This window comes from Polaromonas sp. YR568 (assembly GCF_943371715.1).
Classification (GTDB): domain Bacteria; phylum Pseudomonadota; class Gammaproteobacteria; order Burkholderiales; family Burkholderiaceae_C; genus Polaromonas.
This window is the reverse complement of the sequence record NZ_CALRVW010000026.1, coordinates 1-53,622: the sequence shown is the minus strand read 5'-3', so window position 1 is coordinate 53,622 and position 53,622 is coordinate 1. Positions and strand designations below refer to the sequence as shown.

The 53,622-nt window shown below is 65.2% G+C and carries 60 protein-coding genes and 1 pseudogene; 17 read left to right on the top strand and 44 right to left on the bottom strand.

Annotated features, from left to right (window positions below; all coding sequences use genetic code 11):
* On the top strand, positions 1–256 hold a 256-nt coding region (locus AAG813_RS16475), incomplete at its 5' end, for a hypothetical protein (protein WP_341916778.1).
* Here the strand turns inward: AAG813_RS16475 and AAG813_RS16470 are convergent.
* Entirely contained in the window at positions 233–1,006 is a 774-nt protein-coding gene (locus tag AAG813_RS16470) for a FadR/GntR family transcriptional regulator (protein WP_341916775.1), read from the bottom strand. The two genes, AAG813_RS16475 and AAG813_RS16470, sit on opposite strands and share 24 nt — an antisense overlap.
* 68 nt (positions 1,007–1,074) lie before the next feature.
* Positions 1,075–1,746: a ribose-5-phosphate isomerase RpiA gene (gene rpiA / locus AAG813_RS16465; RefSeq protein ID WP_341916773.1), complete on the bottom strand. Its 672-nt coding sequence runs from the start codon at positions 1,744–1,746 to the stop codon at positions 1,075–1,077.
* Positions 1,747–2,103: 357 nt separating this feature from the next.
* On the opposite strand from rpiA, the gene AAG813_RS16460 reads away from it, so the two are divergent.
* A complete protein-coding gene (locus tag AAG813_RS16460) occupies positions 2,104–3,156 on the top strand; it encodes a quinone-dependent dihydroorotate dehydrogenase (RefSeq protein ID WP_341916771.1) in 1,053 nt (350 codons plus the stop codon).
* 88 nt (positions 3,157–3,244) lie between these two features.
* Here AAG813_RS16460 and AAG813_RS16455 read toward each other — a convergent pair whose 3' ends face one another.
* The 3 genes from AAG813_RS16455 to AAG813_RS16445 form a co-directional block, all read right to left on the bottom strand.
* The gene (locus AAG813_RS16455) at positions 3,245–3,757 is read right to left on the bottom strand and encodes a helix-turn-helix transcriptional regulator (protein WP_341916770.1); all 513 of its coding nucleotides are present in this window, start codon (positions 3,755–3,757) and stop codon (positions 3,245–3,247) included.
* Between the two features lie 171 nt (positions 3,758–3,928).
* Entirely contained in the window at positions 3,929–4,186 is a 258-nt protein-coding gene (locus AAG813_RS16450) for a hypothetical protein (protein WP_341916768.1), read from the bottom strand.
* Positions 4,187–4,196: 10 nt separating this feature from the next.
* Positions 4,197–4,415 (bottom strand): SlyX family protein, encoded by a 219-nt coding sequence (locus AAG813_RS16445; protein WP_341916767.1) that lies wholly within the window; start codon positions 4,413–4,415, stop codon positions 4,197–4,199.
* 125 nt (positions 4,416–4,540) lie between these two features.
* On the opposite strand from AAG813_RS16445, the gene AAG813_RS16440 reads away from it, so the two are divergent.
* Complete coding sequence (locus tag AAG813_RS16440; protein WP_341916765.1) at positions 4,541–4,954, top strand: DUF3597 domain-containing protein; 414 nt, start codon at positions 4,541–4,543, stop codon at positions 4,952–4,954.
* Between the two features lie 59 nt (positions 4,955–5,013).
* Positions 5,014–5,265 carry a GlsB/YeaQ/YmgE family stress response membrane protein gene (locus tag AAG813_RS16435; protein WP_341916762.1) on the top strand — a complete coding sequence of 84 codons (252 nt, stop codon included), beginning with the start codon at positions 5,014–5,016 and terminating at the stop codon, positions 5,263–5,265.
* A 50-nt stretch (positions 5,266–5,315) separates the two neighbouring features.
* Here AAG813_RS16435 and AAG813_RS16430 read toward each other — a convergent pair whose 3' ends face one another.
* The 4 genes from AAG813_RS16430 to AAG813_RS16415 form a co-directional block, all read right to left on the bottom strand.
* Positions 5,316–6,419 carry an NAD(P)/FAD-dependent oxidoreductase gene (locus tag AAG813_RS16430; RefSeq protein ID WP_341916761.1) on the bottom strand — a complete coding sequence of 368 codons (1,104 nt, stop codon included), beginning with the start codon at positions 6,417–6,419 and terminating at the stop codon, positions 5,316–5,318.
* Between the two features lie 239 nt (positions 6,420–6,658).
* Positions 6,659–7,699, bottom strand: coding sequence for a histone deacetylase family protein (locus tag AAG813_RS16425; protein WP_341916760.1), 1,041 nt, complete (start codon positions 7,697–7,699; stop codon positions 6,659–6,661).
* A gap of 40 nt (positions 7,700–7,739) precedes the next feature.
* The gene (locus tag AAG813_RS16420; RefSeq protein WP_341916758.1) at positions 7,740–8,588 is read right to left on the bottom strand and encodes an N-formylglutamate amidohydrolase; all 849 of its coding nucleotides are present in this window, start codon (positions 8,586–8,588) and stop codon (positions 7,740–7,742) included.
* Positions 8,589–8,710: 122 nt separating this feature from the next.
* Complete coding sequence (locus tag AAG813_RS16415) at positions 8,711–9,670, bottom strand: tripartite tricarboxylate transporter substrate binding protein BugE (protein WP_341916756.1); 960 nt, start codon at positions 9,668–9,670, stop codon at positions 8,711–8,713.
* Between the two features lie 130 nt (positions 9,671–9,800).
* Between AAG813_RS16415 and AAG813_RS16410 the strand changes: the two genes are divergently transcribed.
* On the top strand, positions 9,801–10,736 hold the full coding sequence (locus AAG813_RS16410) for a LysR substrate-binding domain-containing protein (RefSeq protein WP_341916755.1): 936 nt from the start codon (positions 9,801–9,803) through the stop codon (positions 10,734–10,736).
* A gap of 20 nt (positions 10,737–10,756) precedes the next feature.
* Here AAG813_RS16410 and AAG813_RS16405 read toward each other — a convergent pair whose 3' ends face one another.
* The gene (locus AAG813_RS16405; protein ID WP_341916753.1) at positions 10,757–11,641 is read right to left on the bottom strand and encodes a LysR family transcriptional regulator; all 885 of its coding nucleotides are present in this window, start codon (positions 11,639–11,641) and stop codon (positions 10,757–10,759) included.
* A 101-nt stretch (positions 11,642–11,742) separates the two neighbouring features.
* Between AAG813_RS16405 and AAG813_RS16400 the strand changes: the two genes are divergently transcribed.
* Positions 11,743–12,198 (top strand): multidrug/biocide efflux PACE transporter, encoded by a 456-nt coding sequence (locus AAG813_RS16400; protein WP_341916751.1) that lies wholly within the window; start codon positions 11,743–11,745, stop codon positions 12,196–12,198.
* 13 nt (positions 12,199–12,211) lie between these two features.
* On the opposite strand, the gene AAG813_RS16395 is transcribed toward AAG813_RS16400, so the two are convergent.
* The 3 genes from AAG813_RS16395 to AAG813_RS16385 form a co-directional block, all read right to left on the bottom strand.
* On the bottom strand, positions 12,212–13,039 hold the full coding sequence (locus tag AAG813_RS16395; RefSeq protein WP_341916749.1) for a metallophosphoesterase: 828 nt from the start codon (positions 13,037–13,039) through the stop codon (positions 12,212–12,214).
* Complete coding sequence (locus AAG813_RS16390) at positions 13,039–14,007, bottom strand: diacylglycerol kinase family protein (RefSeq protein ID WP_341916747.1); 969 nt, start codon at positions 14,005–14,007, stop codon at positions 13,039–13,041. Before AAG813_RS16390 ends, AAG813_RS16395 begins: the two co-directional genes overlap by 1 nt.
* 91 nt (positions 14,008–14,098) lie before the next feature.
* Entirely contained in the window at positions 14,099–14,812 is a 714-nt protein-coding gene (locus tag AAG813_RS16385) for an SIMPL domain-containing protein (RefSeq protein ID WP_341916745.1), read from the bottom strand.
* A 272-nt stretch (positions 14,813–15,084) separates the two neighbouring features.
* Here AAG813_RS16385 and ompR point away from each other — a divergent pair, with 272 nt between their 5' ends.
* The gene (ompR, locus tag AAG813_RS16380) at positions 15,085–15,822 is read left to right on the top strand and encodes a two-component system response regulator OmpR (RefSeq protein ID WP_341916743.1); all 738 of its coding nucleotides are present in this window, start codon (positions 15,085–15,087) and stop codon (positions 15,820–15,822) included.
* Positions 15,823–15,901: 79 nt separating this feature from the next.
* Positions 15,902–17,299 carry an ATP-binding protein gene (locus AAG813_RS16375; protein ID WP_341916741.1) on the top strand — a complete coding sequence of 466 codons (1,398 nt, stop codon included), beginning with the start codon at positions 15,902–15,904 and terminating at the stop codon, positions 17,297–17,299.
* A gap of 142 nt (positions 17,300–17,441) precedes the next feature.
* Here the strand turns inward: AAG813_RS16375 and ispF are convergent, their stop codons facing one another.
* Entirely contained in the window at positions 17,442–17,921 is a 480-nt protein-coding gene (gene ispF, locus AAG813_RS16370) for a 2-C-methyl-D-erythritol 2,4-cyclodiphosphate synthase (RefSeq protein ID WP_341916739.1), read from the bottom strand.
* Between the two features lie 91 nt (positions 17,922–18,012).
* Positions 18,013–18,837 carry a 2-C-methyl-D-erythritol 4-phosphate cytidylyltransferase gene (ispD, locus tag AAG813_RS16365; RefSeq protein WP_341916737.1) on the bottom strand — a complete coding sequence of 275 codons (825 nt, stop codon included), beginning with the start codon at positions 18,835–18,837 and terminating at the stop codon, positions 18,013–18,015.
* A gap of 127 nt (positions 18,838–18,964) precedes the next feature.
* Here ispD and mfd point away from each other — a divergent pair, with 127 nt between their 5' ends.
* Both mfd and serB read left to right on the top strand, forming a co-directional pair.
* Positions 18,965–22,435, top strand: a complete 3,471-nt coding sequence (gene mfd / locus AAG813_RS16360; protein WP_341916735.1) for a transcription-repair coupling factor — start codon at positions 18,965–18,967, stop codon at positions 22,433–22,435.
* The gene (serB, locus tag AAG813_RS16355) at positions 22,432–23,175 is read left to right on the top strand and encodes a phosphoserine phosphatase SerB (RefSeq protein WP_341916733.1); all 744 of its coding nucleotides are present in this window, start codon (positions 22,432–22,434) and stop codon (positions 23,173–23,175) included. The genes mfd and serB overlap by 4 nt, the downstream gene beginning before the upstream one ends.
* A gap of 49 nt (positions 23,176–23,224) precedes the next feature.
* Here serB and AAG813_RS16350 read toward each other — a convergent pair whose 3' ends face one another.
* Entirely contained in the window at positions 23,225–25,993 is a 2,769-nt protein-coding gene (locus tag AAG813_RS16350) for a 7TM diverse intracellular signaling domain-containing protein (RefSeq protein WP_341916732.1), read from the bottom strand.
* A 176-nt stretch (positions 25,994–26,169) separates the two neighbouring features.
* On the opposite strand from AAG813_RS16350, the gene AAG813_RS16345 reads away from it, so the two are divergent.
* Entirely contained in the window at positions 26,170–26,499 is a 330-nt protein-coding gene (locus tag AAG813_RS16345) for a cupin domain-containing protein (protein WP_341916730.1), read from the top strand.
* Positions 26,500–26,642: 143 nt separating this feature from the next.
* On the opposite strand, the gene AAG813_RS16340 is transcribed toward AAG813_RS16345, so the two are convergent.
* From AAG813_RS16340 to AAG813_RS16275, 14 genes are all read right to left on the bottom strand, one after another.
* On the bottom strand, positions 26,643–27,038 hold the full coding sequence (locus tag AAG813_RS16340; RefSeq protein WP_341916728.1) for a response regulator: 396 nt from the start codon (positions 27,036–27,038) through the stop codon (positions 26,643–26,645).
* Between the two features lie 112 nt (positions 27,039–27,150).
* Positions 27,151–27,327, bottom strand: a complete 177-nt coding sequence (locus AAG813_RS16335) for a hypothetical protein (RefSeq protein WP_341916727.1) — start codon at positions 27,325–27,327, stop codon at positions 27,151–27,153.
* 186 nt (positions 27,328–27,513) lie between these two features.
* The gene (locus AAG813_RS16330; RefSeq protein ID WP_341916726.1) at positions 27,514–27,966 is read right to left on the bottom strand and encodes a hypothetical protein; all 453 of its coding nucleotides are present in this window, start codon (positions 27,964–27,966) and stop codon (positions 27,514–27,516) included.
* 121 nt (positions 27,967–28,087) lie between these two features.
* On the bottom strand, positions 28,088–28,288 hold the full coding sequence (locus AAG813_RS16325) for a hypothetical protein (RefSeq protein WP_096671459.1): 201 nt from the start codon (positions 28,286–28,288) through the stop codon (positions 28,088–28,090).
* 179 nt (positions 28,289–28,467) lie between these two features.
* Positions 28,468–28,644, bottom strand: coding sequence for a hypothetical protein (locus AAG813_RS16320; protein WP_341916723.1), 177 nt, complete (start codon positions 28,642–28,644; stop codon positions 28,468–28,470).
* Positions 28,645–28,841: 197 nt separating this feature from the next.
* Entirely contained in the window at positions 28,842–29,438 is a 597-nt protein-coding gene (locus AAG813_RS16315) for a CDP-alcohol phosphatidyltransferase family protein (RefSeq protein ID WP_341916781.1), read from the bottom strand.
* A gap of 95 nt (positions 29,439–29,533) precedes the next feature.
* Entirely contained in the window at positions 29,534–30,022 is a 489-nt protein-coding gene (locus tag AAG813_RS16310) for a hypothetical protein (RefSeq protein WP_341916720.1), read from the bottom strand.
* Positions 30,023–30,215: 193 nt separating this feature from the next.
* Entirely contained in the window at positions 30,216–31,004 is a 789-nt protein-coding gene (locus AAG813_RS16305) for a DUF2726 domain-containing protein (RefSeq protein WP_341916719.1), read from the bottom strand.
* Positions 31,005–31,136: 132 nt separating this feature from the next.
* A complete protein-coding gene (locus tag AAG813_RS16300; RefSeq protein WP_341916718.1) occupies positions 31,137–31,772 on the bottom strand; it encodes a hypothetical protein in 636 nt (211 codons plus the stop codon).
* A gap of 159 nt (positions 31,773–31,931) precedes the next feature.
* A complete protein-coding gene (locus tag AAG813_RS16295; RefSeq protein ID WP_341916717.1) occupies positions 31,932–32,549 on the bottom strand; it encodes a S24 family peptidase in 618 nt (205 codons plus the stop codon).
* A 310-nt stretch (positions 32,550–32,859) separates the two neighbouring features.
* Positions 32,860–33,492, bottom strand: coding sequence for an FHA domain-containing protein (locus AAG813_RS16290; protein WP_341916716.1), 633 nt, complete (start codon positions 33,490–33,492; stop codon positions 32,860–32,862).
* A 94-nt stretch (positions 33,493–33,586) separates the two neighbouring features.
* Complete coding sequence (locus AAG813_RS16285) at positions 33,587–33,799, bottom strand: DUF3820 family protein (protein WP_341916715.1); 213 nt, start codon at positions 33,797–33,799, stop codon at positions 33,587–33,589.
* Positions 33,796–34,158 carry a translation initiation factor Sui1 gene (locus AAG813_RS16280; RefSeq protein ID WP_341916714.1) on the bottom strand — a complete coding sequence of 121 codons (363 nt, stop codon included), beginning with the start codon at positions 34,156–34,158 and terminating at the stop codon, positions 33,796–33,798. Before AAG813_RS16280 ends, AAG813_RS16285 begins: the two co-directional genes overlap by 4 nt.
* 110 nt (positions 34,159–34,268) lie before the next feature.
* On the bottom strand, positions 34,269–34,820 hold the full coding sequence (locus tag AAG813_RS16275; protein WP_341916713.1) for a hemerythrin domain-containing protein: 552 nt from the start codon (positions 34,818–34,820) through the stop codon (positions 34,269–34,271).
* 109 nt (positions 34,821–34,929) lie between these two features.
* On the opposite strand from AAG813_RS16275, the gene AAG813_RS16270 reads away from it, so the two are divergent.
* Positions 34,930–35,370 carry a universal stress protein gene (locus AAG813_RS16270; protein ID WP_341916712.1) on the top strand — a complete coding sequence of 147 codons (441 nt, stop codon included), beginning with the start codon at positions 34,930–34,932 and terminating at the stop codon, positions 35,368–35,370.
* Between the two features lie 12 nt (positions 35,371–35,382).
* On the opposite strand, the gene AAG813_RS16265 is transcribed toward AAG813_RS16270, so the two are convergent.
* From AAG813_RS16265 to AAG813_RS16240, 6 genes and pseudogenes are all read right to left on the bottom strand, one after another.
* A complete protein-coding gene (locus AAG813_RS16265) occupies positions 35,383–36,708 on the bottom strand; it encodes a TRAP transporter large permease subunit (RefSeq protein WP_341916711.1) in 1,326 nt (441 codons plus the stop codon).
* On the bottom strand, positions 36,701–37,228 hold the full coding sequence (locus tag AAG813_RS16260; protein WP_341916710.1) for a TRAP transporter small permease subunit: 528 nt from the start codon (positions 37,226–37,228) through the stop codon (positions 36,701–36,703). The genes AAG813_RS16265 and AAG813_RS16260 overlap by 8 nt, the downstream gene beginning before the upstream one ends.
* Before the next feature lie 15 nt (positions 37,229–37,243).
* A complete protein-coding gene (locus AAG813_RS16255) occupies positions 37,244–38,338 on the bottom strand; it encodes a TRAP transporter substrate-binding protein (protein WP_341916709.1) in 1,095 nt (364 codons plus the stop codon).
* 208 nt (positions 38,339–38,546) lie between these two features.
* A pseudogene (locus AAG813_RS16250) lies at positions 38,547–39,742 on the bottom strand (MFS transporter).
* Positions 39,742–40,563 carry a hydratase gene (locus AAG813_RS16245; RefSeq protein ID WP_341916708.1) on the bottom strand — a complete coding sequence of 274 codons (822 nt, stop codon included), beginning with the start codon at positions 40,561–40,563 and terminating at the stop codon, positions 39,742–39,744. Before AAG813_RS16245 ends, AAG813_RS16250 begins: the two are co-directional and overlap by 1 nt.
* A gap of 205 nt (positions 40,564–40,768) precedes the next feature.
* Entirely contained in the window at positions 40,769–41,413 is a 645-nt protein-coding gene (locus AAG813_RS16240) for a glutathione S-transferase family protein (protein WP_341916707.1), read from the bottom strand.
* A gap of 209 nt (positions 41,414–41,622) precedes the next feature.
* Here AAG813_RS16240 and AAG813_RS16235 point away from each other — a divergent pair, with 209 nt between their 5' ends.
* Complete coding sequence (locus AAG813_RS16235; RefSeq protein ID WP_341916706.1) at positions 41,623–42,408, top strand: SGNH/GDSL hydrolase family protein; 786 nt, start codon at positions 41,623–41,625, stop codon at positions 42,406–42,408.
* A 22-nt stretch (positions 42,409–42,430) separates the two neighbouring features.
* Here the strand turns inward: AAG813_RS16235 and AAG813_RS16230 are convergent, their stop codons facing one another.
* The gene (locus AAG813_RS16230; RefSeq protein WP_341916705.1) at positions 42,431–42,748 is read right to left on the bottom strand and encodes a PilZ domain-containing protein; all 318 of its coding nucleotides are present in this window, start codon (positions 42,746–42,748) and stop codon (positions 42,431–42,433) included.
* A 222-nt stretch (positions 42,749–42,970) separates the two neighbouring features.
* On the opposite strand from AAG813_RS16230, the gene argE reads away from it, so the two are divergent.
* Complete coding sequence (gene argE, locus AAG813_RS16225) at positions 42,971–44,191, top strand: acetylornithine deacetylase (RefSeq protein ID WP_341916704.1); 1,221 nt, start codon at positions 42,971–42,973, stop codon at positions 44,189–44,191.
* A 45-nt stretch (positions 44,192–44,236) separates the two neighbouring features.
* Positions 44,237–45,220, top strand: a complete 984-nt coding sequence (locus AAG813_RS16220) for a tripartite tricarboxylate transporter substrate binding protein (protein WP_341916703.1) — start codon at positions 44,237–44,239, stop codon at positions 45,218–45,220.
* A 220-nt stretch (positions 45,221–45,440) separates the two neighbouring features.
* On the opposite strand, the gene AAG813_RS16215 is transcribed toward AAG813_RS16220, so the two are convergent.
* From AAG813_RS16215 to AAG813_RS16195, 5 genes are all read right to left on the bottom strand, one after another.
* A complete protein-coding gene (locus tag AAG813_RS16215; RefSeq protein WP_341916702.1) occupies positions 45,441–45,842 on the bottom strand; it encodes a nuclear transport factor 2 family protein in 402 nt (133 codons plus the stop codon).
* A gap of 347 nt (positions 45,843–46,189) precedes the next feature.
* A complete protein-coding gene (locus AAG813_RS16210) occupies positions 46,190–46,609 on the bottom strand; it encodes a GNAT family N-acetyltransferase (protein ID WP_341916701.1) in 420 nt (139 codons plus the stop codon).
* Between the two features lie 81 nt (positions 46,610–46,690).
* A complete protein-coding gene (locus AAG813_RS16205) occupies positions 46,691–47,119 on the bottom strand; it encodes a hypothetical protein (protein WP_341916700.1) in 429 nt (142 codons plus the stop codon).
* 353 nt (positions 47,120–47,472) lie between these two features.
* A complete protein-coding gene (locus AAG813_RS16200) occupies positions 47,473–47,907 on the bottom strand; it encodes a hypothetical protein (RefSeq protein WP_341916699.1) in 435 nt (144 codons plus the stop codon).
* Between the two features lie 259 nt (positions 47,908–48,166).
* Positions 48,167–48,469, bottom strand: a complete 303-nt coding sequence (locus AAG813_RS16195; protein ID WP_341916779.1) for a hypothetical protein — start codon at positions 48,467–48,469, stop codon at positions 48,167–48,169.
* 334 nt (positions 48,470–48,803) lie between these two features.
* On the opposite strand from AAG813_RS16195, the gene AAG813_RS16190 reads away from it, so the two are divergent.
* Together AAG813_RS16190 and AAG813_RS16185 are read left to right on the top strand one after the other, a co-directional pair.
* Complete coding sequence (locus tag AAG813_RS16190) at positions 48,804–49,229, top strand: CopG family transcriptional regulator (RefSeq protein ID WP_096671178.1); 426 nt, start codon at positions 48,804–48,806, stop codon at positions 49,227–49,229.
* A 32-nt stretch (positions 49,230–49,261) separates the two neighbouring features.
* Complete coding sequence (locus AAG813_RS16185; protein ID WP_341916698.1) at positions 49,262–50,329, top strand: PHB depolymerase family esterase; 1,068 nt, start codon at positions 49,262–49,264, stop codon at positions 50,327–50,329.
* A 367-nt stretch (positions 50,330–50,696) separates the two neighbouring features.
* Here AAG813_RS16185 and AAG813_RS16180 read toward each other — a convergent pair whose 3' ends face one another.
* Together AAG813_RS16180 and AAG813_RS16175 are read right to left on the bottom strand one after the other, a co-directional pair.
* Positions 50,697–51,941, bottom strand: a complete 1,245-nt coding sequence (locus AAG813_RS16180; protein WP_341916697.1) for an MFS transporter — start codon at positions 51,939–51,941, stop codon at positions 50,697–50,699.
* A gap of 146 nt (positions 51,942–52,087) precedes the next feature.
* On the bottom strand, positions 52,088–53,622 hold a 1,535-nt coding region (locus AAG813_RS16175), incomplete at its 5' end, for a penicillin-binding transpeptidase domain-containing protein (RefSeq protein WP_341916696.1).

The following is a 53,622-nucleotide window of genomic DNA, read 5'->3' as shown; positions in this document are numbered from 1 at the left end:
CAGCGATTGCGCCATGCCGCTGCCCATGGCACCGAGACCGATCACACCTGCTACAAGACTCATCACATTGCTCCTTCAACCCGGGTCATTTTTGAATGTTGATTTTCTGGAATCCGCTCGACGCCAGGCAGCCGAAAAGCGCTTGAATGGACGGCTTATTCATATGGTCATCATACAACTTGCATCCCATGATCCTCTTGCAGGTTTTCCCGAATCGGGCGCGGCCAACGGCTCAGTGCTGCAACGCATCGGGTAGCAGAGCGCTGGCCAGCTGCACGCCCTCCTGCTGCCAGAAAGCCGGATCGGCCTGCTCGATGCGGCGGATCGCGTTGTCCATGTGACGGGCCGCGGCCTGGCGCGCCTGCAAGGGGTCGCCGGCCTCGATCGCCTGCGCAATGGCTTCGTGTTCCTCGCGCACCTGGTCGGCAAAGTCGGCCCGGCGCGCCTCGTTGGCCCGGGTGACCCGCGTGACGCCGCGCAGGAACTGGCGCAGGTAGTCCAGCGTGCTGATCAGAAACGGGTTTTGCGCCGCGTCGGCAATCGCGCGGTGGTAGTTCACGTCTTCCTCGGCCCCGTCACCGCCTGCCTTGACCGCCTTGTCAAGCGCCGCCATGGCCTGGCGGATGCACTTGATATCGGCCGCCGTGCGGCGCTGGGCCGCCAGCGCGGCGACCTCGGCCTCCAGCGCACGGCGCACCTCGACCATCTGGATGACCGCCTGCATGGACGCAGCCGAACGGGTGTCGAAGTTCAGCGGCGCAAAGGCCGCGCGCTTCACAAACACCCCGCTGCCCTGGCGCGACTCCACCAGGCCCAGCGATTTCAGGCGCGACACAGCCTCGCGCACCACCGTGCGGCTCACCGCGAACTGCTCGACCAACGCGGCCTCGGTTGGCAGCTTGTCGCCTGCCGCCGGCCGGCCGGCGCGGATTTCGGCCGACAGGGCTTCGGCGACCTGTTCGGACAAATGAACGCCCGGGGTGATGGACTGGAAACGCTGGGTCATGGGAATCCGGGAAATTTGTCGTACAACTTTACAACATCCGGCACGCCGCTTGTGGGGCGCTTGTGGGGTTAAAACACCAGGGTCTTGACGCCGACCTCTGTGCCCAGCAGGCAGACATGCGCCTTCTGGAAGGCGAAGACCCCGACCGTCACCACCCCGGGCCACTGGTTGACCTCGGACTCGAAGGCCAGCGGCTCGGTGATCTTCAGGCCGCTCACGTCCAGGATGTGCTGCCCGTTGTCGGTGACCAGCGGCGCGCCGTTTTTCAGCCGCAGCGTGGCGCTGCCGCCCAGCGCCGCAAACTGGCGCCGGATGCGCTGCGCCGCCATCGGAATGACTTCCACCGGCACCGGATAGCCGCCCAGCGTCTGCACCAGCTTGGACTCGTCGGCAATGCAGACAAACTTGCGCGACTGGGCAGCCACGATTTTTTCGCGCGTCAGCGCCGCGCCGCCACCCTTGATCATGTAACCGGCGCGATCGATCTCGTCGGCGCCGTCGATGTAGACCGCCAGTTCCTCGACATCGGCCGCCTCGAAGACTTGGATGCCGAGGGCCTGCAGGCGTTCGGTGGAAGCCACCGAGCTGGACACCGCGCCGGCAATCGTGTCCTTGATGCCGGCCAGCGCATCAATGAACTTGTTGACGGTGGAGCCGGTGCCGACACCCACAATGCTGCCGGGTTCGACATAGGCCAGGGCGGCCTGGCCAACCAGTGTTTTGAGTTCGTCTTGGGTCATGGCGGTCCGGGAATAAAAGGGATGGGAAAGGGATGGATGGATGGGGTTTGCGACAATGCAGCCTGCCGCACAGAACAACTAGGGCCTGTTTACACTATTTATACAAGATGCGTTGCGAGTCAAAAAGGTCATGCGTGAGGCGCAAAATGCAGCCGGGCTGGAGCCCGGCAAGGCTTTGCAACGCTACGCATCGCCTTTTTGGCCGCAACCCGGAGGGAAGGTGGTGAAAACAACGCCACTCGTTGTTGCACTCCTAGCCCAGCCCGCCAGGCTGAGCGTCGTCGCGCGCCTAGATTGGCGCTGTTTTCACCACCTTCGCACTTGCATAAATAGCGTAAACAGGCCCTGAATTATCCAATGCCCCTGCTCCCCTACGCCCTCGCCCGTCCCTTTTTATTTGGTCTGGACCCGGAAACCGCCCATGAACTGACCATGGCCTCGCTGGCCGGCACGCAGCGCACGCCGCTGGCGCTGGCCTACTGCTCGGGCCGGGTGGACGATCCCCTCATCCTGGCCGGCCTGACCTTTCCCAACCGCGTCGGGCTGGCCGCCGGGCTCGACAAGAATGCGCGCTGCATCGACGGGCTGGCCGCCATGGGTTTCGGGTTTGTCGAAGTCGGCACCGTCACGCCGAAAGCGCAGCCGGGCAACCCCAAGCCGCGCATGTTCCGCCTGCCGCAGGCCAACGCGCTGATCAACCGGCTCGGCTTCAACAACGACGGGCTGGACGCTTTCATTGCCAATGTGCAGAAGTCCGGTTTTCGCAAACAGAAGGTCAAACACCCTCTGCTGTTGGGCTTGAACATCGGCAAGAATGCCGCCACGCCGATCGAGAACGCGGTGGACGACTACCTGATCTGCCTCGATGGTGTCTACCCGCATGCCGACTACGTGACCGTCAACATCTCCAGCCCCAACACGAAAAACCTGCGCGCGCTGCAAAGCGACGAGGCGCTGGACACGCTGCTGGGCCGCATTGCCGAGCGCCGCGAAACCCTCGCCGCGCAACATGGCAAACACGTGCCGATTTTTGTGAAGATCGCGCCCGATCTCGACGAGGCGCAGGTCGAGGTGATTGCCGCCACCCTGAAACGCCACGGCATGGACGGCGTGGTCGCCACCAACACCACGCTGAGCCGCGAGGCCGTCCAGGGCATGCCGCACGCCGAAGAGGCCGGTGGCCTCAGCGGTGCGCCGGTGCTGGCCGCCAGCAACCGCGTCATCAGTCAGCTGCGTGCGGCGCTCGGCAAAAGTTTTCCCATCATCGGCGTGGGCGGCATCATGAGCGGCCGGGACGCGGTCTCCAAGATCGAAGCCGGCGCCGACGTGGTGCAGATCTACACCGGGCTGATCTACAAGGGGCCCGACCTGGTGACCGAAGCGGCCCTGGCCATCAAAAAGAGCCGATAGCCCAATAGGGATGGGCGCAAGCAGATCCATTTTTTATAGCAGATCGGCACCATCACCGGCGCTTTCTGGCAGAAGGCCGTGCGGCTCTTCAGCCCGGTAACTCAGCCAGCCGCTTGGCCGCTTCGAGCTTGCCCATTTTCCGCAGGCTCGCAATCGCCGGCAGCTGGCTGGCGCGGGGACGGGTCTTGCCCTCTTCCCACTTGTAGACAGACTGCACCGACACATTAAGGAGCTTGGCGGTCGCGGCCGCGGTCAGCCCGAGCCGGCGTCGCTGCGCGGCGAGTCCCTTGGCGCTGAAGCGCAAGCCGTTGCCGGCGCCCTCTTCCGCTTCCTCGGGCGCAGACGCCTTTCTGCCGGACCTGAGGACACGGCTGAGCTGCTTTTCCAGGGCCAGCACACGCCGCTTCAGGGCGGCAATATCGCTGCGGTGTTGCGACGACGCTTTTTTCAGCGGCTGGGTTTCCGCGCGAGCGTCCTTGCGGGCAACCCGGGAAATTTCAGCTTTGAGGACAGTAGCGATATTGGGCACGTCGGGAATCTCCTTGCTGCATGGACGATGGTTTCTCCTCCGATTGTAGGAGGCCCGGATGACAAACCGCATTGTGGACCATCCCTCGGGCGTGGCAGGGACCGGCGACCGGGGATCACCGGCGGGCACACCCGTGCTACTTATTTAATAGCTGACTGTTCCCGCCCACTATGGACTGGCAACCGATATCGACCTCAATGTCGGCACCGCAGCGCCGCCTCCTGGCGGGCCTGCGCGCCCGCCTCAATCGGGCACAAACTGTTGCTTGAAGCGCAACTCGTCCTCGGGCAACTCCAGCGTGACCAGTTGTCCCATCTTGCTGTCGGTGTTGCGACAGGCCGCAAACAGGCTGGCCTTGCCCTTGAAGTTGTAGCTGTCCAGGTCGATCAGCATGTAGGGGTAAGGCACAAACACCTGGTGCAGAAAGATGCTCCGATGCCGGTTGCGCGGCGACGGGAACAGCTTGTAGTCGTCGGTGGTGATGCTTTTTGCGGTGGCCATGTGCTGTGTTTCAGTAGTGTGGCGGCAGGTCGTCGCCAGCGCGGGTCAGGGTGGCGGCGCCGGCCTCGGGCAGTTGCTGGCGCAGCTGGCTCACCTCGCGCATCAGCAGGTCGATCTGCTGCTGCTGGCGGACGATGACCTGGTTGAGCTCGTCGAGCAGGTCTTCGGCGTAACTGGCCTTGATCTCCAGGTCGGTCAGGCGTTTTTCAATCTCGGTGGCGGTTTCCATACCCTCTATTGGACACGAGTTCGCTGCACCCGCCACTTTCCTACACGCAGAGTCGCCGGCGTCCTCTGTGGCGTGCCGGCCGTCCGCGCCATCATGAATGCTTTACTTCATCGACTGGAACCACCATGAGCATTCTCAGCAAGATCTTCAGCAAAATTTTCCCGTCGGCCCACGCCGCGCCAGCCCCCACGGCTCCCTCCAGCGATGACGTCGCTGCCGCCGCAGCTGCCGCCGGAGCGGCCAGAGCAGGCGCTGCCACCGCCGCACCAGCCCCGATGGCGCAGGTCGACGTGGAAGCGCTGCTCAACGACATGGCGCAGAAAAACCCGGAAAAGCTCAACTGGAAAACCTCCATTGTTGACCTGATGAAGCTGCTGAACCTCGACAGCAGCCTGGGCGAGCGCAAGGAACTGGCGAAAGAACTGGGTTACACCGGCGACACCAGCGACAGCGCGACCATGAACATCTGGCTGCACCGCCAGGTCATGAACAAGCTGGCCGCCAACGGCGGCACCGTGCCGGCCGACCTGCGGGACTGAGCGGACCTTCCGCGCCAGCCCTTCCCTTCTTCCACCTCTAATTTCTGAAATACACACTCATGGGCATTCTCTGGACCATTCTTATCGGCTTTATCGTTGGCCTGGTCGCCAAATTCCTGATGCCCGGGCGTGACCCGTCCGGTTTCATCATCACGGTGCTGATCGGTATCGTCGGTTCGGTCCTGGCCAGCTACCTGGGCGGTGCCTTGGGCCTGTACCAGGTCGGCGAGTCCGCCGGTTTCATCGCGGCCGTGCTGGGCGCCATGCTGCTGCTGTTCATCTACCGCATGGTGACCGGCAAACGCGGCTAACCCCTCGCAATCAAAATAAGCTGCAGCGCCCGTGTACCGGGCGTGTGCAGCTATTTTTTTGGGAGCAATCCGCTGACATGGCGGCCGATCGCCAGCGAACTGGTCAGGCCCGGCGACTCGATGCCGAACAGGTTGACCAGGCCAGCCACCCCGTGTTCGGCCGGCCCCTGGATCAGGAAGTCCCTGGCGGGTTGGTCGGGCGCCTGGATCTTGGGCCTTATGCCGGCATAACCGGCCAGCAGCGCACCATCGGGCAGGCCCGGCCAGTACTTGCGCACCTCGGCGTAAAACGCGTCGCCGCGGCGCGGGTCCACCACCAGATCGTCGGGCGAGTCAACCCACTGCACGTCGGGGCCGAACTTGGCCTGGCCGCCGAGGTCCAGCGTCAGGTGCACGCCCAGCCCTGCGGCCTCGGGCACCGGGTAAATCAGGCGGCTGAACGGCGAACGGCCCGACAGCGTGAAGTAGTTGCCCTTGGCGTAGTGGCTGGGCGGCACATGCCGCGCGTCCAGCCCGTCAAAGCGACGGGCCAGCGTCTGTGCGTGCAGGCCGGCGGCATTGACCACGCTTTGCGCCGCCAGTTCGGTGCCGTCTTCTGCGACCAGAACCATCGCTGATGGCGCACAGTGCGCGCGGGCCAGCGGCGCATTGAGCACCACCATGCCGCCGGCGTTCTCGAGGTCGCCCTGCAGCGCCAGCATCAGCGCGTGGCTGTCCACAATGCCGGTGCTCGGCGACAACACGGCCGCCACGCAATCCAGCTCGGGCTCCAGCGCCTGCGCCTGCTCGCGTGTCAGCAGCACCAGGTCGTGTACCCCGTTGGCGGCGGCCTTGGCGATGATGGCCTGCAGCTGGGGAATCTGCGAGGCATGGGTGGCGACGATCAGCTTGCCGCAGCGGCTGTGGGCTATGCCGCGCTGCGCGCAATAGTCATACAGCAGCGCCTTGCCCTCCACACACAGCCGCGCCTTGAGCGAGCCCTGCGGATAATAAATGCCGGCGTGGATCACCTCGCTGTTGCGCGAGCTGGTGCCGGTGCCGATGGCGTCCGCCGCTTCCAGCACCATCACCTCGCGCCCCTGCAGCGCCAGCGCACGGGCCACGGCCAGGCCGACCACACCCGCGCCTATCACCACCACATCCACGCTGTCCATGAACCTAGAAACCGCAGTTGAACGCGCCCGAGTGGGCCGTCATGGGGTGGGCTGGCAAGGCGCGACAACGCTGCGGGCAGATGCCCGCGAGGAGGAGCAACGCCGCCAGCGCGCCCCAGGGCGGCTCAATCGGGTGCGTAGCGCTGTCACCCCAATGGCGACGGTTTTTGTGTCTGAAAAAGTAAGTGTTCATGCGGTTTAGCCAGCGAGAAGCAAGCGATCAACTGTGGATTCTAGGTTCAATGCTCCTGTTCAAAACCGTCGATGACCTGGACCGCGTTGGTGCCCAGCGCTTCGGCCGCGTAACCGCCTTCGAGCACAAACACCGTCGGCACACCGAGCGCGGCAATGCGCCGGCCGAGACGGCCGAAGTCGGCCGCCTGCAGCGCAAAGGTCGAGATCGGGTCATCGGCGAAGGTATCCAGCCCCAGCGACACCACCAGCGCCTGCGCGCCGTGCTGCGTGATGCGAAGGCACGCCTGCTCCAGCGCCGCGAACCAGGCGTCGACCGACGCGCCCGCGGGCAGCGGCAGATTCAGGTTGAAGCCCAGGCCGGCGCCCTCGCCCGTCTCATCGGCATGGCCGAGGTAAAACGGGTACTCGGTCAGCGGGTCGCCGTGCAGACTGACAAACAACACGTCGGCGCGATCGTAAAAAATGCTTTGCGTGCCGTTGCCATGGTGGTAGTCCACATCAAGCACGGCCACGCGCTCGGCACCGCCCTGGCGCAAAGACTGCGCCGCCACCGCGGCGTTGTTCAGGAAGCAGTAGCCGCCCATGAAATCGGCGCCGGCATGGTGGCCGGGCGGGCGGCTGCAGCAAAACACCGCGCGCGCGCCTTCAGCAATCAGCGCTGCCGCGCTGGCCGCGGCGTCCGCCCCGGCCTTGGCGGCCGCCCAGGTGCCGGCCGAGAGCGGCGAGCCGTTGTCCATCGAATACAGGCCCAGCCGTGCGGTGAAGTTGGCCGGTTCCACATCGCTGCGCAGGGTGCGCACCGGCCAGACCGACGGAAAAGGCTGGCGCGCCGGGTTGCCGAGCTCCAGGCTCAGCCAGTGGTCCCACGCGTGCTCGAGAAACGCGAGGTAACGCGCGCTGTGCACCTGCCCCAGCAGCGCGCGGCTGTCGAGATGCGGCTCGCGCAAGACGTGGCCGTGCTGCAGCAGGCGCTGCTGGACAAACGCTGCACGCGCCGGGGTTTCAAAACAGGGCACACGCTCGCCCCGGAAAAATTCGAAAGCGGGCGCATGCAGGGCGTGTTGGTCGCTGAACAGGGTGATCATGGCTCGCGATTATCCGCGAGCCCGGCCACGCTGCGCGGCACTACAGGGTGCGCGGGTCGGTGGCCAGCAGCAGGTGCACCAGCGACCGCAGGCTGGCCTTCAGGGGCACCGCCCCTTCGTGCATGTCCAGCGTCTGCTCGTCCATGTAGAGCTTGCGGTTGACTTCGAGCTGGATGCTGTGGCGCTGCTGCAGCGGCTCGCCATAACGGCGCACCAGTTCCACGCCTTTGTAGGGATGGTTGTAGGAAACGCTGTAACCCAGGCCTTCAAGGTGCGCGCACACCAGGCGGGCCAGCGGCTCGCTGGAGGTGGAACCATCGCGGTTGCCGACCACGAAGTCGGCATGCGCCTCGCCCGGGAACTCGGTCGCGTGGCTGGACGCAACGGCCGGCATCGAGTGGCAGTTCAGGTGGATGCTGTAGCCGTGGCGCTGGTGCGCGCTGTCGATGGCTTGGGCCACCGCCGCGTGGTAGGGCTCCCAGCAGCGCGCAATACGCGCCTGCACCTCGGCCACGCTGAGCTTGCGCTGGTAAATCGGCACGCCGTCGTCGGTGGTGCGCCAGACCAGGCCCTTGCCCAGACGCACCTTGCTCATCACCTTCACATCGGTGGACACGGCATCGGGCCAGGGCTCGTCAAACAGGCTGACATCGATCTCGGTCGTGTCGCGGTTGGCGTCGAGGTAGCTGCGCGGGAAAAAGGCCTCGACCCAGCCCGCGCCCAGAGCGTGGGCGAAGTCGTAGAGCTTTTCGACATGGGTGTCTTCGGCGCGGCGCAGGGTGGGCAGCGCGCAGGCGTAGGCAAAGTCGTCAGGGTAGTCGGTCCCGCTGTGGGGTGAATCGAGCACCAGGGCCGTGGTGCCGGGCAGAGAGCGGAGAAATGGGGTCATGGTTTTGATTGTGGTCCTGTCGGCACCCCTGCGGTGGCCACGCTGGCCAAGGCCACGTTGCGGCCGGGGGTGCATGGGGGCCGGCCACGGCGCGCAGGCGCTGCGGGCCGGCGCCTTCCGCTTTATTCGATGCTGATCTTTGCGAACTTCGCAATGCGCTGCATCTTGTCGATTTCCTTTTTGATCTGCGCCGCAAATTCGGCCGGCGTGGTGCCGGAGGCAAACAGCCCCTGCGCAGCCAGCTTGGTGCGCACGGCGGGCTCCTGCAGGGACTTGACCACGGCCTGCTGGACGCGATTGACCATGGCCGCCGGCGTTCCGGCGGGCGCCACCAGCCCGAACCACGACGGGTCGTTGCTGGAAAACAGCGAGAGTTCCGCGTAGGTCGGCGTGCTCGGCAGCACCTCCAGGCGTTTGTCCCAGGACACCGCGATCGCGCGCAGCTTGCCGGACTGGATGAAAGGCAGCGAGGCGGCCACCTGGTCGAAATACACCATGACCTGTCCGCCAACGACGTCGTTCAGGGCCGGGCCCGCACCGCGGTAGGGAATGTGCACCATGTAGGTGTTGGTCGTGCTCTTGAACAGTTCGCCCCACATGTGGCCGATGGTGCCGTTGCCGGGCGAGGCGTAGCTGAGCTTGCCCGGGTTGGCCTTGAGGTAGGCGACCAGTTCGGCAAAGTTCTTCACCGGCAGGGCCGCGTTGACCACCACCACACCCGGCGCCTTGACCAGTTCGGTCACGGCCACAAAGTCCTTGATCGGGTCGTAAGGCAGCTTTTTGTAGACAGCCGGGTTGACGCCGTGGGTGGACAGGGTCGCCACGCCGAGTGTCAGCCCGTCAGGCGCGGCCTTGGCCACTTCGCTCATGCCGATGGAGCCGCCGGCGCCGGCGCGGTTCTCAACAATCACGGCCATGCCCAGCGCGCGGGCCAGCGGTTCGGACAACACACGGGCGGTGATATCGGTCGCACCACCGGGAGGAAAGGGCACCACCAGGCGCAGGGGTTTGTTCGACTGCGCCCAACCCATTCCAGGGAGTACTGAAGTAGCGGCAAGTGCGATGAGGTGGCGTCTTTGCATGATGATCCTTTTCAAAATGAATTTGTGAATCCATTGTGTAGCAGGAGTGGTGCCAGACGCGCGGGGCCACCCGTGAAGTCTTCGACTGGGTTCAGTCCATTTTGGAATGAACTTGATTTAAAATCGGGCCATGAAACGCCTCCAGCCGCCGATTCACCTGCTGCGCGCCTTCACCACCACCGCGCGTTTCGGCAGCGTCTCGCGCGCCTGCGAGGCCTTGCACCTGTCGCAAAGCGCGGTCAGCAAACAGATCAGCGAGCTCGAGCAGCTCACCGGCGTGTTGCTGTTCGAGCGCATCCGCCAGCGCCTGACCCTGACGCCCGCCGGTGTGCGTTACGAGGCCGCCGTGCGTCCGGTGCTGGCGCAACTCGAAGCGGCCACACTGGAGCTGATCACCAGCGGCGACGGCGGCGGCGCCCTGCACCTGTCCACCCTGCCCACCTTCGGCGCCAAGTGGCTGATTCCGCGGCTGCCGGCCTTCCAGCGCCTGCATCCGCAGATCGAACTGCACTATGTGCCTTATGCCCAGGGCTACGACTTCCAGCGCGAAGACCTGGACTGCGCGATCCTGTTCGGCAACGGCAGCTGGCCGGGCGCCCGGGCCGACTACCTGACCGGCCGTGAAGTCGTGCTGATCGCCCCGCCGGGGCTGCCGGCGCAACCGCCGCTGCGCCAGGCGCAGGACATCACCGGCTTCACCCTGCTCCAGCATGTGAGCGTGCCGCATGCCTGGACCCACTGGTGTGCGGCGCACGGCGTCAGCGGCGTCAACACGCTGATGGGCCCGCAGCTGGACCAGTACCACAGCCTGATACGTGCGGTGCGGGCCGGCATGGGCCTGGCGCTGGTGCCGCATTGCCTGGTGCAGGACGACATCGCCGCCGGCCTGGTCGTCACGCCGCTGGACGACGGCTACAGGGACGAGATGGGTTACTACCTGTGTTACCCCGAGTCGCGCAGCCACCTAAAGCCGCTGGGCGCCTTCCGGCAGTGGCTGCTGGGTGAGGTCGGCAAGGCAGCGCCCAAGACGCTATCAAATAAAGAGCTTCCGGCGCCCGCCCGCTAAGGGCTGGGGCCTCATTTTCCTTATAGAACTGGCGATGCCGGCGCTGCCAGCATTTCCTGCAACAACCAGGTGCCGGCGCGGCCCAGCGGCCGCTGGCGCGACCAGACCGCGTCCACCGGCACCCGTTGCGGCCAGCCGCGCGCGTCCAGCTCGGTGAGCTTGCCGACGGCAAACCGCGTGACCATCCAGCGCGGAATCGCGGCCCAGCCAAAACCCAGCACCGCCATCTCCAGCAGCATCAGGTAGCTGGGCGCAGACCAGGACCGGCGCGCCGCCGGCATGACCTGGTCGGCCCGGCCCAGGTAGGTGTCCAGCCGCAGCTCGCGATGCTGCGCCAGCACCTGCGGCGTGATGTCCGCCAGGCCGGCCAGCGCATGGCCGGTGGCGACAAACAGCGCGATCTCCGACTGCTCGGCAATCGTGGCCGAACCGATGTCGGGCGGGTACGCCCCTTGGGCGCCGACCACGCCGATGTGGGCGCGCCCGGTCTGCACGAGCGACACCAGGTCGCCGTGTTCGGCGATCAGGCATTCGAACTCCAGGTCCGGAAAACGCTGCTCGAAAGCCGTCAGCATGTCCTCGAAGCGGTCCGACTGGTAGGTGTCGGACCAGACCACGCTGAGCCTGGCTTCAAGGCCGCCGCCGAGCTGGCTGGCCGACAGGTCGAGCCGGTCGCTGGCGGCCAGGATTTCCTGCACCTTGCCGAGCATCACCCGGCCATGGTCCGTCAGCGCCGGTTTGCGGCTGCTGCGGTCGAACAGGGAGAGGCCGAGGTCGATCTCGAGGTTGGCAATCGCCGTGCTCACGGTGGACTGGCTTTTGCCGAGCTTGCGCGCGGCCGCCGAAAACGAGCCCAGCGCGGCGGCTTCGGCAAAGGCGGTGAGGGCTTCAGGGGAGTGGCGCATGGTGCTTATCTATCTGTTTTGTAGATGATAGAAAACTTTAATGTATTGCAATTACCGATAAAACTACAGCCATCGACATTTCCAGCCCACCACAGTCAGCCATGAGTCTCCCGCAGAAGTCCATCAAGGAACGTTTTTTCCATGCCCTCGGTTTCGAGGTGCTGGCCATTGCCCTGTGCGCGCCGCTGGGCGCCTGGCTGCTCGGTTATTCACTGGTCCACATGGGGCTGCTGACCCTGATGATTTCGCTGATCGCTATGGCCTGGAACATGGTGTTCAATGCCGTGTTCGACCGTGCCCAGCGGCGCCTGGGGTTCAGGCGCACGCTCGGTGCGCGCGCCGTGCATTCGGTGCTGTTCGAGCTCGGCCTGATCCTGGCCGTGGTCCCGCTGGCGGCCTGGTGGCTGGACATCGGGCTGTGGCAAGCCTTTGTGCTGGACATCGGCATCGTGCTGTTTTTCCTGCCCTACACCTTTGCCTTCAACTGGACTTACGACCACCTGCGGGAAGTCGTCGTGGCCCGGCAGCTGCGCAAGAAAGCGTTGACGGCCGCCTGACGCGTCCGCAGATTCAGCGAAGCACCGCGCGGTCCGGCACCAGCTCGCTGGTGTGCGCCACTTCAAAACGCCCTGCGCCACCGGCGCTGCGGTAGTCCCAGCGTTCAAGCCGGCCTTGCAGGGCGGGGGCGGCCGGGTCGCAGAGCAGCAGGTTCACGGAGTTCGGGGCCTCGCGCCGGATGCGTGAGGACAGCGCGGTGCCGGCCTGTACGCACCAGAGGCGCCGCGGCAAGCCATCCACGCAGGAGGACAGGTCGCAGACATAAGGCAGGTGGATGTGGCCGCCCATCACGACGTCCGCGCCGGCAGCGGCCCAGGCCCGCACCGCCGGCTCCCAGCCGCGCAGGCGGTCGTGTTCATCCTCGGCGCGCAGCACATACACCGGCTGGTGCACCACCACCACGCGCAGTTGCCCGGGCGCGGCCTGGCGCAGGCGCGCGGTCACGCGCTCGATCTGCCGGGCCGATACCTCGCCGTTTTTGTGCCGCCAGCGCCGCGTGGTCTTCACCGCCGTCAGCTGCAGCCAGGCGGTGTCCAGCACCGGCTCCAGGCCGGGCCCGAAGGCCTGCAGGTAACGCGCATAGGGGGTGACCAGGCGCTGCCAGGGGTTGAACAGCGGGATGTCGTGGTTGCCGGGCAAGGACAGCATCTGCGGAATCTGCAGGCGCTCACAAAACGCCCGCGCCGCGCCAAACTGCGCCGCCGTCGCACGTTGCGTGATGTCGCCCGACAGCACCAGCACATCGGGGCGCTGCTGTCGCGCCAGCTCCACCAGCGCCTCCATCACCGGCGGCTGCGCCGTGCCGAAATGGGGGTCGGAGATCTGCAGCAGCTTGTGCATCAGGCCACTTCCACCCGGTCGGCCAGTGCGGGAACCATCAGCAGCAGGGGCTGGTCGGCCACCTCGAACACCAGCGGCGCCTGCATCCAGCAGACCTCCCCGTCGGTGGCCACCTTGACGCGCCGGCGCCCGCGCGGCGTGACGGTCAGGCGGCGAAACGAAAAGCTGTGGATGTTGTCGGCATCGCCGAGCCGCCCCAGCAGGCCGCGCAGCAGCAGGCCGAACAGCGCCAGCGTGCCGATGGGACGCACCACCACCCCGGCCAGTTGGCCGTGCACCACCGCATTGGCGTCTTTTTCGGCAATGCCCACTCGCGTGAGCTGCAGATGGTTGTTGCCGACAAACAGCGTCGGTGTGCGCAGGGCGGCCACCTGGCCGGCCGATTCGATCTGCAGGTGCAGCTGGCTGCGTGTCTGCAACATCGAGGCCATGCCCGAGACAAAAGCCACCAGGCGGCTGCGGCCGAACTGCTGCTTCCAGGCTTCCCTGTCCTCCAGCAATTGCGGGTACAGGCCCAGACTGGCATTGACCAGAAACAGCCGGCCATTGACCTGGCCGACCTGGACCGGCGACACGCTGGCGCCGACCAGGGCCCTGGCCGCCGCCTCGGTCTCCTGCGGGATCGCATGGACACGTCCGAAATAATTGAAGGTGCCCTGCGGCAACACGCCGAAGGGGCAGCCGCTGCCCAGCACGGCGCGGGCCACGGCATTGATGGTGCCGTCGCCGCCGGCAGCCACCACCACGCCACCCTGGGCCTTGGCCTGCCGGACAGCGCGGCGCGCCACCTCGTCGATCTGGTCGGGTTTGTCAACCGACAGGAACTCGAACTCACGGCCGGCCTGGGTGAACACGCGGGCCATCACGGCCTGTTCATCGTCGCTGTTGTGGTGGCCGGAGCCGGCGTTGATGACAATCAACAGGGGGCCCCGGCGCGCGGCGTCCTGCGCCAGAAAATGAACATTCATGGCCACCAGCTTAGGGGCTGGCCTGGCTTGGGTCTGTCAGGCAAACACCCTTCCCGCGGTGTCCGGTACGCCCGGATCAACTGTCAGGGCATCACTTCATCTGCACGGAGCCCGACACGTTGACCAGCACCGTGCTTTTGCCGGCTTCGACCGGAATCGCCGAATCCGACATCGCGGCCTTGGCTTCCATGGCCATCATGCGCGGACGGATCGGGCCCTGGTCATTGGCGTTGATGGCGACTTCCCGCAGCGTGTAGCTGGAAAAACCGAACCCGCGCGAGATTTCGCCGGCCTTGGCCTTGAAACGCTCGATCGCCTGCGCCTGAGCATCCCCCTCGACGCGGGCCCGGGCCTCACGGCTCAGCGCAAAACCGACGTTGCCCAGGCTCAGCGTCTGGACCTTGCCGGCCGCCGCCGTGATGCGCGCAAAGTCGCGGCCTTCCAGCACCATCTCGGTGCTGCCCTGCCAGCCGTTGATCTTGCCGTCCTTGCCATAACGCGGGTACAGGCTGAAGTTGCCGGTACGCACATCCATCAGGCCGGGCTGGGCGGTTTTCCTGGCCTCGGCCAGTGCCGATTCGAGGGCCAGCTTGAGCTGGTTTTGCACCGTGGCGGCATCGCTGCCGTCCCGGGTGGTCGTCATTGCGATGGACAGCAGGTCCTGCTGCACTTCAACGGCCGCGCTGGCTGACAGCTGTGCGACGTTTTGCAGCGGGGCATACGGTCCGGGCTGGTTCTGGGCAAACAGGCCGGTGCTTGCGGCCAGAAGCGCGCAGGCGGCAAAGAGATGGGTGGCTTTTTTCAAGGCGTCACTTTCAGTTGAATTAAAAAACGGCTGGCGCGCATACAAGCCGCGCCACGCCGAGACGATAAGCGGTTTTTTAATGGCCGGAACGTCAGCATCGGCCGCCAATGGCTGCCATCCAAAGGCGCAAGCCTGCCATCGGCACGTATCTATCCCCTATCGCGCTTGCCCCTAGCTGCAACTTCTGTAACAGTCTGTCAAAGTGCACGAAAAATCTCGAATCCGCGTTTTTAGCCCGCAGAATCGGCTCTGTTACAAATTACGATCGCCTTATGACACACGCTAGCAACTCAACCCGCGCTGACAAGATCCTGATTCTTGACGACGATGCCCGCATCCGCGACCTGCTGCGCCGCTACCTGACGCAGGAAGGCTTTGAAGTCATCCTGGCGGAGGACAGCAAGGCCCTGAACCGCATCATGATGCGCGACGCCGTGGACCTGATCGTGCTCGACCTGATGATGCCCGGCGAAGACGGCCTGTCCATCTGCCGGCGCCTGCGCGCCGCCAACGACCGCACCCCCATCATCATGCTGACCGCCAAGGGCGAGGACGTGGACCGCATCGTCGGCCTCGAGGTCGGCGCCGACGACTACCTAGCCAAGCCGTTCAACCCGCGCGAACTGCTCGCCCGCATCCATGCGGTGCTGCGCCGCCGCCCCGCGGTCGAAGTGCCGGGCGCGCCCTCCAGCGAGCAGGAAGTGGTCAATTTCGGGCCCTTCAGTTTCGACATGGGCTTGCGCACCCTGCAGAAAAACGGCGAGGAACTGCCCCTGACCACCGGCGAGTTCGCCATGCTCAAGACGCTGGTGCGGCACCCGCGCCAGCCGCTGTCCCGCGAAAAACTGGCGCAACTGGCGCGCGGCCGGGAGTTCGAGCCCTTTGACCGCAGCCTGGACGTGCAGGTCTCGCGCCTGCGCAAGCTGATCGAGGTGGACGCTGCTGCGCCCCGCTACATCCAGACCGTGTGGGGCATCGGCTACGTCTTCGTGCCGGACGGCACGAACTGAAGCGCCACTTGCCACCGGACGCCAGACTCCCCTCAGGCTGACCGGGCCGACCCACCTCTCCCGTTCCCCGAGTCCCCGAATGCAAGGCACACGCGCCGTCCACCTGGAAACCGCCCCCGCCGCACTGGAAACTGCTCCCGCGCCGCTGGAAATGCGTCCGCGCGTCGGCCTGAGCCTGTTCTGGCGCACCTTCCTGTTCCTGTCGCTGCTGCTGATTGGCTGCATCATTGCCTGGCTGCAGACCTTCCGGGCGCTGGAGTTCGAGCCGCGCGCCGTGCAAAGTGCCAGGCAGCTCGCCTCGCTGGTCAACCTGAGCCGCGCCGCGCTGAAATACTCCGACTCCATCACCCGGGTCTGGCTGATCAAGACCCTGGCCGAGGAAGAAGGCGTGCGCATCTCGCCGCGCGAACCGCGCGACAAGTTCGAGCACTTTGTCAACGATCCCTTCAGCGAGCGCATCGGCGACGAACTGACGGCACGCATGGGCGAAGGCACGGTGGTGGCCCGATCCGTCAACGGTGTCCCCGGCCTGTGGGTCGGCTTCAACATCGACGGCGATTCCTACTGGCTGCTGACCGACCCTTCCCGGTTGGGGCCGCTGCAGGGCGGCACCTGGCTGATCTGGTTGATCACGGCGGCCATCCTGTCGCTGGTCGGCGCCGCGCTGATTGCGCGCCTGATCAACCGGCCGCTCAAGCAGCTCTCGTTTGCGGCCAGCCGCATGCGCGACGGCGACTTCGACGCCAGCCTGCTCGACGAACAGGTGGCGACCAGCGAGATCCGCGAGGTCAACATCGGCTTCAACCGCATGGCCGAGCAGCTCTCCAAGATCGAGGAAGACCGCGTCATCATGCTGGCCGGCATCTCGCACGACCTGCGCACGCCGCTGGCGCGGCTGCGGCTGGAAACCGAAATGAGCGTGGCCGACCCGGAGGCCAGGGCCCACATGGCCGCCGACATCACCCAGCTCGACGCCATCATCGACAAGTTCCTGGACTATGCCCGGCCCGACCCGCCGCAGCTGGCGTCGGTCTCGCTCAATGCCATCATCGAGGCGGCCGTCTATTCCGTGGGCGAATACGCCGACATGCGCGTCAATGTGACGCTTCCGGGCCAGATTGTGGTGCTGGCCGACGAGGTCGAGCTGTCCCGCGTGATTGCCAACCTGCTGGAAAACGCGCGGCGTTATGGCAAGACGCCGGAAACCGGCATCGCCATGGTCGACATCGCAGCCAAGGAACGCGACCAGTGGGTGCTGATCAAGGTGCGCGACCACGGCACCGGCGTCGCGCCGCAGGCCCTGAACAACCTGACCAAGCCCTTTTTCCGGGGCGACGCAGCCCGCACCGCCGCCACAGGGGCCGGCCTGGGCTTGGCGATTGTCGAGCGAACATTGCACCGCATGGGCGGCGTGTTCGCGCTGGCCAACACCAGTTCGGGCGGACTGGCTGCGCATATCAAGCTGAGGCGTGGTTGACCGTCTTCTGTCATCCCGGACCTGATCCGGGATCCATCCAGCATCCTCCAGCGCCGTGAGTTCAAGCGGCTTGGATTGCGGATCGAGTCCGCAATGACAAGCATATGAGCCTGCAACCATACCCTACATGGGCAGTAATCTCTTAAAACAATAACACCGTGGCGCGTGCCTCGATGCTCAGCCCCTGCCCCACCGGACCCAGCTTCTCGGCAGTCTTGGCTTTCACGTTGACGCGGCCGGCCTCCAGCCCCAGGGTGTGCGCAATACGCTCGCGCATCGCCGGAATGTGGCTGGCCAGCTTCGGCGCCTGCGCGATCACGGTGCTGTCGATGTTGCCGATGCGAAGTCCGCGTTCGGCCAGCAGGCGGCCGGTTTCACGCAGCAGCGCCACCGAGTCCGCCCCCTTGAAGCGGACATCGGTGTCGGGAAAATGGCTGCCGATGTCGCCGAGACCGGCGGCGCCCAGCAGGGCGTCGATGATCGCGTGAATCAGCACGTCGGCGTCCGAGTGGCCGAGCAGGCCGGCGCTGTGCGGCACCGTCACACCGCCAATGATCAGGGGTCGACCCGGCACCAGCGCATGGGTGTCCCAGCCTTCACCAATCCGGAATGGTGCCCCCACGCTCCCCACTTCGTGTGGTTCGCTGCCCCCCGAGGGGGCGCTGCGCCTGCGGACCGGCAAAGCCGGATCCGCGGCCCCGGTTGGTAAAGAGTCAGATGGATTCGCGGCCGGGGTCATCAGATAAAACTTTCTGTGCAGCTTTCGGTGCGGCGGATTTGCGCACCCGCGGCTTGGCCGGCGTCCGGCTTTTGATCAGGGCCTCGGCCAGCAAGAAATCTTCCGGCCAGGTGACCTTGAAGTTGTGGGCACTGCCGCGCACCAGCTGCGGCGCCACACCGGCCGCTTCCATGGCACTGGCTTCGTCGGTCACCGGCTCACCCAGGGTTTGCGCCATCTTCAGGGCCTGCGTCAGGGCGCCCAGGCGGAACATCTGCGGCGTTTGCGCCAGCCATTTGTCCGAGCGATCCACGGTGGCGACCACGCGTTCGTCCCGCCCCTGCTTGAGCGTGTCGGGTACCGGCTGGGCCAGCAGGCCGCCCACCGGGTCGCAGTGGCAGGCATCGATCAGGCGGTCGATCAGCGCGGGCGTGACCAGGCAACGCGCGGCATCGTGGACCAGCACCCAGTCATCGGGTTCGGCGCCGCTGGCGGCCAGCTGCTCCAGCCCATTGAGCACGCTGGCGGCGCGTGTGGTGCCACCACAGGGCGCCACCTCATAGCCGGCCTGGGTGGGCCCGCTGAAAAAATCATCACCAGGGGCTACCACCACGAGGCAGGAATCAATCCGCGCCACCGCGGCAAAAGCCTGCAGCGTGTGCCGCACCATGGGCACACCGGCAATCGGCTGGTACTGCTTGGGCAAGGCCGCGTCAGCACTTTGCGCCGCGTTGTCACCAATGGCACGCATGCCCTGACCCGCACACGGAATCAGCGCAAAAAAGCGGGGAACCAGGGATTTCGGCGGGAGCGGCGTCATGGCTTGATCATAGATTCTAAAATCGGGGCGTCAAAGGCCAGCCAGGGCCGTTCACACCCCACTCTGCACCGTTTGGGGTGTTTTCCTTTTTTCCGACGCTTTCCTGTTACCTAATTCCGACTGTTTCATGGATTTACCCAAACTGCTCCCTGGCAAACGCTACACCCTGCCGCAACCCGCCGGCTCTGCCGATGCCCTGTTGCTGGCGCAGCTGGGCCTGAGGGAAAAAGCCGCCGGCCGGCTCACCGCCATCGTCACGGCGGACGCGGCCACGGCACAGCGCCTGCTCGACGAGCTGGCCTTTTTCGCGCCGGCCCTGCGCTGCGCGCTATTTCCCGACTGGGAAACCCTGCCCTACGACACCTTCTCCCCGCACCAGGACCTGATCAGCGAACGCCTGGCCACCCTGTGGCGCATCAGCCAGCACGACAAGGAAACCGGCGCCGACGTGGTCATCGTGCCGGCCACCACCGCGCTGTACCGCCTGGCGCCGCCGTCGTTCCTGGCCGGCTACACCTTTCACTTCAAGGTCAAGCAAAAGCTAGATGAGGCCAAACTCAAGAGCCAGCTGACCCTGGCCGGCTACACCCATGTCTCGCAGGTGGTCAGCCCCGGCGAATACGCGGTGCGCGGCGGCCTGATCGACCTGTTTCCCATGGGTTCGCCCGTGCCTTACCGGGTAGACCTGTTCGACGACGAGATCGACTCCATCCGCACCTTCGACCCCGACAGCCAGCGCAGCCTGTACCCGGTGCCTGAAGTGCGGCTGCTGCCGGGCCGCGAGTTCCCGATGGACGACGAGGCGCGTGCCAAGTTCCGGAACCGCTGGCGCGAACTGCTGGACGGCGACCCGACCAAGAGCCGCATCTACAAGGACATTGGCAACGGCGTGGCGACGGCCGGCATTGAGTACTACCTGCCGCTTTTTTTCGACAACACAGCGACCGTGTTCGACTACCTCGGCAGCGACGCCATGGTGGTGCTGCATGGCGACCTGGAGCCGGCTTTCCAGCGCTTCTGGCAGGACACCAAGGACCGCTACCGCCTGGTACGCGATGCACCGGACCGCCCGGCCCTGCCGCCGGAAGCGCTGTTCCTCGGCACCGAGCAGTTTTACGCGCGCGCCAACGACTACGCGCAGCTGGCCATCCGCCCGGCGATCGAGGACGTGGCCGACAACGCGAACTTCCAGAAGCTCGGCGAGATGTCGGTGGTGCGCGGCGCGGAAGACCCGCTCGCACGCCTGAAGGCCCACATCCGCAACACGCCGCACCGGGTGCTGTTGCTGGCGGAAAGTGACGGCCGGCGCGAAAGCCTGCTCGACTTCCTGCGCGCCAGCAGCGTCAGCCCGCCGGCTTTTGATTCACTGGAAGACTTCCAGACCAGCAGCGAAAAACTCGGCATTGCCACCGCGGCCCTGAACACCGGCTTCAGCTGGCTGGCAGGCGACATTGACTTCGTCACCGAAACCGAGCTGTTTGCGGCCGGTGCGGTGACCCGCCGCCGCAACAAAAAGCAGGAACAGGTCAGCGACGTCGAGGCGCTGATCAAGGACCTGTCCGAGCTCAATGTCGGCGACCCGGTGGTGCACAGCGCCCACGGCATCGGCCGCTACAAAGGCCTGGTCAACATGGACCTGGGCCAGGGCAACACCGAGTTCCTGCACCTGCAATACGCCGACGACGCAACACTGTATGTGCCGGTCAGCCAGCTGCAGCAGATCAGCCGCTACACCGGCGTCAGCGCCGACGAGGCGCCGCTGCACCGCCTGGGCAGCGGCCAGTGGGAAAAGGCCAAGCGCAAGGCCGCGGAACAGGTGCGCGACTCGGCCGCCGAGCTGCTCAACATCTACGCCCGCCGCGCCGCTCGCGAAGGCCACGCCTTCCGCTACTCGCCCGACGACTACGAGAGTTTCGCCAACGACTTCGGCTTTGAGGAAACCGCCGACCAGCGCGCCGCCATCCACGCGGTGATCCAGGACATGATCAGCCCGCGCCCCATGGACCGCCTGGTCTGCGGCGACGTCGGCTTCGGCAAGACCGAGGTCGCCCTGCGCGCCGCCTTCATCGCCATCACCGGCGGCAAGCAGGTTGCGCTGCTGGCGCCCACCACCCTGCTGGCCGAGCAGCACTACCAGACGCTGGTGGACCGTTTTGCCAAATGGCCGGTCAAGGTCGCCGAGATGAGCCGCTTCCGCTCGGGCAAGGAGATCACCGCCGCCATCAAGGGCATCGCCGACGGCAGCATCGACATCGTGGTCGGCACCCACAAGCTGCTGAGCCAGGACGTGAAGTTCCAGCGCCTGGGCCTGCTCATCATCGACGAGGAGCACCGCTTCGGCGTGCGCCACAAGGAAGCCATGAAAGCCATGCGCGCCGAAGTCGATGTGCTCACGCTGACCGCCACACCGATTCCGCGCACGCTGGGCATGGCCCTCGAAGGCCTGCGCGACCTCAGCGTGATCGCCACCGCGCCGCAGCGGCGCCTGGCGATCAAGACCTTTGTGCGCAGCGAAAGCAACGGCGTGATCCGCGAGGCGGTGCTGCGCGAGTTGAAGCGCGGCGGCCAGGTCTACTTCCTGCACAACGAGGTCGAGACCATCCAGAACCGCCGCGAAAAACTCGAGGCCCTGCTGCCCGAAGCGCGCATCGCCGTCGCGCACGGCCAGATGCCGGAGCGTGAACTCGAAAAAGTCATGAAGGACTTCGTGGCGCAGCGCTACAACCTGCTGCTGTGCTCGACCATCATCGAGACCGGCATCGACGTGCCCAGCGCCAACACCATCGTGATGAGCCGCGCCGACAAGTTCGGCCTGGCGCAACTGCACCAGCTGCGCGGGCGGGTCGGCCGCAGCCACCACCAGGCCTATGCCTACCTGATGGTGCCCGACATCGAAGGCCTGACCAAACAGGCGAGCCAGCGGCTCGAAGCGATCCAGCAGATGGAAGAACTCGGCTCGGGTTTTTACCTGGCCATGCACGACCTGGAAATACGCGGAACCGGCGAGGTACTCGGCGAAAACCAGAGCGGCAACATGATGGAGATTGGTTTCCAGCTCTACAACGAGATGCTCAACGAAGCCGTGTCATCCCTGAAGGCCGGGCGCGAGCCCGACCTGCTGGCGCCGCTCAACGTCAGCACCGAGATCAACCTGCATGCGCCGGCCCTGTTGCCGAGTGACTACTGCGGCGACGTGCACCTGCGCCTGAGCTTCTACAAAAAACTCGCGACCGCCAAAAACACCGACCAGATCGACAGCCTGCTCGAGGAAATCGTGGACCGCTTCGGCAAGCTGCCGGCGCAGGCGCAGACCCTGATTGACGTGCACCGCCTGCGCGTGATCGCCAAGCCCTACGGCGTGGTCAAGGTCGATGCCGCGCCCACCGTGATCAACATCACCTTCAAAAAGGACCCGCCCATCGATCCGATGGCGATCATGCACCTGATCCAGAAGAACAGACACATCAAGCTGGCCGGCAACGACAAGCTGCGCATCGAACGCGAACTCAAGGAACCCAAGGACCGGGCGCAGATGGTTCGCGATGTATTGAAATCCCTCGGACAACCCAAAACCACCACGGAAGCCACGCCCGCATGACCCCCGCTGAAACCCTCCCCGGCCTCGTCATCAACATCACCACGCCCGAGCTCCGGCTCAGCGACTTCAAGCTGATTGCCTTCGACATGGACTCGACGCTGATCAACATCGAGTGTGTCGACGAAATTGCGGACGCCGCCGGCCGCAAGGCCGAAGTATCCGCCATCACCGAAGCGGCCATGCGCGGCGAAATCGCCGACTACAAGGAAAGCCTGCGCCGGCGCGTGGCCCTGCTCAAGGGCGTCAGCGTCGACAGCATGGACGAGGTCTACCACCAGCGGCTCAAGCTCAACCCCGGCGCCGCCGAACTCGTGCATGCCTGCAAGGCGGCCGGCCTGAAGGTGCTGCTGGTCAGCGGCGGCTTCACCTTTTTCACCGACCGTGTGCGGGATGAACTCGGCATCGACTACACACGCTCGAACGTGCTGGAAGTCGAGAACGGCCTGCTGACCGGCCGCATGGTGGACCAGCCCTGGGGCGACATCTGCGATGGCGAGGAAAAGAAAAAGATGCTGCTGCAAACCTGCGCCATGCTCGACATCCGGCCCGCCCAGGCCATCGCCATGGGCGACGGCGCCAACGACCTGCCGATGATGGGGGAAGCCGGCCTCTCGGTGGCCTACCACGCCAAACCCAAGGTGCGTGAACAGGCCATGGTCGCCATCAACGAGGGCGGACTCGACCGCCTGCTGGAAGTGTTCAGCCCGGCATCCGCCACGGCGACCCCGCAGCAGGCCTGAAGCGGCGGTTCCCAAGCTGGTTTCGGGTTTGTTTCGGGCTTGTTCCGGATTACAGCAGGGCGGGCTGCACCAGCGCGTCCTGCGCCTGGGTTCTCAACGGCAGGCGCACCGTGAAGCAGGTGCCTGAACCGGCCGGACCCACCAGGCTGCTGACTTCAATCGTGCCGCCGTACAGGTCCACCGCGTTCTTGACAATGGCCAGGCCCAGGCCGGTGCCCGGGATGGCGCCGACATTGCTGGCACGGTGAAAGGACTCGAACAGGTGGGTGATTTCATCGGCGGGAATGCCGATGCCGTTGTCAGACACCTCCAGCACCAGCTGCCGGTCTGCCAGAAAAACACGGCACAACACGACGCCACCTAGAGGTGAATACTTGACGGCGTTGGACAGCAGGTTGCCCAGGATGTGTCTGAGCAGTTTTTCATCGTGCAGCCCCGCGCCGCCTGCGGCCGCAAACAGCAGGCGCAGCTCGCACGGGCTGCCGGGTTGCAGCGCGCGCGCCTCCTGCACCAGCTGATGGCAGAGTTTTTCGAGATCCAGCGGCTGCGGCTCAAAGTCCAGCATCTGCGCCTCGGCCTTGCCGATCAGCAGCACACGGTCGAGCATGCGCGTCATGCGTTGCACACTGGTCGCGATGGTGTCCAGCACTTCCGCCTTCTCGGGCAGGGACAGCCGGTCGCCATAGTGTTTGAGGATTTCCCCCGACGACAGGATGCTCGCCAGCGGCGTGCGGAACTCGTGGCTGGTCATGGCCACAAAACGGCTGCGCAGCTCATTGAGCTCCCGCTGCCGCTCCAGCGCCTCGCGCGTGTCCTGCTCCGATTGCTTGCGCTCGGTGATGTCCAGGAAAGTCCAGATCACCCCCGCCTCCGGAGCCAGCGGCTGCAGGCAGCTGCCACCCGCCTGCACCCAGAACAACTCCCCGTTGCGCCGCCGAAACTGCTGCTCGCAGGTGTAGGTGCCGGCGGTTTTCAGGGCCTCGTGCGCGCGCTGCCCGAAGTTCTCCCAGGCGGCCGCGTCCGTATGCAGCTGCAGGGCCGACTGGCCGATCAGCTCCTCGCGCGGGAAGTCCATCATCTCGGCGAATTTGGCGTTGACCCACTCCAGCCTGCGCGCCACGGACAGCACAATGCCCACCAGCGCGCTGTTCAGCATGGCTTCCCGCTCCGACGAGGTACGCACCAGCTCGGCTTCCAGTTCCTTGCGCCGGGTGATGTCCGTCATCACCCACACCGTGCCCTGCGTCAGGTCGCGCGGGCTGACGGCCTTGCCGGACAGGGAAATCCAGATGTGTGAACCGGTGTACTGGCGGACCTCAATCTCGGTCGCGTAAGCTTGCCCCGCCCGGATGCAGGCCGCCACCTCGCCGCCGACGCGCAGGTAGTCCTCGCGCGACAGGTAAAACGGCTCCATCGAGGTCAGCGGCTGGTCGCCAGCGGCAAAAATGTCGAGCATGGCCTGGTTGGCCCAGCGAAAACGCCCTTCCGGCGTGAGGAAGGCGATGCCGACGATGGAGTTGGCAAGTATGGTTTCGCGCTCCTGCAGCACCGCGCGGTAACGCTCCTGCGAGTGGCGCAGGGCTTCCACCATGGCATGGTCGGCCTGGCTGGCGGCCTGGGCCTGTTCCTTTTCCGCCAGCGCCACGTTGATGCGGTCGGCCAGCGCAAACGACAGCAGCACCATCTCCAGCGCCGAACCGATCAGCAGCGCATTGGTCGTCAGCAGGTTCGACGGCAGCACGCCGATGTTGTGCAGCGCGATGATCATCACCCCGGTCAGCAGCACGGCCCAGGCCGTCAGAAAATACGGTGCGCCGGGGTAGCGGGCCCGCAGACTGAGGATACCCGCCAGCACCACCACCGTGACACTGACGACAGCCAGCCCGGTCACCATCCATGAAGAGACCGCGTAAGACAGCAGCACCGCCACCAGCAGCGTCAGGATCCAGCCACCCACCAGCACCTGCATCACGCGGTCCAGGCGCGGCATGCGCGTGGCGCTGGCGAGAAAGTTGCGCGCAAACAGGAGGCCGAACGCGGCGGACACGGACAGGCCCACCGGCGACGCGATATGGCCCCACCAGGTCTGTCCGGGCCAGAGGTACTGGACGCCCAGTCCCGTCAGCGCCGCCTGCGAGACGGCCATGCCGGCGACAAAACCGACATAGATCAGGTAGGCCCGGTCGCGCACCGAAAAAAACAGCAGCAGGTTGTACAGCAGCAGACCGATCAGCAGGCCGAAGTACAGGCTGAGCACGGCGTACTCTCGCTGGTCGTGCTGCCACAGCGCCGCGGTCTGCCACAGGCGGGCAGGCACCGACAGCGTTCCCTGCGACTGCACGCGCAGATACAAGGTGGTATCGGCGCCGGGCTGCAGCGTCACCGGGAATACATGGTTGCGGTGGGGCACGGCCCGGCTGGCAAAGGGCAACAGATCCCCGCCGCGCTGGTGCGCCAACCCGCCGCGGGGGTTGGCCGTGTGGACGTCCAGTTGGTCGAGCGTCGGGAAAGCGACCTCCAGCAGCCACGGCGCTGGCGCGTCCACCTGCGCCTTCAGGCCGATGCGCAGCCAGAAGGCCGACGAGGTCAGGCCGAAGTTGGTGGCCGACCTGCCCTCGGCAACGGGTCTGAAACGCGCCTGCTGTGCCGGCTGCAACACCTCGTCCAGCGTCAGCTTTCCACCGGGGTCTTCCAGCACCATGAAGGCGCGCGACAGCGTGTAACTGCCCTGCTGGCCAATCACCAGCGTGCCGCCCTGCGCATGCAGCAGCGGGGAGATCAGCAGCGCCAGCATCAGCGGGAACGCGCGCAGCCACACACGCGGTCGAACAAGGAATCGGAAGCACGGGAGGTCAGGCATGTGCGTGGCGGAAAGCCCCTTTTTGGCGCCCATTATCCACGGCAGGTACACCGGCAAGCGCTGGCGAATGTTTCCTCTGGACAAATCCGCTGCGGCTGGGTAGTGTGACAACAGACACCCGGAGGAAATACACCATGGCCTTGGACCACGCGCAACCGCTCGACATCATCAATGTGCAGCCCCTCGCCGGCAAGCTGCAGGGTGTCAAAACCCACAGCCTGCTCAAGACCGGAAAACTGCAGCTGATGCGCCTGGTGCTGGCGGCCGGCCAGAGCGTGCCCGAACACCAGGTGCCTGGCGAAATCACCATCCAGTGCCTGGAGGGTGAAACCGTGGTCAGCACCCCCGGACTTTCGCGCACGCTGCGCGCCGGCGAGCTGATGGCCCTGCCCGGAGGCGAACCACATGCGCTGAAAGCCAGCACGGCGGCCTCGCTGCTGGTCACCATCCTGCTGCACCCCTGAATCAGGCGTCCCTCGCCACCCGGGCCGGAATGCTATTTATTTGATAGCTTGTAGCGCTTGCAGGGAAAGGGCTGCATGCCCTTTTCGGCACAAAGAGTTGGCACAACGAGTTGAGTGAGCCCGGGAAGTCCGGGCATCCGACATCAGGCCTCCGGCAACGGCACGTCGCGCGCGGTTTCGGCAATGCAGTAGGCGAAGAACTCGTCGAGTTCGTTGGACTTGTCGAACACCGCATCCGCGCCCAGCGCGATGCTGCGCTGGCGAATATCGGTGGTGGCGAAATTGGTCAGCACCACCACCTTCTGGTGAGGTTCACGCTGGCGGCAGCCTTCCAGCACCCCCAGGCCGCTGCCCTCGCGCAGGAACATGTCGACGACGGCCAGTTGCCACTGTCCCTCATGCAACGAAAGCCAGCGCCTGGCTTCCGATTCGGTGGCGGCATGGCCGACCACGACCACCGACGCGATCTCTTCCAGCGTTTCGATCAGGTTATCGAGGATGGTCTGGTTGTCCTCGACGAGATAGGTAATGAGCGCCAAGTGTTGTCCTGCTTTGGGGTGTCAGAGAGGGGCGTGTCGTCCAGAAACCGGAGAAGCTTGCTGCCGAACGTGCGGACGCCGCCCTTGCAGCAAAATCCCGGTTCGAAAAATCCTAGTTCAGCAGGCCGAACGACTGCTGCAGGTGCGCCGCCTTCAGGCGCGCGTGGGCCGCGTCCAGCGCCGCGAACGCCGCGTCGATGGCACGCCGGTCGGGCACCGGTGCGCGCAGCAGCATGTCGTAAGTGGCGCGCAGAAAATCGTAGTCGGCCAGGGCAACGGTGGGTCGCATGGGGGAAGTGTTGAGGTGGGCCTGCATGTCATCGTCTCCGGCTGGTGGATCCACAGTGCGGGGCAGGCTGAGCCGGCCCCTGGATGTCAACCATTGTGCGCAAGCCGGCGCGCTGGCGGCATAGGCCAACTCAATCTCCAGTTGTCGGAGATCACCTACCCGCCCGCCGCGGGTGAGGCATCCCCGTCAGTCCAGGTGTTCGAGCAGCAGCGGCGCAACCATTTCCAGAAAGCGGTATTCACCTTCCGGCAGGTGCTGGGTTTGGGGGTCCATCTGGCACAGCGTACCGTACAGATGCTGGGGTCCGCGCGACAGGGGCAGCCCGACATAGGCATTGATCAACCCGCGCTGGTAATGGGTGGCCAGGCGCGCGTCGGTCAGGATGTCTTCGCTGACGAAGGCTTGCGCAGGCTGCACATAACTGCACAACGAATGCTCACGGGGCGTGGGCGGCAAGGGGGACGCCACCTCTCCGAGCCGGTCATGAATGCCCACGTTCAGCATCACGTCGCCGGCAAGCTTGTAGATGGCCGTGTAGCGGTGCGGCGAGCGACGGTTCAGGAAGGCCAGCGCACCGGGAACCCCATGGTCCGCCAGCACTGCCTTGAATTTGGCAATGTCGTCAAAGCTGTCTTGCACGGGGATCCTTCAGTGGGTGGCCGGTCGGCCTTGGCATGATGCCGCGATTGTAGGCACTTGTTTGAAGAACCGTGGACTGGCCCGTTGGTGGGTGCAGACCGCGCCAAGGCAGCCGCTAGCGCTACAGCGGGCGCAGATGGGTAGGCGGGTCGAAGTCGCCCATCGCCAGCTTGAAGCGGATATGGGCTTCGTCCATGGCCACCATCGCGTCGTTGACCGCCTTGTAGTCAGGCGGGTCCATGCTCAGAAAGCGCATGTAGTCCGCCCTCGCCTCGTCGTAATCGGCCAGCGCCTGCTGGGCTTTGGAAAGGGGGACAGACATGACCAGGGCTTAAATGGCGGGCTGGACGGTTCCGGGCTCTTCCGGATGGGCCGGCGGGGGCACGGGGCCGAGATCCGGTTCAACCGGAAATTCGGCTGGTGCCGGCACGGTTTTTCCGCCCGGCGACAGAGGCTCGCCATTTTCGGAGGGATGGGGGCGATGGGTGGAAGACATGATGGTCAGAACGGGGCGATCCAGGCTTCCACGGGAACCTCCGCCGTGGCCAGCACGGCAACCGCGGCGACGCCAACAGACACCGCCGAGACATAGGCCATCAGCGACCCCAGCACACGCCGGGGCGGTGAACTGGACAGCCAGGCGGGCTGGACAGTGTTGACATCTGGTTGACGGGACATGAGCTCATTCTTGATGGACGGGAAGGCGTGCGCTATAGGCGGAATCTGAAAGGACCTGTCAGCGCAGGCTGACAACGGGAGATGCAGTGACCACCACACGCCCTTCGCCACTCTCATTTTGATAGCTGCCAGCGCAATCCCTGCAATGGCTGGGAGCCGATTCGGCCTTAAACCCACAAGCGCTGCCCTACCGGGGCTCAGAACTTGGGAATACGCAGCGTCTTGCTCAGCATCAGGGTGCCAGACAGCACAAACAGCAGGGACAGGGGATGCAGCGCCCAGGGGCCCACCATCCAGACACCACCATACAGCTGATCGCCGAGGCGGTCCTGCCAGGCCGCCACCGCCAGCAAGGCGGTCAGCAGCACGCTGGTGGGAATCGGTGTGCCCTCGAAATAGGCCACCTTGTCGGCGCCCGCCGACAGTGTTTCAGCCGTGACGTTGTAACGCGCCAGCCGGCTCACGCCGCAGCAGACGAAATAGATCAGCGCAATCCAGTCCCAGCCGCCGCGCAGGCCCGCGGCAAATGCCAGGGCCGCTGGTGCCACCCCGAAAGAGATGATGTCTGCGAGCGAATCAAGCTCGCGCCCCAGTGCCGAATGCTGGCTGCGCCAGCGCGCCACGCGCCCGTCGAGCACGTCAAAAATGAAAGCCGCCGGCGCCATCGCCGCGGCCGCATAAAACCAGGCCTTGGCGCCCTCTACCGCATACAGCATGGCCAGGAAAACACCCGCGACGCCGCAGGCCGCATTACACAGCGTGAGGAAGTCCGCGAGGTGAAACTCCCGCAGCATGGAGAAATGTCTGGGCTTGTCAGTCAAGGGCGCCTGCTTTCATCAGTGGTCATGTCGGCGGGGCCGGCCAAGCGGTCAGCCATGCCGTACTTTACTTATTTTTGCGGGACGGGAACCGGTACCAGCAACACCGGCGCATTCGTCTGCGGCTCGATGCGAACCGATGTGGCGCCGGCCGGCACCACCACGGTTTCGACCTCGCGAATCACCCCGCCGCCGGCGACACTGCCGCTGGCATTGCCGTACCCGATCACACGGGCCATACAGGCCGAGCGGTCCTCGCCCGTGAGCGCTTCGCAGCGCAGGCGGGCGTTGGCCTCGAACTGGGCGCTGCTGTTGTCAAGCTTGCCGCTGCGTTTTTCGGCGGCGGCATTGTTCACTTCCCGCAGGCAGGTGGCCTGGTCCTGCTGGGACCGGCCGTCCATGCAGGCGGCGCGCTCCTTCTGCGTGCTGCCCGAGGCGTCAATGCCCGTGGTGCCAACCGCCGTGATGGGCGCCTGCGCCAGCGCAGCCCCCATGAGCAGGCTCAGCCCCAGGCCGGCCCAAGCGTGGCGCGCGCGAAATGTGAGGTTGGTTTTGATCATGTTGTGCTCCTGAGCGGTGAAAGATGCCCCAGTCTAGGGAGACAGGCGCGGAAGGCCTGAGGGAGATCACGCCCGCCGCGCGGGCGCCACGCACGCGACTGCGTGTAGGACGGGTCTTTCAGCAGTCACAAAAAAGGCGGCCAAGGCCGCCTGCACAGGCTCCGGGACCGCCCCCGCGGTCGGGAGGGCAGGACTACCTGGCGCGCGAGCCGTCGGCCGGCAGGGTGAAGGAGTCTTCCCAGGGCGTCGCGAAGCGGCCCGGCTTGTCCCGGCTCATGAAGGCACCGGTGCCATCCGGGTTGAAGCCGATGTTGCGGTTTTTCCCCTTGGGGTCGGTTTCTGCAGCCTGCTTGTCCTTGATCTCCTTGAGGGCGGCAGCCTTGGCAGCACGCACTTTCTCGCTGGTGAACTCATCGAGCGCCGCATGAAAGCTGCTGTCGCCGCCGCGGGTCTCGTCGGCTTCGGCCTCCGACATCGGCACTTCGCCCAGGAACGCCGCCCGCATGGCGCCGCCCGAGGGCAAGCTGCCACTGCGCACCGTGGTGTAGCCGATCCCGCATTCCAGCAAGAGGCTTTCCTTCATGTCCTTTTGCGCCTTGGTCAGGCCCCGTTTGCCCGGCACATCGACGCAGCCGACCACTTTGCCGTCCAGCGTGCAGACGGTGAAGCTGCAGTAAACCCCCTCCAGCAGTTCGTGCCACTGCTGGTCCTTGTCGTCGGGCCGGGCTTTCGTGCTCGGAATCGTGAAGCGCATGACCGGCACCTTGATCATCACCGCATGGTCCGCAAAAGCCGTGCGCAGCCACTTCCACACCTCCTGCTCCTCGCTGGTCATCAGGCCGCGGGCGTTGAGCAGCCAGCGTGCCGGCAAACGCAGCTTCTGCTCGACGCGGCGGCGCGACCAGCCCCAATGCGCCAGAACCCCCAAGCCGACGCCCAGCAAAAGGCCCAGCGCCGTCATCAGCCATGTGGATAGGTTCACGTCATCTCCTTCTTGTGTGGGCACGCCGCCCGATGCAACCCCGCGTCTGGCAGCCAGCATAAATCACAAACACCCCGCCGGTCAAAACATGGCCTCCGCAACGGTTACCAAATGAAGCCTCGGCGCCGGCGCTCAGGAATTGACGGTTCCGCCCAGCGGAAAGGCACCGGCCAGGCACTGTTGCTCCAGGCTGGACTTCGGCTGGGGGCGCGCCTGGCGGCTTGACGGCGGATCCAGCGGATCGGTCGTGTCCGTGCCGCTCAAGTCAATCTGGCCGATGAAAGCCGACCGCAGGCTCTCCCCCGCCGGCAGCTTGTCGCAGCTGACCATGACATAGGGGATGCCGCATTTGCCGAGAACGGTCTCCTTGACGTACCAGTGCGCCCTGTCGCCGTCACCCGCCCCCACGACGTCCACGCAGCCGATCACGGTACCGTCCGCGCCGCATACCGTGAAGGTGCAGTAGACGCCGCTCAGGCGCTTGTGCCAGACCTTGCCTTCTGCGGGGGTGGTGGGCGCGGTGTAGCGCACCAGCGGGATCTTGAGCATGACGTGGTAGTCCGCAAAGACCTCGCACAACCACTGCCAGACTTCATGTTCAGCCGGGCCGACCAGTTCGCGCGCCGTGATCGGCCACTGGCTGGGCGCACTCATGCTGCGCAGGGCTGCGCGCCGCAGATGACTTCTGTAGAGCAGGATGCAGACCCCCACCACAGACACCATCAGCAACGCCCCCAAGACCATCGGCTCGGTTACATCGTTCAGCACGCGCACTCCCTTTTTAGGGGGAGTCTACCCAAATCCCGAAAAAAAGATGGCTTTTCTATCCAAAACGAAACTATTTTTGCCCCAACCGGGCAAATGCCGGCCAAACGGCCCCTGCTGGGACCTTGGGCCGCTGTTCGGCGGTTTGCGCCAGCTACCGGGCTAGCGGAATTTTTTGGTGAATTCGCGCACGACGCCGATGATCTCGGCATTGCCCAGGGGACGGATGGGGTAGCGCACATTAAGGGGCTTGAGGAACAGCTCGCCACCATCCTTGATGAGCTGCTTGAAGGTCGTCTGGTTCTCGCTGTTGAGTGCGATGACATAGTCGCCCGGCAAGGCCTGCATTTCGGGCTCCACAATCAGCAGCGAACCTTCGGGGAAAGAATCGATGCTGTCGCCCACCATGCTGTCACCCTGGACACGCAGCGCAAACGTGTGACGCTTGATGGGTATGGTCACCGGCACCCGTTCGAACCCGTCGTTGGCATTGAAGTTGTCAATGACCGTGTAGTTTCCGGCCTGCACTTCCGAAATCAGTGGCACTTCAGCCCTCACGTCAAAGCCCGGGCTCACGTTGGACCCCCCGGACATCAACTCGGCCACGGAAATGCCGAGCAGCTCGGCGACCCTGCGCTGGTTGGAACGTTTTGGCGCGGTTCCGCCTGGTCTTTCCCATTGTTGTACGGCCCCGCGGCTGACCCCTGCAGCGTCAGCAAATTGCTGCTCGCTCATGGCCAGCCGTTTGCGGCCTTCCCGTATTAATGTGTGAACGCTCATAGTCTATAGGTTAGGCCTCCGCCTCGATAGAAAATTTGTCTCGGGATAGAGAATTAAGCGTTCCAGCGGAACGCGGCTTCGGTTGGAAAATGACCGTGAAAGGGCCTGAGACCGGCGCCGGGGCGGCGCCTTTTGAACAAGCTCTGTGCGTAGCTTGTTGTTCTTCTTCTTGATTCTTCTTGGTATTGCTGAAGGATCTGGGTACTAAATTACATAATAAAAGGTCTGTAAAACCCTGTCAATCTTTTGTATTAAGTACTAAAAAGTATGAAATACACCCTCCCTCAAAGAAGCTTCCCACACCACGGCGCTAACGGTCCTGGAGCAAAAACTGCATGCTGGTTCCCGCCAGTTCCAGCACGTCGTTGTGGGCCAGCGGCACCGCATCGGCGCCTATCGGCTGGCCGTTGAGCGTCGGCTGAACCTCGCCGGCCAGGTGGGCCACGTAGTAGCCGTAGCGCCGGTGGGAGACAGCCACGACGCTGACATCGGGCTTGCCGAAAGTAGTCACCGCCTTGACCACCGGCACCTCCAGTCCGGCGGAAGAACCCGAGAGCACCTTGAAGCTGGCGTGCAGTGTGGCGCCCGCAGCCGTTGCGGCGTGGCCATCGAGCTTCATCGCCGCGGTCTCGTGGTAGCCGGAATCTTCCGAGGCCGAGAGGTACTGGATCCTGAAGTTCCCGATGGCGATGATGTCGTTGTCGTGCAGCAATTGCCGTGACTTGATCATCTTGCCGTTGATATAGGTGCCGTTGGTGCTGGCCAGATCTTCGACATACACGTCGGCCAGGCCTTCGAGTTCAAACACGCAGTGCTCGCCGCTGACCACCAGGTTGTTGAACACAATGTCGTTGTGTGGTCGCCGGCCCAGCGTGGTCCGGTCCTTGCGCAGGTGGACATGCTTGATTTCGACTCCCTCGACCGAAGCGATCAATTGCGGCATAAGGCCTCCCGGCTGCATCCAGGCCGACTGCGCGCCCGTCGCGCAACGGCCCGTCCATCGTATGCCTGGCGCTGCCCGGAAACAAGCCCCCCGGTCAGCGCTTGCGCAGGGGCTGCAGCAGCGCGGACAGCCCGTTGTGATCGATTTCCAGCATCAGCGCCAGCAGACGACCGATCTCGTTCCTAGGAAAACCTTCGCGGGCAAACCATGCCAGGTAGTTGCCGGGCAGGTCGGCGATCAGCCGCCCCTTGTACTTGCCATACGGCATCTCGCGCGTCACCAGCAGTTGCAGGTCTTCAGGCTTCATGCGCCCGCACGCTTGACGGTCCAGCCCTGTTTGGTGAGCAGGTCCACCACCAGCGCGGCATGGTCGCCCTGCACCTCGATCACGCCGTCCTTGACCGTGCCGCCGGAGCCGCAGGCCGCCTTGAGCTGTTTGCCGACCAGCACCAGCGCCGCGTCCTGCAGCGCCAGCCCCTTGACCAGGGTCACGCTTTTGCCGCCGCGGCCCTTGGTTTCGCGCGACACCCGGACAATGCCGTCGGACGGGGCCAGTGGCCGCGTCTGGCGGCACACGCACTGCGCCAGCGGCTTGCGGCAAGCCGGGCACATGCGTCCCGCGTCGGTCGAATAGACGAGCCCGCCGGGGCCTGAATGACTTTTCATGGAATGCACCGATGTGAGGAAGACGGCCTCCGAGCCCATCGCTCCGAGCGCCATTGGCTATCGTACAGCGAGGCGGACAGGAACCCCGGGCGCACCGGCGCGGCGCAGGCTCAGATGTGGCCGATGGGCTGCGGGGTGTGCCGCAGGTGAAGCGACAGGCCCAGCGCCTCCATGTGGTTGCCGTCGCGCCCGAGAATGATTTCCGCCAGGGGCAGGAAATACTCCTCCTCGAAACGCGCATGTGAGGAATAGGCGTGAACCAGTTCCTCCACGGCATCGAGGTCCAGATCGACAGACTGCGACTTGGCCACGGCCTTGACGGCGGGCTCCAGCTTTTTCCACATGGCCTCGATCTGGCGGTGCTCCGCAGTCAGGCGCTGCACCATGGCCTGAACCTCGTCGGCTTCCCGCCCCCGGCCGGCGCTTCGCAACACGGCCGGAAACAGCTCGCGCTCCTCGTCCGCATGGTGCTCGTACACCGCGTGGTGGAACAGGGCCAGCGTGTCGGTGGCGATGGTTCGCGCCTGGGCCGCAGCCGCCTGGAGCGCGGGCAATTCCTCGAAGGCCTGAAGCTTCGACAGAATGCCCAGGTGACACTGGGAAAAACCGGTCAGCGGCTCGCTGGAATGGCCCGGGTCATGCGCGGCGGGATGGGTTGTCATGCGGCCAATATAGGGTGGCGCCTGTGCGCCTGGCTTGATGCACATCAATAAATCGGCCGCCCGTCACCGCAAGATAAGCGCCTGTTCATCATCACCAGACAAGGCTCCCATGTTCAAGAACATTCTTCTGGCGACCGACGGCTCCGAAGCATCTGCCCACGCGGCCGAACTGGCGGTCAACCTGGCGCGCACCCATGGCGCCAGACTCATCGCCCTGTATGTCGTGGACCCCTACCCCTACCTGAGCATCGGCGAGACCAACCCGCTGGGCGTTCAGGCCTACATGGCCGCCGCGCAGAAACACGCCGCCCAGGCCCATGCCAAGGTCGCGGCGCTGTGCGGCGCACCGGACGTGGGCGTCAAGCTCGAGGCGCGCATGGCCGAGAACGTGTCGGCCGTCAGCGGCATTGTCCAGACGGTCAAGGACGAAGGGGCCGACCTCGTCGTCATGGGCTCCCACGGCCGCACCGGCATCGCCCGGCTCGTGCTGGGCAGCGTGGCCGCCAAGGTGGCGGCCGAGTCGCCGGTGCCGGTGCTGATCGCGCGGTAAACGCCTGCATCGCTACCAGCCGATGGCCTTGGGCAACCAGAGCGCGATCTGCGGATAGAAGAACAGCAGCAGCAGCGCCAGGAACTGCATGGTGATGAAGGGAATCACGCCCTTGTAGATGTCCTTGATCGTCACCTCGGGCGGCGCCACCCCCTTGAGGTAGAACAGGGCCCAGCCGAAAGGCGGCGTCAGGAAGGACGACTGCAGGTTCACCGTGATCAGCATCGCCAGCCAGACCGGGTCCACCCCTTGGGCCAGCAGCACCGGCAGGAACAGGGGCACGGCGATGTAGCTGATCTCGATCCACTCGATGAAGAAGCCGAGCACGAAGATCAGGACCATCATGAACCAGATGTCGCTGTTCACGCCGCCGGGCAGCAGGTCGAACATCCTGGTGATCAGGTCCTCGCCGTGCAGGCCGCGGAAGGCCAGCGCAAACACCTGCGCCGTCATCAGGATCAGCATCATGATGGCGGTGATCTTGCTGGTTTCCAGCGCCGCTTCCTTCAGCACCTTCATGCTGAAGCGCCCCGAGAAGGCGGTGATCAGCACGGCGCCCACTGCGCCCATGGAGGCGGCCTCGGTCGGCGCGGCGATGCCACCAACGATGGAGCCCAGCACCGCCACCACCAGCATGATGGGCGGCACCACCACTTTCCAGAAGCGGATCCAGAGCTGGCGGCGCGAGACGCCGTCGCGCTCGGCCTGCGGGATCGGCGGCATCAGGTCCGGCTTGAGCCAGCCCAGCACCAGCAGGAAAATGATGTACACCGCCGCCAGCAGCATGCCGGGGCCGACCGCCGCCGCGAACAGCGTGCCCACCGAGAGCTGCATGATGTCCGACAGCAGGATCAGGATCAGGCTGGGCGGAATGATCTGCCCCAGCGTGCCCGAGGCGCAGATCGCGCCGCAGGCGATGCTCTTGTTGTAACCCCGCTTGATCAGGGTGGGCAGGGTCAGCAGCCCCAGGGTGATGACGGTGGCGCCGACGATGCCGGTGGTCGCGCCCATCAGCACGCCGAACAGGATGATGCCCACGCCCATGCCGCCGCGCACGCCGCCGGCGATGTGGCCCATCACGTCGAGCAGGTCATCGGCCAGGCGCGACTTCTCCAGCATCACACCCATGAAGACGAACAGCGGAATGGCCATCCACTGGTAACCGGCGACGATGCCGTAGAAACGCGCCGGCAGCAGGCTGAACAGGCTGTCGCCGAAGCCCAGGTAGCCGAAGATGAAACCGACTGTCGCCAGTGTCGTGGCCACCGGCACGCCGATCATCAGCAGCGCAAAAAAGGCCACCAGCATCAGGATGGCATAGGTCTGCGGTTCAAACATGGCCGCCCTCCTGCGCCTGGGCGCGCGTGTGGAACAGGCGCAGCAAGGCAGCCACCGTCTGCAGGGCCACCAGGCCGTAACCGATCGGGATCAGCGACTTGACGATCCAGCGCAGCGGAATGCCGCCCGGATCGGGCGAGCTCTCCTGGATGGCGTAGGCCTGCATCACGTAGGCGATCGACACCTTGATGAAGATCAGCGCCACCGCCAGCAAAAGCAGCAGCGAGACCACGTCAACAATGAACTTCTTGCGCGCCGTGTAGTGCGCGTAGAACAGGTCCACCCGCACGTTGTCGCCCCGCTGCAGGGCGTAACACATGCCCAGCAGGATAAGCGCAGCCAGCAGGTGCCACTCCAGTTCCTGGGCCCAGACCGAGCCGAAGCTGAAGGCGTAGCGCAGCAGGACATTGACCGCGACCAATGCAATCATGGCCAGGGCCACCCAGAGGGTGGCCCGACCAACCACATCGACCAGCGATTCAATCTTCTCCATCATGGAGGCGATCGCCTTGTTTGTCATGAATGGTCTTTCGCGTCAGCCGCGCACCTTGGTGTGGTATTGCTCTTCGCTGACCTCGACCCAGCGGTCGTACTTGGCCTTGAAGCCCATGTAGGAGTCGTGCACCTTCCTGACCAGCGGGTCCTTGGCCACCGCCTCAGCCAGCACCTTGTCAGTCTCCACGCGCAGCGCCTTGATCACCGCGTCGGGCAGGGGCTTGGCGATGACCTTCTGGTTCTTGACCAGGTCGTCCATGGCCTCGGCATTGGCCTTCTGGCACCAGCCTTCGCTGATGACGTTGCAGGCCGCAGACGCGTTGCTCACGATGGCCTGCAGGTCCTTGGGCAGCTTGTCCCAGGCGGCCTTGTTGATCAGCAGCTCGGACACGGTGGCCGACTCGTGCCAGCCGGTGGTGTAGTAGTACTTGGCCGCCTTCTGCAGCCCGAGGCGGCGGTCCTGGTAGGGGCCGACGAACTCGGCCGCATCGATCACGCCGCGCTCGAGCGCGGGGAAAATCTCGCCGCCGGGCAACACCTTCACGTCCACGCCCAGGTTGGCGTAAACCTTGCCGGCCAGGCCGGGAATGCGCATCTTCAGCCCCTTGAGGTCGGCCACGGAATTGATTTCCTTCTTGAACCAGCCCGTCATCTGCACGCCGGTGTTGCCGCAGGGCATGGCCACCATGCCGAAGGGTGCGTACACCTCGTTCCACAGCTCGATGCCGCCGCCGTCGTAGAGCCAGCCGTTCATGCCCTGGAAGTTCAGGCCAAAAGGCACGGCGGTGAAGTACTGGGCGGCAAAAGTCTTGCCGGTCCAGAAGTAGCTGTTGGCGTGGTTCATCTCCACCGTGCCGGCACGCACGGCGTCGAACCCCTCGAAGGCCGGGATCAGTTCACCGGCGCCGAAAACCTGGATCTTCAGGCGGCCGCCGGACATGTCGGCGATACGTTTGGCCAGGTCGGTCGCGCTGCCCGGGCCGTCCATGTAAAAGGGCGAGCCCTTGGGGTAGGCACTGGTCATCTTCCAGTTGAAGCTTTGCTGGGCGCGGGCGATCATGGGAAAGCCGAGCGCAGTGCCGGCAGCAGCAGCGATGGAGGCTTGACTGAGCAGTGAACGTCTTGTCGAGGTCATGCGATATTCCTTGGAGTAGAGAAGCTGATGAGCCAGCACCTGCTGCGCAACCGGGTGGTTGCGCCAAGGGTTAGCATGCAAACAGCGTGCCACGGAAAAGGACAAGAAGCAGCGACTTTTCAGGGTGTAGGGGACTCCCTACGGCCTGTAGAGAAGGCCCGACCGGAAGTGGAAAAACCGATGCGGAAAAACCCCGATGCGATGCGCCCTAGCGGCGCCCACGCAGCAGCGGCCGGAACATCAGCAGCCCCACGGCCGGCCCCAAGGCGAGCCAGGGCAGCACCACCGGCAAGGGCCAGGCCTGCGCGGCCCGCACGAACAGTTCGATGCTGAGCACCGAGATCGCAAAGCCGATGCAATTGGCGAAAGTCAGCACGCTGCCGGCCACGGCAGGCGGCGCGTTCTGCGCGGTCAGGGTGGAGAACTGCGGCGAGTCGCCCGACACCGTCACGCCCCACAGCAGCATCCAGGCCATGAACCACGGCAGCGGCGCGGCCAGCATCACCGGCGCCGCCACGCAGCAGGCGCCGCTGATGGCCAGCTGCAGCTGCGCCACGGGTGCGCTGCCGAAACGCCGCACCAGCAGGCCGCCGCCGACGCAGCCTGCGCTGCCCACCGCAATGATCCAGAAGGCCGCAGCACTCACCGAGGTACCCGCCAGCCGGGTCGCCACGATCAGCGGCACCAGCACGAAAAAAGCGTAGAGCTCCCACATGTGGCCGAAGTAGCCAAACACCGACGCGCGCAGGCGCCGGTCGGTCCAGATCAGGCCCAGCGCCCGCGGCGTGATGCGTGCACCGCGCACCAGGTGCGGGCTCTCGGGCACCAGCCAGGCCGTCGCCAGGCCGCCCAGCGCGGCCAGCAGCGACACGCCCAGCACCACCGCCTGCCAGGGCGAGCCGCCCCCGGCAAACGCCGGCAGGCCCGCATCACCGGCCAGCGCACGCAGGCCGTGGGGCAAGGCGGTGCCCAGCACCAGCGCGCCTATCAGCACACCCATCACCGCGCCCAGGCGTTCGCGGTACCAGCTCGCCGCGATTTTCATGCCCACCGGGTAAATGCCGGCCAGCAGAAAACCCACGCCAAAACGCAGCGCCAGCAACAAGGTGAAGTCGCCCTGCACCCACACGGTGGCGGCATTGAGCGCCGCACCGAGCAGCGAGCAGATCAGGAAGACGCGCGAAGGCGCAAAGCGGTCGGCCAGCATCAGCAGGGCAAACACCAGCGTGCCCGCCACAAAACCGAGTTGTACCGCTGAGGTCAGCATGCCCACCGCACCCGGCGGCAAGCCCCAGGCGCGTTGCAGGTCGGGCATCACGCGTTGACCGCGAACCACAGCGAGGTGCCGGCGAACTGCGACAGCACGATCACCGGCAGGATGCGCCGGGGCACGGCGCCCGCCATCAGCGGAACCTGACGCTCAGGCCGGACAGCGGCGCGTCAAACGCCGCCGTCCAGGTCTCGCCCGGCCCCACCGGCCAGGCGTCGGTCCAGGTGCCGGTGGTCACCACGTCGCCCGGCTGCAAATCGGGCGCACCAGGGCAGCTGCGCAGCTCCGTCAGGAAATGCTGCAGCGCGTGCAGCGGGCCGTCGAGCACATTCGCGCCCACGCCCTGGTCCACCGGCCGGCCGTCGCAGGACAGCGTGATCTGCGCCCCGGCCAAGCGTGCCTCCAGAGCCCGCGCATCGCTGGCCAGCGCGGCCACCGGCACACGCGCACCGACCAGCAGGCGCGCATGCAGCGCCCCGTCGGCCACGGTGTCGGCCGCCACGAACTTCCAGCCAGGCTGGTGCGACTGCACGATCTCGAAACCGGGCGCGACCCAGGCGATGCAGGCGAACAGTTCGTCGAGCGAGGCATTGACCGGCGGCGTGGCGGCGATGCCGAAGACCGCCTCCGGCTCCAGCCGCGGCTGGCAGGTTCCGGCCAGGGACACCTCGCCCTGCCCTTCGCAATACGACAGGGTGGTGTCCCAGACCGTGCCCCAGATCGGCCCGTACACCTGGTAGCGCGGCCAGATGCTGCGGTTGGTAAAACCCACCTTGTAGCCGCGCGGCTGCTCGCCGCGGGCCATGCGCAACCGCCGCACCGCCAGCGCGCGCTGGTAAGCCTCGGGCACGTCCAGGCCCGAAGCGGCGGGCCAGAAACCGGCATGGTCGTAGTGATGGAGAAGTTGCTCGGGCGTCATGGGGACGAGCTTACCGCCGATGGCGGGATACCGCATTTCGGGAGGACTTCATGTCAAAACAGCCAACAGCCCAATGGGTACGGGCGCCAGCAGCTATCATTTTGAGAGTCAACAGAAGAGGATGGCCAGCAGCGCCGGGTCTTCCACCAGATTCAGCATCGCGTAGCCGCCCAGGCGGTAGGCGGTATAGACGGCCTGCGCCATCAGCTGTTCAAGGGCCAGCATCGGTCAGCGCCACGAATCACGCCTTGGTCTGCGCTGCCTTGCGGTCAGCCACAACTTTCTGGGCCGAGGGCCGCTCGCCGATGAACTTGGCGTAAGCCTTGTGGTCCACCCCGCCGGCCAGCAGCAGGTCTTCGCCAAACGCTGCCTTGCTGGCCATGCCCACCAGCGGCAGGCTGGCAAAGGCGGCGCAGTCGGCCTGGGTGAAGGTGTCGCCGGCCACATAGGGCGAAAACTTCGCCAGCTTTTTGAAAGCGGCGATGTTGGTTTCGAGCTGCGTGCGGATGCGCGCCAGGTTGCTTTCGCTCAGCGGCGCGGCGCCGAAAAAGGTGGCGCCATACAGCTGGCGCGCGACCATCTCCAGGTGCCAGTCGATGAAGGTGGTGAGCTCGCGCACCTTGGCGGCGGCAAAGGCATCGGCCGGCAGCAGCGGCGGCTGCGGGTAGGCGGCCTCGATGTAGTCCAGGATGGCCTGACTTTCGCAGAGGCCGCCCTGCGCCGTGCGGATGAAGGGAATCTTGCCCAGCGGCGAGGCGCCCAGAATCGCCTCGTCCTTGCTCTGCGTAGCGGCGTATTCCTCGGTAAAAGGCACGCCTTTTTCAAGCAGGGCGAGTTTGACCTTGTTGTAGTAGTTGGAAACGGGAAAGCCGCAAAGGGTAAGCATCGAAGAGTCTCCTGGGTTGATGGCGCCAAGTTTAGGCCAGCCCGGCCGGGCCGGCGTGCAACGGCGGTGACAGTCGCGGCGCCCGGGTTTCCGGCGGACAGGTGCGGATTGTGTGACATCTGCCACCTTCTCCTCCATTTGAAGGACGACAAGCCGCAGCGCCAGCGCGACGATTTTCCCCCTCATCCACTTCACTGACTGGAGCCATCATGAGCAACTACTACTGGGACGAAACACAGATGAAGGCCGACGGCGCCAACCCGACCATCCTGGCGATCGGCGACTCCTGGTTCTGGTACCCCTTTTTCGGGGGCAGCCTGACCAACTACCTGGGCCAGATCGTGGCGCCCAAAAGCCACGTCATCCTGGCCAAGGGCATGAACGGCGCCGAAGCCTTCGACTACGTGGACGGCAAATACGCCGACAGCGTGCGCAACACGCTCAAGCTGTACGGCGCCGGCCTGTCGGCGGTGTTCATCAGCGGGGGCGGCAACGACTTCGCCGGCTTCAACGACATGCGGCCACTGCTCAAGGAAAGCTGCTCGGGCGAAACCACGGCCAACGGCTGCTTTCGCAGCGGGGCGCAGGGCCTGCCGGGGTTTCTGGAGCGCATGGACACCTACTACCGCAAACTGATCGGTGTGGTGTACACCCGCACGACGCTGGACTGCCTGATCGTCATGCACACCTACGACTATGCGATCCCCGACGGCAAGGGCGTGTTCGGCAAGGACGGCTGGCTGCAGCCCGCGCTGACGGCCGCCGGCGTCAAGCCCGAGCTGCACCAGGCCTGCGTGGTGCACCTGCTCGACGCCTTCCACAAGGTGCTGGACAACATCACCAAGATGGACCCCGCCCACCTTTACGTGGTGGACAGCCGCGGCACGCTGGGCCCCGGTGACTGGGCCAACGAGTTGCACCCCAAGGGCTCGGGTTTCAAGAAGATCGCCATGCAGTGCTGGAAACCCGCGCTGAAAAACATCGGGCTGGCCTGAGCGGCCCAGGGCGCCGGCTTGGTTACGCCGTGTCGGGAAACAGCGGCGTCAGCAGGCGCACGGCAATGTTGAAGCCGTCGCCCGCAGGCGTCACGCGCACCACCTGCGCCTCGCAGGTCAGCGGGTGGGTCCGGCCCGCACCGGGAAACTCCAGCACCAGTTCCAGGCTGGCGCCCAGCTCGTAGCTGCGCTCCGACTGGAAGTACAGCCCGGTCGCACTCAGGTCATGGGTGGCGCCCTCGTCGCCGTCGATGGTCAGGCGCACGGCCACGCCAAAACGCTGCGCCGCCCGTTGCTCAAGCACCCTGGCCCTCTTTTCGCCCCCGGCGGTTGTTTGCATGGTCCTGTCTGTCCTGAAGATGCCCGAAAACCGGCGTAACCCCCAATCTAGGGCATGGGCGCGCCCCGTGTGTAGGCGCCGCCGCAGGCTGCGTGTGGGACAGCAGGCTGCCCGGGTGACGGGTCTTCCCGAAACGGCGAGGCCGATCCGGAAGTGCGCAGGTAATATGTATGCCTATCTTCTTCACATTCCCTTTAGCCCCACGGCTCGAGGCTCCCCACCATGAATGCTCCCCTGCCCAGCGCCACCCTGCAATCAGTCACCGCCGCCGACCTGGCCGCCCTGCCCCTGATCGAAAAATGGGTCTCGTTTGCCTCGGTCTCGCGCGACAGCAACCTGCCCATCATCGAATGGACGCAGGCCCTGCTGGAGGGCTACGGCGTCGAATGCCGCCTGATCCATGACGAAAGCGGCAAAAAGGCCAACCTCTGGGCCACGCTGCCTGCGGCGGACGGCGAAACCAAAACCGGCGGCCTGGTGCTGTCGGGCCACACCGACGTGGTGCCGGTGGACGGCCAGCCCTGGGACACCGACCCCTTTGTGGCGCAGGTCATCGGCGACAAACTCTATGGCCGCGGCGTGACCGACATGAAAGGTTTCGGCGCCACCGTGCTGATGATGGTGCCCGAGCTGCTCAAGCGCCGGCTCAAACACCCGGTGCACCTGGCCTTCAGCTACGACGAGGAAGTCGGCTGCATCGGCGTGCGCCGCCTGATTGCCGACATGGTGGACCAGGGTTACCGGCCCGCCGGCTGCATCGTGGGCGAACCCACCGGCATGCAGGTGGTGATTGCGCACAAGGGCAAACACGCCTACAAAACCTCGGTGCGCGGCTTCGAGGCGCATTCGTCACTGACGCCGCAGGGCGTCAACGCGGTGGAGATCGCCTGCGAGTTTGTCACCAAGCTCAAGTCCATGCACCGCAAGCTGGTGGCCGAAGGGCCGTTCGATGCGGTGTACGACGTGCCGCACACCACCATCCACACCGGTGTGATAGCCGGCGGCACCGCGCTCAACATCATTCCGCGCGACTGCGACGTGACCTGGGAGATCCGCCACCACCACATGAATTCACCGGTGCTGCTCTTCAACGAAGCGAAAGAGTTCGCCGACAGCCTGCTGCCCGCCATGCAGGCGGTGGCGCCCGACACCGGCATCACGCACAAGCTCAACTCGGTGCTGCCCGGCTTTGCCACCGACGCCGACAGCGAGATTGCGCAGCTGTGTTTCCGTTGCGCGGACGTGGACCCGGCCAGCGGCGCGGGCAAGGTCTCGTTTGGCACGGAAGCTGCTCTGTTTCACCAGGTCGGCGTGCCCACCATCGTCTGCGGCCCCGGGCACATTGCCCAGGCGCATCAGCCCAATGAGTGGGTCGCGCTGGACCAGCTGGCCTGGTGCGAGCGTTTCATGCGGCGCCTGGCCGACGAAATCTGCATCGCCTGAACCCCGTCACTCCCTGTCAACACCACCAAAGAAGAGCTCCACAACATGATCAAGCGCAGAACCCTCCTGGGCGCCGCCATTGCGGCTGGCCTGAGCACCGGCCTCACCCTGGGCGCCGGCCCGGCCGCGGCCCAGGCCACGGGCAAAACCGTGCGCATCGTCGCTCCCTATGCCGCCAGCGGCGTGCAGGACCTGCTGGCGCGCGCCATCAGCACCGAACTCGGCACCGCGCTGGGCCAGACCGTGATTGTGGAAAACCGCGCCGGTGCGGGCGGCACGATCGGCACGGCCTATGTCGCCAAGTCCGAGCCGGACGGCAGCACCATGGTGATGGCCGCGGCCAGCCACAACATCGCCGGCTCGCTCTACACCAAGCTCAGCTACGACCCGCAGAAAGACTTCACGCCGCTGGCCCACATCGGCACCGCCGGTTATGTGCTGATGATCCACCCCGACGTGCCCGCCAAAACCGTCGCCGAGTTCATCCGTTATGCCAAGGCCAACCCCGGCAAGATGAACTACGCCACCGCCGGCATGGGCAGCGCCACGCACCTGTCCATGGCCTACTTCAACGGCCTGGCCGGCATCGACCTGGTGCATGTGCCGCTCAAGGCCACCGGCGAAGCCATCAACGAAGTGATCTCGGGCCGCGCCCACGCGGTGATTGCCGCCAGCATTGGCGCCCTCGCCTTTGCCAAGGACAGCCGCATCCGCCTGCTGGGCGTGACCTCGCCGCAGCGCAGCAAGTACCTGCCCACGCTGCCGACCATTGCCGAAAGCGGCCTGTCCGGCTACGCCTTCGACTCCTGGTTCGGCCTGCTCGGCCCCGCCGCCACGCCGGTGGCCGAGGCCACCCGCATCAACAGCGCCATGGCCAAGCTGCTGAAAGACCCGGTCGTCCTGGAGCGCCTGGACAAACAGGGCATCGAGCCCAAGGCCATGAGCAACGCCGACTTCGGCAAGCTGCTGGCGCTGGACTACAAACGCATGGCCGATGTCGTGAAAGCGTCGGGCGCGAAGATCGAATAAATGCGCTGAGGCGTGGCACCCGTGCCCGCCCGCCGCTCCCGTCAACAGGGCCGCTCATGCGGCCCTTTTTCATGGTTCATCATGAATAAAATAGGCCTCCAGCCCAATCTGGACGGGCGCAGACAGCTATTGTTTTGATAGCATTTCAAACCAGAGGGACGGCCGGTCTGCATACCGGCTCCTCACAGGCTGGCTCGCTGGATGAACGGGTTGGGCGTCATCAAGACGACGCGGCAATGGGTGGCCGGTTCTTGCGGTAGGAGTTCTTCAGCAAAATCTTGCCACCGCGAAAAGTGAACAGATCACAGCCATGGACTTCGACGCGAGATCCGTCCGCCCGTGTTCCGGTGAACGTCCACTCCGACACGCCCCGGTCTCCCTGGACAAAGTGGCGCGCATTCCCCCAATGGGCATCGGGAAAGGTGACCCAGACCTCCGCGAAGCCAGCCCGCACGGCTTGGCTGCCTGTGTATCGGGTTCCGCAAATGTCGGCACCGGCAGACGCTTCGAAAACACAGTCCTCGGTCATGAACGACATCAACGCATCAACATCGTGGCGATTCCACGCGTCGGCGAAGGCCTGCAATACGTCCGTGGTCACTTCAGGAATTACCGTCTGCATGATCGGGCACCTCCACAAATAGCCTGTGTACTTTGGGGCAGTTTACTGCCGCCCAACGCCCAGGCAAAGCGACGCCGGAACGCCTTTTGCTGATGCCACCCGCATCAACAGAGCCCTGCTCAAACAGCTGAAAGACCCGCCATTCCGGATCGGTGCTTTTTCATGATTTATTGTGAACCAAATACACCTCCAGCCAATAAGGACGTGCGCTACCAGCTACAGGTTTGATAGCACATCCCGACCGGTCGCTAGCGTGAAACGAACGAGGCTGAGCGCCATGCTAGACCCCGCCCTTGGGTTTGGCCACGAATCCGCTTTCAACATTGCCCACAAAGCCAAGCCATTCCTCATAGCGCCTTCCGCATGATCGCGAGGAAGAAATCGCCGATGTACTTGTCCATCCGTGCTACTTCTTCGTACCCGTGGCGGGCATAAAAACCAGGCGCCTGCCACTCAAAGGTCTCCAGGGCCGCATTTTTCGCCCCGAGCCCTCGCGCCGTCCGCTCTGCCTCGACCAGCAATCGCGAACCGATTCCCTTGCCTCGCCACTCGTCGCTGACCCACAGCACCTCAAGTCGGAGCCAATACATCGCGACAACGGCGCGCAGCCCCCCAACGACCCGGTTCTCCGAATCGCGCGCATTCAAGCGGATGTACTGCGGCTCAGGATATTCATCCACATGGCGATAGTTGAACTCGCGGAGCTGGCGGCCAACGTAGCCAGAACGGACCTCCTCGTCGGTGGCAGGCGAAACGGTGATGTTCATGAGGGAACGCGTGCAAAGTAAATGGCGCGAAGCATGGTGCAAGCACCCCTAGGGCGCGGTTTGACTGGGAGCTTATGCGGCTTAGCTTTGCCAGTGATAAACATTCGAAACTTTCTCACTTTTATCGAAGCAGATGCGCAAATAGTCAGTGTCGATTTTCATGCCGGAACAATAGCCGAGCTCGTAATCGATGCAGTTGTCCTCGGCTGCCCGGGTGGGCTCTCCGATCAGGGGTCTGACGCTTGTTGTGGGTGTTCCAACCACCAAGTGATTTTTCTCCAGATCCCGGTACATTGGGCCGCGCACACAAGCCATCTCTTTTTCCAGGCAGTCTTGAGCATTCTTGCAACTCAATGCGGAAGCCCAGACCTTGCTGTCGTAGGTTGTTCCCATGAATGGCAGATCGTGAAAGACAAAGCGGAGAACGGGTTTCCAAAACAGGAAAAGCAGCAATATCAACACCACTGTGGAAACAGCGGCCCGCTTCATGATTTTCAGTAAGTGCGACATCGAATTCTCAAGACTAACAATGTTGATATATCCGGCAAAACTGCGGGATGAGCTGGCGCCCTGTCAGATTACGTGGCGCAAAAAAGCAGATGTGTTTGCTCATGAAGTCAGCTTGATTGATCGCGTGTTGATACAGGTATATCGAAGTTGGCAGAGACAATGTGCACAGCGGCCACCACAAAGGGTGCGAAACGCGACCAAATACTCAGCCTAAAGTCGGCGTTGACCGGCGCGCACTGGTAATGCGCCGCAGGGCGTAGGCCCGTCCACACGCTTTGCGGCGCAGTGCCATTGCGTGTCCGTGTCGAAAAACCTGTTAGCCCCAAGCGCAGGGGCTCTGCAACGAGAGGGACTCATCGGGGAGGACCTGAAGGCCGAACAACAACGAGTCGCAATGAGTCATTGTGTAACTCGCCCATAATATTGCCGAGGCGTTCTGCAACTTCAACGAAACGAACACCACGCTTTCGGAGCTCATCTTCTGAAGGCTTAGGTCCGTACAGGTTTACGAAGGCCTTGTGGGCCAGATCATCGCGTGTTTTAACAAGGCCGCGCAGCTCCATGATCAGCTTGTCATTGGGACTGACTTTCGCGAAGACATTGACCAGCTTTCCGAGCGCTGCGTCCTGCACATCCTGGCGCGCATAACGATAGGTAAAGCCCTTCGGCAAGAAATTCCGCACTACGTCGTGGTACTGCCCGATATAGGACTTCAGTGCCTCTTCGACTAGTTGGAAGCCCCCCAACGCGTGTGTTGCGGATTCCCGGTAGTACTGTTCTATATCCACGCTTCCTCCTGGGGGCTAACTTTGATATATCCCGTAAAGCTGCGGAATAACATGGTGCCTTGCCAGATAACATCGCGCAGAAAAATCCAAAAATAGATTTATTGTCATGTACTTAGCTTGATTGGCTGCATGTTTATACAGGTATATTCAATTCGACAAAGTCGTCGATGTGGTTCCAGTCCAAGTCGAGCGATTTTCAGGCAACGGCGGGACTTTGCCCATCCTGCAATTGGATGATGAACGCCATCGGGCAGCGCTGCTAAGCCTGCCAAACCCCATACCCCAACTCCCTTAGCGCAATCCCCAGCTCCACTTCCATGTCCCGCGCCCCTTCATAAGGCATGGGGTTGTACATGGCGTACAGCCCGGGCAGCAGGCGTACACCCCACTTCTGCACATACACGTTGGACTGGATGCCGGCCTTGTGTTTGTCGAAGCGCACATCGGGGTCCAGCCCCGTCATGCCCACGTACACAAACGGTTTGCCGAGCTGGTAGTCAGGGTTGGCCTTGCGGAAGCGCCCCACGTTCCAGACCTCGTCGGACAGCTCGATCACGTACACGTGGTAGTGGTGGCTGCGCGGTGTGCGCGGCGGCTTTTTGGCGCGCGGTTTGGCCGGGGCGGCGTCGGCGGCTGCGGCCGGCGGGCTGTTCTTTCGGGGGGTCTTGCGGGGCGCGGTAGCCATGGTGGAGTGGAGTATGCGTCACGCAGCCGGGCGAGCCCATTTGCTACCAAATACATAGCTGCTGGCGCCCAGCCGGCAAGGGCTGGATGCCGATTTCATGCAGGACGGCCGCCCCCTCCGACCGGAAGCCAGCGGCGCCTGGCGCCTCCATCCAGAAACCATCCCAGAAACATCCTCAAACCATCCACTCAGATGGTGATAAGATGGTTTCATGCCCAAACCCAGCAAAACCTCGCAGACCTCCCCGCCCCGGCCGGTGGACGAAAAAATCACCATCAACCTCGGTTGCGTGGACCTGGGCCAGATCGACCTGCTGGTGCAGGAAGGCTTTTACGCCAACCGCACCGACCTGATCCGCACCGCCATCCGCAACCAGCTCACCACCCACGGCGAGGTGGTGCGCCAGGTGGTCTCGCGCAAGACGCTGGTGCTGGGCATCCAGCATTACAGCCAGGCCGACCTGCTGGCCGTGCAGGCGGCCGGCGAGAAGCTGCAGATCCGCGTGCTGGGGCTGGCCTCGATTGCGCCCGAGGTCACACCCGAGCTGGCGCTGGCCACCATCGAATCCATCACCGTGCTCGGTGCCCTGCATGCCAGCCCCGCCGTCAAGGCCGCGCTGGTGCAGCGCATCGCCTGACCCCCTGAACAGAACCCAACCGAAAGAACCTGATGACCCCCGACTTTCAGCAACTGATGCGCAACGCCGCCCGCCTGACCCGCAGCGGCGACCTGCAAGCCGCCACCGCAGCAATTCAAGCCGCGCTGGCCGGCACGGCCCCGGCCCCGGCAGCTCCCATGCCGACGCGCGACATGGGCGACGTGATCGACGTCGTTGCGCGCGAGGTGCCCGACACCGATGCGCCCGCGCCCCGCACAGCCGACGCGCCTGGCCCCGGACGTTTTGTTGCCGGCAGCCACAGCGGCGCCGCGGGCCACCGCGACTTCAAGCTCTACATTCCGCCGGGTGCGGGTGGGCGCGCGCTGCCGCTGGTGGTGATGCTGCATGGCTGCACCCAGAACCCGGACGACTTCGCCGCCGGTACCGCCATGAACGAGCTGGCCGAGGCGCAGGGCTTTTATGTGCTGTATCCGGCGCAGTCGCAGCAAGCCAATCCGCAGCGCTGCTGGAGCTGGTTCAAGCACAACCACCAGGCGCGCGGACGCGGCGAGCCGGCGCTGCTGGCCGGCATGACGCGCGAAGTGATGGCGGACCACACGGTGGATGCGGAGCGCGTGTATGTCGCCGGCCTGTCGGCCGGTGGCGCCATGGCCGCCATTCTGGGCGACGCCTACCCCGACCTGTATGCGGCGGTGGGCGTGCACTCGGGCCTGGCCACCGGGATCGCCACCGACCTGCCTTCGGCGCTCGGTGCCATGAAGGGCGGTGGCCAGCCGCTGCGCGCCGGCGCCAGCGGTGTGGCGACGATAGTTTTCCACGGCGACGCCGACACCACGGTGCACCCGGCCAACGGGCAGCATGTGGTGATGGCCAGCGCCGGCACGGCAGGCAGTGTGGAGGTGGAACGCCTGACAGCACCGGGTGGCCGCGCAGCCACGCGCAGCGTGCACCGCGCGCCCGATGGCGCGGTGCTGGCCGAACACTGGCTGGTACACGGCACGGCGCACGCCTGGTCAGGCGGCAGCGGCCGAGGCAGCTACACCGACGCGCGCGGACCCGATGCCAGCGCCGAGATGCTGCGGTTTTTTCTGGACCATCCGCGCCGGCCGGGCCACTGAGTCTGGGGTCGCACCTGAATTGCTACTGAATAGATAGCTGGTGGCGCCCGCACGACAAGGGCTGAAGCCCGATTAGACTGTGAATGCGCGGTCTGTCATTGCGGACCTGATCCGCAATCCATGGCGGCATTCCCGAAACCGTGGTCAATCAGGCATGGATCCCGGATCGAGTCCGGGATGACAAGCCCGGGGGCCGGGAAAAAACTCTGCGCCGCCTCGCCCTGCCTGTCATTGCGGACCCCGGATCAGGTCCGGGGCAGGCTCTGATCCGCAATCCATGGCGGAATTCTCGAAACCGTGGTCAATCAGGCATGGATCCCGGATCGAGTCCGGGATGACAAGCCAGGGGGGCAGGAACGACAGCGCCTCAGGCGACCCGCTGTGCGTCGCGCCGGCGCAGCGCCCAGGCGAAAAAAACGCCTTCGGCCGCCATGACGGCGCCGCCCAGCGCCACCACCGCACCGGTGCCGATTTGCGCGATCAGGCTGGCGGCCACCACCACACCGACCGACTGCCCCAGGAACAGCGACGAAGCGAACAGCGAGACCGCCGTGCCGCGTGCGCCGGGCGCCATCTGCGTGGCGTTGGCCTGCATGGTGTTGTGGAACATGAAAAAACCAAAGCCGGCCAGCAGGCTGGCGGGCACGGCGGGCAGCCAGTGCGGCGTGAAGGCCAGCACCAGCGCACACACCCCCACCAGCAGGCCACCCAGCAGCACCAGCTTTTGCTGGCCAAAGCGGCGGATCATGTGGCGCCCCACCGCCATGTACATCACGCCGCCCAGGCCGAACAGCGCCACGATGGCGCCCGCCAGCGACAGCGACAGCCCCAGCGAGCGATGCAGGTGCGAGGCCCAGATGGCCAGCACGCCAAAACCCACCGCCCCTTCGACCAGCGCCATCAGCAGCACCACGCGCGACCACGGGCCGGTGATGATGAGCAGCGCCTGCTTCACAAAGCCGGGCCGCGCGCTCTGTGGCTCTTCAGCCGTCGCGATCGGCACGGCCGGGGCCGCCTGTTGCCGGCGCCAGTCGCCCCACAGCAGCAAGCCCACCACGCCGAACAGCAGCGTCAGAAAGGCAAAGGCCCAGCGCCAGCCGAGCGCATCGGTCAGCAGGCCGCCGGCGAGCTGGCCGCCCACAATGCCCAGCGTGCTGCCCAGGCCGGTGCGCGTGAGCATTTCCTGCAGCTGGTCGGACGGCACGGTGTCGCCGACCCAGGCCATGGTCAGCGGAATCAGCGCGGCCGCGCCCAGCGCCATCAGCAGGCGTGCCCAGACCAGCATGTCCAGGCTGGTGGCCAGTGTGGCCGCGACGCTGCCCACGCAGCAACCCAGCGTGGCGAAGGTGACGATGCGGAACTTGCCGAAGCGGTCGCCCAGCGGGCCGTAAAACAGCTGCGCCACGCCGTAGGTCACGGCGAACACCGACACCACCAGCGCCGCCTGCCCCAGGCTGACGGCAAACACGCGCGACAGCTCGGGCAGCATGGCGTCGCAGATGCGCTGCGCCGCCATGCTGGCAAAGGTGGCCAGCGAGAGCAGCACGATGGAGCGGCGCGTGGCCGCGGACAAAGGGGCGGAGGCAGGGGCGGAAGCGGGGGTGGTGGTCACGGCAAGAAGGGGTTCGTTGACGCGCTCACAGCGGTCATGGAACCAGGCGCCGGCCCATTGTAGGCAGGAGCCGGCCGGCGCGCTTGGCGCACCGGCGCAGCGGGCGCGCCGGCGGGATCGTCCGCTCGTTGCCCGCCTTGGTCCGCTTACCGAACCTGGCCGGGCGGCAGGGGCGCGTACTGCGGTGCGCGTTCGCCTTGCGGCAGGCCGATCACCACACCGGGCTGCGCCACACCACCACCACTGCCGCCGCCCGACATGGGGCGGGCGCCGGGCACCGACTCCCAGCGCGGGTCGCTGCCCGACGGGGGTGGCGCGTTCACCGGCGGCGGGCCGTACACGGGTGGGTTAAAGACCGGCGGGCTGTAGGTCGGTGGCGGGGGTGGCGGCGGCGGGGTGTAAGTCGGCATGGCCTGCTCCTCGGCCGGCGGCTGCCGCGGTGTGACCGGTTGCGACGGCGACGGGAACAGCCCGCGCAGCCAGTCGTTGACCTGGTCGAGCACCGGCTCGAGCGCCGGACCCGTGCGGCCGCTGCCGCGCGGCGCGTCGAAACGCGCATTCGTGTCCACCATCCGGGTGCGCAGCGCCTGCTGGAAAAAATCACCCACGATAGGCAGCGCGCTGTGGGCGCCCTGGCCCCAGTAGTCGCTGAGCGTCACGCGGTTGTCGTTGAAGCCGACCCAGGCGCCCGCCACCAGCTGCGAATGCATCATCACAAACCAGCCGTCGGTGTTGTCCTGCGTGGTGCCGGTTTTGCCGGCCAAGTCGGCCTGGATGCCGTAACGCGAGCGGATGCCGGCACCGGTGCCGCTGTCGATCACGCCGCGCATCACGTCCAGCAGCACCTGCGCCGAAGGAATGGACAAAGCCTGCTCGGGCACCGCGGCCCGGAAGGTTTCCAGCACCTTGCCGTTGCGGTCTTCCACGCTGGTGATCAGGAGCGGCTCGATGTAGCTGCCGCTGTTGGCGATGGTGCTGTAGGCCGAGACCATTTCCTTCAGGGTCACCGGGCTGGTGCCCAGCGCCAGCGAAGGCACCACGTCGAGCTTGCTTTGCCGCACGCCCATGGCCTGCGCCAGGCTGGCCACCTTGGCCGGGCCCACACTCTGCATGACCTGGGCGGTGATGGTGTTCTTGGAATACACCAGGCCGTTGCGCAGGCTCATGGGCGCGTAGCTGGGCGGGGTGCCGTCGCGGGGCCGCCAGACCGCGCCGTTGCCCAGCGGGATCTCCACGTCACCGTCCATGAAGCTGTCGGTCGGCCGCGCGCCGTTTTCAAACGCGGCGCCGTACACGAAAGGCTTGAAGGTCGAGCCCGGCTGGCGGCGCGCCTGCTGCACGTGGTCGAACGGGTCCTGCGCAAAGTTGCGGCTGCCCACCCACGCCCGCACATGGCCGTTGCGCGGGTCCATCGCCACAAAGCCGGCCTGCAGCCGCGTCTTGTCCTGCCGCAGCGTCTGCATGAAGTCCTTGTCGGCCTGCAGCTGCTTGAGGGCCTCGTCGTCGGTCTGCCCGGACTCGCGGGCGGCCTTGTACTCGGCGCTCTCGCGCACAAAGGCCTTCACGATGTCTTTTTTGGCGGCCCAGGTGCGCGGCCCCCATTCGCCGTTGGCCACGCCCTGCAGCTTGTCGGCCTGGCGCGCCAGCGCCTGGTTGGCCTGCGCCTGCAGCCGCGAGTCGA

What these genes read in the sequence shown, in the direction of transcription:
- AAG813_RS16470 (WP_341916775.1), bottom strand. Translation starts at nt 1,006, where the DNA reads ATGACCCAGCGTTTCCAGTCCATCACCCCGGGCGTTCATTTGTCCGAA.
- rpiA (WP_341916773.1), bottom strand. Translation starts at nt 1,746, where the DNA reads ATGACCCAAGACGAACTCAAAACACTGGTTGGCCAGGCCGCCCTGGCC.
- AAG813_RS16460 (WP_341916771.1), top strand. Translation starts at nt 2,104, where the DNA reads ATGCCCCTGCTCCCCTACGCCCTCGCCCGTCCCTTTTTATTTGGTCTG.
- AAG813_RS16455 (WP_341916770.1), bottom strand. Translation starts at nt 3,757, where the DNA reads ATGCGGTTTGTCATCCGGGCCTCCTACAATCGGAGGAGAAACCATCGT.
- AAG813_RS16450 (WP_341916768.1), bottom strand. Translation starts at nt 4,186, where the DNA reads ATGGCCACCGCAAAAAGCATCACCACCGACGACTACAAGCTGTTCCCG.
- AAG813_RS16445 (WP_341916767.1), bottom strand. Translation starts at nt 4,415, where the DNA reads ATGGAAACCGCCACCGAGATTGAAAAACGCCTGACCGACCTGGAGATC.
- AAG813_RS16440 (WP_341916765.1), top strand. Translation starts at nt 4,541, where the DNA reads ATGAGCATTCTCAGCAAGATCTTCAGCAAAATTTTCCCGTCGGCCCAC.
- AAG813_RS16435 (WP_341916762.1), top strand. Translation starts at nt 5,014, where the DNA reads ATGGGCATTCTCTGGACCATTCTTATCGGCTTTATCGTTGGCCTGGTC.
- AAG813_RS16430 (WP_341916761.1), bottom strand. Translation starts at nt 6,419, where the DNA reads ATGGACAGCGTGGATGTGGTGGTGATAGGCGCGGGTGTGGTCGGCCTG.
- AAG813_RS16425 (WP_341916760.1), bottom strand. Translation starts at nt 7,699, where the DNA reads ATGATCACCCTGTTCAGCGACCAACACGCCCTGCATGCGCCCGCTTTC.
- AAG813_RS16420 (WP_341916758.1), bottom strand. Translation starts at nt 8,588, where the DNA reads ATGACCCCATTTCTCCGCTCTCTGCCCGGCACCACGGCCCTGGTGCTC.
- AAG813_RS16415 (WP_341916756.1), bottom strand. Translation starts at nt 9,670, where the DNA reads ATGCAAAGACGCCACCTCATCGCACTTGCCGCTACTTCAGTACTCCCT.
- AAG813_RS16410 (WP_341916755.1), top strand. Translation starts at nt 9,801, where the DNA reads ATGAAACGCCTCCAGCCGCCGATTCACCTGCTGCGCGCCTTCACCACC.
- AAG813_RS16405 (WP_341916753.1), bottom strand. Translation starts at nt 11,641, where the DNA reads ATGCGCCACTCCCCTGAAGCCCTCACCGCCTTTGCCGAAGCCGCCGCG.
- AAG813_RS16400 (WP_341916751.1), top strand. Translation starts at nt 11,743, where the DNA reads ATGAGTCTCCCGCAGAAGTCCATCAAGGAACGTTTTTTCCATGCCCTC.
- AAG813_RS16395 (WP_341916749.1), bottom strand. Translation starts at nt 13,039, where the DNA reads ATGCACAAGCTGCTGCAGATCTCCGACCCCCATTTCGGCACGGCGCAG.
- AAG813_RS16390 (WP_341916747.1), bottom strand. Translation starts at nt 14,007, where the DNA reads ATGAATGTTCATTTTCTGGCGCAGGACGCCGCGCGCCGGGGCCCCCTG.
- ompR (WP_341916743.1), top strand. Translation starts at nt 15,085, where the DNA reads ATGACACACGCTAGCAACTCAACCCGCGCTGACAAGATCCTGATTCTT.
- AAG813_RS16375 (WP_341916741.1), top strand. Translation starts at nt 15,902, where the DNA reads ATGCAAGGCACACGCGCCGTCCACCTGGAAACCGCCCCCGCCGCACTG.
- ispD (WP_341916737.1), bottom strand. Translation starts at nt 18,837, where the DNA reads ATGACGCCGCTCCCGCCGAAATCCCTGGTTCCCCGCTTTTTTGCGCTG.
- mfd (WP_341916735.1), top strand. Translation starts at nt 18,965, where the DNA reads ATGGATTTACCCAAACTGCTCCCTGGCAAACGCTACACCCTGCCGCAA.
- serB (WP_341916733.1), top strand. Translation starts at nt 22,432, where the DNA reads ATGACCCCCGCTGAAACCCTCCCCGGCCTCGTCATCAACATCACCACG.
- AAG813_RS16345 (WP_341916730.1), top strand. Translation starts at nt 26,170, where the DNA reads ATGGCCTTGGACCACGCGCAACCGCTCGACATCATCAATGTGCAGCCC.
- AAG813_RS16335 (WP_341916727.1), bottom strand. Translation starts at nt 27,327, where the DNA reads ATGCGACCCACCGTTGCCCTGGCCGACTACGATTTTCTGCGCGCCACT.
- AAG813_RS16325 (WP_096671459.1), bottom strand. Translation starts at nt 28,288, where the DNA reads ATGTCTGTCCCCCTTTCCAAAGCCCAGCAGGCGCTGGCCGATTACGAC.
- AAG813_RS16320 (WP_341916723.1), bottom strand. Translation starts at nt 28,644, where the DNA reads ATGTCCCGTCAACCAGATGTCAACACTGTCCAGCCCGCCTGGCTGTCC.
- AAG813_RS16315 (WP_341916781.1), bottom strand. Translation starts at nt 29,438, where the DNA reads ATGCTGCGGGAGTTTCACCTCGCGGACTTCCTCACGCTGTGTAATGCG.
- AAG813_RS16310 (WP_341916720.1), bottom strand. Translation starts at nt 30,022, where the DNA reads ATGATCAAAACCAACCTCACATTTCGCGCGCGCCACGCTTGGGCCGGC.
- AAG813_RS16295 (WP_341916717.1), bottom strand. Translation starts at nt 32,549, where the DNA reads ATGAGCGTTCACACATTAATACGGGAAGGCCGCAAACGGCTGGCCATG.
- AAG813_RS16290 (WP_341916716.1), bottom strand. Translation starts at nt 33,492, where the DNA reads ATGCCGCAATTGATCGCTTCGGTCGAGGGAGTCGAAATCAAGCATGTC.
- AAG813_RS16285 (WP_341916715.1), bottom strand. Translation starts at nt 33,799, where the DNA reads ATGAAGCCTGAAGACCTGCAACTGCTGGTGACGCGCGAGATGCCGTAT.
- AAG813_RS16280 (WP_341916714.1), bottom strand. Translation starts at nt 34,158, where the DNA reads ATGAAAAGTCATTCAGGCCCCGGCGGGCTCGTCTATTCGACCGACGCG.
- AAG813_RS16275 (WP_341916713.1), bottom strand. Translation starts at nt 34,820, where the DNA reads ATGACAACCCATCCCGCCGCGCATGACCCGGGCCATTCCAGCGAGCCG.
- AAG813_RS16270 (WP_341916712.1), top strand. Translation starts at nt 34,930, where the DNA reads ATGTTCAAGAACATTCTTCTGGCGACCGACGGCTCCGAAGCATCTGCC.
- AAG813_RS16265 (WP_341916711.1), bottom strand. Translation starts at nt 36,708, where the DNA reads ATGTTTGAACCGCAGACCTATGCCATCCTGATGCTGGTGGCCTTTTTT.
- AAG813_RS16260 (WP_341916710.1), bottom strand. Translation starts at nt 37,228, where the DNA reads ATGACAAACAAGGCGATCGCCTCCATGATGGAGAAGATTGAATCGCTG.
- AAG813_RS16255 (WP_341916709.1), bottom strand. Translation starts at nt 38,338, where the DNA reads ATGACCTCGACAAGACGTTCACTGCTCAGTCAAGCCTCCATCGCTGCT.
- AAG813_RS16245 (WP_341916708.1), bottom strand. Translation starts at nt 40,563, where the DNA reads ATGCGGTATCCCGCCATCGGCGGTAAGCTCGTCCCCATGACGCCCGAG.
- AAG813_RS16240 (WP_341916707.1), bottom strand. Translation starts at nt 41,413, where the DNA reads ATGCTTACCCTTTGCGGCTTTCCCGTTTCCAACTACTACAACAAGGTC.
- AAG813_RS16235 (WP_341916706.1), top strand. Translation starts at nt 41,623, where the DNA reads ATGAGCAACTACTACTGGGACGAAACACAGATGAAGGCCGACGGCGCC.
- AAG813_RS16230 (WP_341916705.1), bottom strand. Translation starts at nt 42,748, where the DNA reads ATGCAAACAACCGCCGGGGGCGAAAAGAGGGCCAGGGTGCTTGAGCAA.
- argE (WP_341916704.1), top strand. Translation starts at nt 42,971, where the DNA reads ATGAATGCTCCCCTGCCCAGCGCCACCCTGCAATCAGTCACCGCCGCC.
- AAG813_RS16220 (WP_341916703.1), top strand. Translation starts at nt 44,237, where the DNA reads ATGATCAAGCGCAGAACCCTCCTGGGCGCCGCCATTGCGGCTGGCCTG.
- AAG813_RS16215 (WP_341916702.1), bottom strand. Translation starts at nt 45,842, where the DNA reads ATGCAGACGGTAATTCCTGAAGTGACCACGGACGTATTGCAGGCCTTC.
- AAG813_RS16210 (WP_341916701.1), bottom strand. Translation starts at nt 46,609, where the DNA reads ATGAACATCACCGTTTCGCCTGCCACCGACGAGGAGGTCCGTTCTGGC.
- AAG813_RS16205 (WP_341916700.1), bottom strand. Translation starts at nt 47,119, where the DNA reads ATGTCGCACTTACTGAAAATCATGAAGCGGGCCGCTGTTTCCACAGTG.
- AAG813_RS16190 (WP_096671178.1), top strand. Translation starts at nt 48,804, where the DNA reads ATGCCCAAACCCAGCAAAACCTCGCAGACCTCCCCGCCCCGGCCGGTG.
- AAG813_RS16185 (WP_341916698.1), top strand. Translation starts at nt 49,262, where the DNA reads ATGACCCCCGACTTTCAGCAACTGATGCGCAACGCCGCCCGCCTGACC.